61 protein-coding genes and 1 tRNA gene (1 of these 62 running past the window's edge) are annotated in these 54,445 nt (G+C 57.5%); 17 read left to right on the forward strand and 45 right to left on the reverse strand.

Annotation, left to right across the window (positions count from 1 at the left end):
- Window positions 1-335: 335 nt before the first annotated feature.
- The 3 genes from tcuB to RUE5091_RS18645 are packed head-to-tail and all read right to left on the reverse strand — an operon-like array spanning window position 336 to window position 3,491.
- The gene (gene tcuB, locus RUE5091_RS18635) at window positions 336-1,415 is read right to left on the reverse strand and encodes a tricarballylate utilization 4Fe-4S protein TcuB (protein ID WP_058283463.1); all 1,080 of its coding nucleotides are present in this window, start codon (window positions 1,413-1,415) and stop codon (window positions 336-338) included.
- Window positions 1,405-2,799, reverse strand: a complete 1,395-nt coding sequence (tcuA, locus tag RUE5091_RS18640; RefSeq protein WP_058283464.1) for an FAD-dependent tricarballylate dehydrogenase TcuA — start codon at window positions 2,797-2,799, stop codon at window positions 1,405-1,407. Before tcuA ends, tcuB begins: the two co-directional genes overlap by 11 nt.
- Window positions 2,800-2,810: 11 nt before the next feature.
- Window positions 2,811-3,491, reverse strand: coding sequence for a GntR family transcriptional regulator (locus tag RUE5091_RS18645; RefSeq protein ID WP_058283465.1), 681 nt, complete (start codon window positions 3,489-3,491; stop codon window positions 2,811-2,813).
- Between the two features lie 122 nt (window positions 3,492-3,613).
- Here RUE5091_RS18645 and RUE5091_RS18650 point away from each other — a divergent pair, with 122 nt between their 5' ends.
- The gene (locus RUE5091_RS18650) at window positions 3,614-4,633 is read left to right on the forward strand and encodes an AbrB family transcriptional regulator (RefSeq protein WP_243470817.1); all 1,020 of its coding nucleotides are present in this window, start codon (window positions 3,614-3,616) and stop codon (window positions 4,631-4,633) included.
- Here RUE5091_RS18650 and RUE5091_RS18655 read toward each other — a convergent pair.
- From RUE5091_RS18655 to RUE5091_RS18675, 5 genes are all read right to left on the reverse strand, one after another.
- A complete protein-coding gene (locus tag RUE5091_RS18655) occupies window positions 4,602-5,582 on the reverse strand; it encodes a D-2-hydroxyacid dehydrogenase family protein (protein ID WP_058283466.1) in 981 nt (326 codons plus the stop codon). The genes RUE5091_RS18650 and RUE5091_RS18655 overlap by 32 nt on opposite strands.
- Window positions 5,579-5,815: a hypothetical protein gene (locus RUE5091_RS18660; RefSeq protein ID WP_058283467.1), complete on the reverse strand. Its 237-nt coding sequence runs from the start codon at window positions 5,813-5,815 to the stop codon at window positions 5,579-5,581. The genes RUE5091_RS18655 and RUE5091_RS18660 overlap by 4 nt, the downstream gene beginning before the upstream one ends.
- Before the next feature lie 52 nt (window positions 5,816-5,867).
- Window positions 5,868-6,956, reverse strand: coding sequence for a 4-oxalomesaconate tautomerase (locus tag RUE5091_RS18665; RefSeq protein WP_058283468.1), 1,089 nt, complete (start codon window positions 6,954-6,956; stop codon window positions 5,868-5,870).
- Window positions 6,957-6,999: 43 nt separating this feature from the next.
- Complete coding sequence (locus RUE5091_RS18670; protein ID WP_058283469.1) at window positions 7,000-9,030, reverse strand: tripartite tricarboxylate transporter permease; 2,031 nt, start codon at window positions 9,028-9,030, stop codon at window positions 7,000-7,002.
- Window positions 9,031-9,112: 82 nt separating this feature from the next.
- Window positions 9,113-10,201 carry a type 2 periplasmic-binding domain-containing protein gene (locus RUE5091_RS18675; protein ID WP_058283470.1) on the reverse strand — a complete coding sequence of 363 codons (1,089 nt, stop codon included), beginning with the start codon at window positions 10,199-10,201 and terminating at the stop codon, window positions 9,113-9,115.
- 139 nt (window positions 10,202-10,340) lie between these two features.
- Between RUE5091_RS18675 and RUE5091_RS18680 the strand changes: the two genes are divergently transcribed.
- Both RUE5091_RS18680 and RUE5091_RS18685 read left to right on the forward strand, forming a co-directional pair.
- Complete coding sequence (locus RUE5091_RS18680) at window positions 10,341-11,009, forward strand: response regulator transcription factor (RefSeq protein WP_058283521.1); 669 nt, start codon at window positions 10,341-10,343, stop codon at window positions 11,007-11,009.
- Window positions 11,006-12,373, forward strand: a complete 1,368-nt coding sequence (locus tag RUE5091_RS18685; RefSeq protein ID WP_243470818.1) for a sensor histidine kinase — start codon at window positions 11,006-11,008, stop codon at window positions 12,371-12,373. The genes RUE5091_RS18680 and RUE5091_RS18685 overlap by 4 nt, the downstream gene beginning before the upstream one ends.
- 288 nt (window positions 12,374-12,661) lie before the next feature.
- Here the strand turns inward: RUE5091_RS18685 and RUE5091_RS18695 are convergent, their stop codons facing one another.
- The 7 genes from RUE5091_RS18695 to RUE5091_RS18725 form a co-directional block, all read right to left on the reverse strand.
- Window positions 12,662-13,018, reverse strand: a complete 357-nt coding sequence (locus RUE5091_RS18695) for a hypothetical protein (RefSeq protein WP_058283472.1) — start codon at window positions 13,016-13,018, stop codon at window positions 12,662-12,664.
- Between the two features lie 115 nt (window positions 13,019-13,133).
- Window positions 13,134-13,565, reverse strand: a complete 432-nt coding sequence (locus RUE5091_RS18700) for a helix-turn-helix domain-containing protein (RefSeq protein WP_131726338.1) — start codon at window positions 13,563-13,565, stop codon at window positions 13,134-13,136.
- 32 nt (window positions 13,566-13,597) lie between these two features.
- A complete protein-coding gene (locus RUE5091_RS18705; RefSeq protein ID WP_058283474.1) occupies window positions 13,598-14,203 on the reverse strand; it encodes a hypothetical protein in 606 nt (201 codons plus the stop codon).
- A gap of 745 nt (window positions 14,204-14,948) precedes the next feature.
- Window positions 14,949-15,025 (reverse strand) — tRNA-Arg (locus tag RUE5091_RS18710).
- A gap of 64 nt (window positions 15,026-15,089) precedes the next feature.
- Window positions 15,090-16,472, reverse strand: a complete 1,383-nt coding sequence (locus RUE5091_RS18715; protein ID WP_058283475.1) for an ATP-binding protein — start codon at window positions 16,470-16,472, stop codon at window positions 15,090-15,092.
- 18 nt (window positions 16,473-16,490) lie between these two features.
- Window positions 16,491-17,909 (reverse strand): dihydrolipoyl dehydrogenase family protein, encoded by a 1,419-nt coding sequence (locus tag RUE5091_RS18720; protein ID WP_058283476.1) that lies wholly within the window; start codon window positions 17,907-17,909, stop codon window positions 16,491-16,493.
- 4 nt (window positions 17,910-17,913) lie between these two features.
- Complete coding sequence (locus tag RUE5091_RS18725; protein WP_207383750.1) at window positions 17,914-18,645, reverse strand: TVP38/TMEM64 family protein; 732 nt, start codon at window positions 18,643-18,645, stop codon at window positions 17,914-17,916.
- A 296-nt stretch (window positions 18,646-18,941) separates the two neighbouring features.
- On the opposite strand from RUE5091_RS18725, the gene rpmH reads away from it, so the two are divergent.
- The 13 genes from rpmH to RUE5091_RS18790 all read left to right on the forward strand — a co-directional run bounded on the left by rpmH (window position 18,942) and on the right by RUE5091_RS18790 (window position 29,702).
- Complete coding sequence (gene rpmH, locus RUE5091_RS18730) at window positions 18,942-19,076, forward strand: 50S ribosomal protein L34 (protein ID WP_005980833.1); 135 nt, start codon at window positions 18,942-18,944, stop codon at window positions 19,074-19,076.
- Window positions 19,077-19,101: 25 nt separating this feature from the next.
- Window positions 19,102-19,527 carry a ribonuclease P protein component gene (gene rnpA, locus RUE5091_RS18735; protein WP_058283523.1) on the forward strand — a complete coding sequence of 142 codons (426 nt, stop codon included), beginning with the start codon at window positions 19,102-19,104 and terminating at the stop codon, window positions 19,525-19,527.
- The gene (gene yidD / locus RUE5091_RS18740) at window positions 19,524-19,766 is read left to right on the forward strand and encodes a membrane protein insertion efficiency factor YidD (protein ID WP_058283478.1); all 243 of its coding nucleotides are present in this window, start codon (window positions 19,524-19,526) and stop codon (window positions 19,764-19,766) included. The genes rnpA and yidD overlap by 4 nt, the downstream gene beginning before the upstream one ends.
- A 92-nt stretch (window positions 19,767-19,858) precedes the next feature.
- Window positions 19,859-20,752, forward strand: a complete 894-nt coding sequence (ttcA, locus tag RUE5091_RS18745; protein ID WP_058283479.1) for a tRNA 2-thiocytidine(32) synthetase TtcA — start codon at window positions 19,859-19,861, stop codon at window positions 20,750-20,752.
- A 71-nt stretch (window positions 20,753-20,823) separates the two neighbouring features.
- Window positions 20,824-22,368 carry a putative bifunctional diguanylate cyclase/phosphodiesterase gene (locus RUE5091_RS18750; protein WP_058283480.1) on the forward strand — a complete coding sequence of 515 codons (1,545 nt, stop codon included), beginning with the start codon at window positions 20,824-20,826 and terminating at the stop codon, window positions 22,366-22,368.
- 123 nt (window positions 22,369-22,491) lie between these two features.
- Window positions 22,492-24,315 carry a membrane protein insertase YidC gene (gene yidC, locus RUE5091_RS18755; protein WP_058283481.1) on the forward strand — a complete coding sequence of 608 codons (1,824 nt, stop codon included), beginning with the start codon at window positions 22,492-22,494 and terminating at the stop codon, window positions 24,313-24,315.
- A complete protein-coding gene (locus RUE5091_RS18760) occupies window positions 24,312-25,049 on the forward strand; it encodes an MOSC domain-containing protein (RefSeq protein ID WP_058283482.1) in 738 nt (245 codons plus the stop codon). Before yidC ends, RUE5091_RS18760 begins: the two co-directional genes overlap by 4 nt.
- A complete protein-coding gene (yihA, locus tag RUE5091_RS18765) occupies window positions 25,046-25,699 on the forward strand; it encodes a ribosome biogenesis GTP-binding protein YihA/YsxC (protein ID WP_058283483.1) in 654 nt (217 codons plus the stop codon). Before RUE5091_RS18760 ends, yihA begins: the two co-directional genes overlap by 4 nt.
- Window positions 25,696-26,064, forward strand: a complete 369-nt coding sequence (locus tag RUE5091_RS18770) for a DUF2946 family protein (protein WP_058283484.1) — start codon at window positions 25,696-25,698, stop codon at window positions 26,062-26,064. The genes yihA and RUE5091_RS18770 overlap by 4 nt, the downstream gene beginning before the upstream one ends.
- A gap of 66 nt (window positions 26,065-26,130) precedes the next feature.
- Window positions 26,131-27,534 carry a PepSY-associated TM helix domain-containing protein gene (locus tag RUE5091_RS18775; protein WP_058283485.1) on the forward strand — a complete coding sequence of 468 codons (1,404 nt, stop codon included), beginning with the start codon at window positions 26,131-26,133 and terminating at the stop codon, window positions 27,532-27,534.
- Between the two features lie 114 nt (window positions 27,535-27,648).
- Window positions 27,649-28,512 carry an acetylglutamate kinase gene (gene argB, locus RUE5091_RS18780; RefSeq protein ID WP_058283486.1) on the forward strand — a complete coding sequence of 288 codons (864 nt, stop codon included), beginning with the start codon at window positions 27,649-27,651 and terminating at the stop codon, window positions 28,510-28,512.
- A gap of 18 nt (window positions 28,513-28,530) precedes the next feature.
- A complete protein-coding gene (locus RUE5091_RS18785) occupies window positions 28,531-29,208 on the forward strand; it encodes a hypothetical protein (RefSeq protein ID WP_058283487.1) in 678 nt (225 codons plus the stop codon).
- The gene (locus RUE5091_RS18790; protein WP_058283488.1) at window positions 29,205-29,702 is read left to right on the forward strand and encodes a SixA phosphatase family protein; all 498 of its coding nucleotides are present in this window, start codon (window positions 29,205-29,207) and stop codon (window positions 29,700-29,702) included. The genes RUE5091_RS18785 and RUE5091_RS18790 overlap by 4 nt, the downstream gene beginning before the upstream one ends.
- Before the next feature lie 45 nt (window positions 29,703-29,747).
- Here RUE5091_RS18790 and RUE5091_RS18795 read toward each other — a convergent pair whose 3' ends face one another.
- From RUE5091_RS18795 to RUE5091_RS18895, 21 genes are all read right to left on the reverse strand, one after another.
- Window positions 29,748-30,539 carry an amino acid ABC transporter ATP-binding protein gene (locus RUE5091_RS18795; RefSeq protein ID WP_058283489.1) on the reverse strand — a complete coding sequence of 264 codons (792 nt, stop codon included), beginning with the start codon at window positions 30,537-30,539 and terminating at the stop codon, window positions 29,748-29,750.
- A 12-nt stretch (window positions 30,540-30,551) separates the two neighbouring features.
- Complete coding sequence (locus RUE5091_RS18800) at window positions 30,552-31,907, reverse strand: amino acid ABC transporter permease (protein ID WP_058283490.1); 1,356 nt, start codon at window positions 31,905-31,907, stop codon at window positions 30,552-30,554.
- Between the two features lies 1 nt (window position 31,908).
- Window positions 31,909-33,177 carry an amino acid ABC transporter permease gene (locus RUE5091_RS18805; RefSeq protein WP_058283491.1) on the reverse strand — a complete coding sequence of 423 codons (1,269 nt, stop codon included), beginning with the start codon at window positions 33,175-33,177 and terminating at the stop codon, window positions 31,909-31,911.
- Between the two features lie 124 nt (window positions 33,178-33,301).
- Window positions 33,302-34,321 carry an amino acid ABC transporter substrate-binding protein gene (locus RUE5091_RS18810; RefSeq protein ID WP_058283524.1) on the reverse strand — a complete coding sequence of 340 codons (1,020 nt, stop codon included), beginning with the start codon at window positions 34,319-34,321 and terminating at the stop codon, window positions 33,302-33,304.
- A gap of 208 nt (window positions 34,322-34,529) precedes the next feature.
- Entirely contained in the window at window positions 34,530-35,237 is a 708-nt protein-coding gene (locus RUE5091_RS18815; RefSeq protein WP_058283492.1) for an ATP12 family chaperone protein, read from the reverse strand.
- Between the two features lie 4 nt (window positions 35,238-35,241).
- Complete coding sequence (locus tag RUE5091_RS18820) at window positions 35,242-35,913, reverse strand: HAD-IA family hydrolase (protein ID WP_058283493.1); 672 nt, start codon at window positions 35,911-35,913, stop codon at window positions 35,242-35,244.
- Entirely contained in the window at window positions 35,910-36,953 is a 1,044-nt protein-coding gene (locus RUE5091_RS18825) for an RluA family pseudouridine synthase (protein WP_058283525.1), read from the reverse strand. The genes RUE5091_RS18820 and RUE5091_RS18825 overlap by 4 nt, the downstream gene beginning before the upstream one ends.
- A gap of 98 nt (window positions 36,954-37,051) precedes the next feature.
- On the reverse strand, window positions 37,052-38,362 hold the full coding sequence (locus RUE5091_RS18830; RefSeq protein ID WP_058283494.1) for a replication-associated recombination protein A: 1,311 nt from the start codon (window positions 38,360-38,362) through the stop codon (window positions 37,052-37,054).
- Between the two features lie 3 nt (window positions 38,363-38,365).
- Entirely contained in the window at window positions 38,366-39,751 is a 1,386-nt protein-coding gene (locus RUE5091_RS18835) for a trypsin-like peptidase domain-containing protein (RefSeq protein ID WP_058283495.1), read from the reverse strand.
- A gap of 71 nt (window positions 39,752-39,822) precedes the next feature.
- Entirely contained in the window at window positions 39,823-40,878 is a 1,056-nt protein-coding gene (locus tag RUE5091_RS18840) for a TauD/TfdA family dioxygenase (RefSeq protein WP_058283526.1), read from the reverse strand.
- A 131-nt stretch (window positions 40,879-41,009) separates the two neighbouring features.
- Complete coding sequence (locus RUE5091_RS18845; protein WP_058283496.1) at window positions 41,010-41,900, reverse strand: DUF2950 family protein; 891 nt, start codon at window positions 41,898-41,900, stop codon at window positions 41,010-41,012.
- Window position 41,901: 1 nt separating this feature from the next.
- Complete coding sequence (locus tag RUE5091_RS18850; RefSeq protein WP_058283497.1) at window positions 41,902-43,242, reverse strand: DUF3300 domain-containing protein; 1,341 nt, start codon at window positions 43,240-43,242, stop codon at window positions 41,902-41,904.
- Between the two features lie 144 nt (window positions 43,243-43,386).
- Window positions 43,387-43,806: a 50S ribosomal protein L17 gene (rplQ, locus tag RUE5091_RS18855; protein ID WP_058283498.1), complete on the reverse strand. Its 420-nt coding sequence runs from the start codon at window positions 43,804-43,806 to the stop codon at window positions 43,387-43,389.
- A gap of 118 nt (window positions 43,807-43,924) precedes the next feature.
- On the reverse strand, window positions 43,925-44,941 hold the full coding sequence (locus RUE5091_RS18860; RefSeq protein ID WP_058276312.1) for a DNA-directed RNA polymerase subunit alpha: 1,017 nt from the start codon (window positions 44,939-44,941) through the stop codon (window positions 43,925-43,927).
- Between the two features lie 115 nt (window positions 44,942-45,056).
- Entirely contained in the window at window positions 45,057-45,446 is a 390-nt protein-coding gene (gene rpsK / locus RUE5091_RS18865; RefSeq protein ID WP_058283499.1) for a 30S ribosomal protein S11, read from the reverse strand.
- Window positions 45,447-45,461: 15 nt separating this feature from the next.
- Window positions 45,462-45,830, reverse strand: a complete 369-nt coding sequence (gene rpsM / locus RUE5091_RS18870) for a 30S ribosomal protein S13 (RefSeq protein ID WP_058272383.1) — start codon at window positions 45,828-45,830, stop codon at window positions 45,462-45,464.
- A gap of 201 nt (window positions 45,831-46,031) precedes the next feature.
- Entirely contained in the window at window positions 46,032-46,676 is a 645-nt protein-coding gene (locus RUE5091_RS18875) for an adenylate kinase (protein ID WP_058283500.1), read from the reverse strand.
- Window positions 46,673-48,037, reverse strand: coding sequence for a preprotein translocase subunit SecY (gene secY / locus RUE5091_RS18880; RefSeq protein WP_058283501.1), 1,365 nt, complete (start codon window positions 48,035-48,037; stop codon window positions 46,673-46,675). Before secY ends, RUE5091_RS18875 begins: the two co-directional genes overlap by 4 nt.
- 109 nt (window positions 48,038-48,146) lie before the next feature.
- Window positions 48,147-48,620 carry a 50S ribosomal protein L15 gene (rplO, locus tag RUE5091_RS18885; protein ID WP_058283502.1) on the reverse strand — a complete coding sequence of 158 codons (474 nt, stop codon included), beginning with the start codon at window positions 48,618-48,620 and terminating at the stop codon, window positions 48,147-48,149.
- 144 nt (window positions 48,621-48,764) lie between these two features.
- Window positions 48,765-49,625 (reverse strand): hypothetical protein, encoded by an 861-nt coding sequence (locus tag RUE5091_RS18890; RefSeq protein WP_082643725.1) that lies wholly within the window; start codon window positions 49,623-49,625, stop codon window positions 48,765-48,767.
- Between the two features lie 179 nt (window positions 49,626-49,804).
- The gene (locus tag RUE5091_RS18895; RefSeq protein WP_058283503.1) at window positions 49,805-50,020 is read right to left on the reverse strand and encodes a DUF1127 domain-containing protein; all 216 of its coding nucleotides are present in this window, start codon (window positions 50,018-50,020) and stop codon (window positions 49,805-49,807) included.
- A 293-nt stretch (window positions 50,021-50,313) separates the two neighbouring features.
- Here RUE5091_RS18895 and RUE5091_RS18900 point away from each other — a divergent pair, with 293 nt between their 5' ends.
- On the forward strand, window positions 50,314-50,883 hold the full coding sequence (locus tag RUE5091_RS18900) for a carboxymuconolactone decarboxylase family protein (RefSeq protein WP_058283528.1): 570 nt from the start codon (window positions 50,314-50,316) through the stop codon (window positions 50,881-50,883).
- Window positions 50,884-50,985: 102 nt separating this feature from the next.
- Here RUE5091_RS18900 and rpmD read toward each other — a convergent pair whose 3' ends face one another.
- The 9 genes from rpmD to rplN all read right to left on the reverse strand — a co-directional run.
- Window positions 50,986-51,174 carry a 50S ribosomal protein L30 gene (gene rpmD / locus RUE5091_RS18905; RefSeq protein WP_058283504.1) on the reverse strand — a complete coding sequence of 63 codons (189 nt, stop codon included), beginning with the start codon at window positions 51,172-51,174 and terminating at the stop codon, window positions 50,986-50,988.
- Between the two features lie 12 nt (window positions 51,175-51,186).
- A complete protein-coding gene (gene rpsE / locus RUE5091_RS18910; protein WP_058283505.1) occupies window positions 51,187-51,756 on the reverse strand; it encodes a 30S ribosomal protein S5 in 570 nt (189 codons plus the stop codon).
- 116 nt (window positions 51,757-51,872) lie between these two features.
- Entirely contained in the window at window positions 51,873-52,232 is a 360-nt protein-coding gene (rplR, locus tag RUE5091_RS18915) for a 50S ribosomal protein L18 (RefSeq protein ID WP_058283506.1), read from the reverse strand.
- An 11-nt stretch (window positions 52,233-52,243) separates the two neighbouring features.
- Window positions 52,244-52,777: a 50S ribosomal protein L6 gene (rplF, locus tag RUE5091_RS18920; RefSeq protein WP_010437101.1), complete on the reverse strand. Its 534-nt coding sequence runs from the start codon at window positions 52,775-52,777 to the stop codon at window positions 52,244-52,246.
- 12 nt (window positions 52,778-52,789) lie between these two features.
- On the reverse strand, window positions 52,790-53,182 hold the full coding sequence (gene rpsH, locus RUE5091_RS18925; RefSeq protein WP_008757119.1) for a 30S ribosomal protein S8: 393 nt from the start codon (window positions 53,180-53,182) through the stop codon (window positions 52,790-52,792).
- 13 nt (window positions 53,183-53,195) lie between these two features.
- Window positions 53,196-53,501 carry a 30S ribosomal protein S14 gene (rpsN, locus tag RUE5091_RS18930; RefSeq protein WP_010437098.1) on the reverse strand — a complete coding sequence of 102 codons (306 nt, stop codon included), beginning with the start codon at window positions 53,499-53,501 and terminating at the stop codon, window positions 53,196-53,198.
- A 19-nt stretch (window positions 53,502-53,520) separates the two neighbouring features.
- On the reverse strand, window positions 53,521-54,081 hold the full coding sequence (rplE, locus tag RUE5091_RS18935; protein ID WP_058283507.1) for a 50S ribosomal protein L5: 561 nt from the start codon (window positions 54,079-54,081) through the stop codon (window positions 53,521-53,523).
- Window positions 54,074-54,385: a 50S ribosomal protein L24 gene (rplX, locus tag RUE5091_RS18940; protein WP_008755589.1), complete on the reverse strand. Its 312-nt coding sequence runs from the start codon at window positions 54,383-54,385 to the stop codon at window positions 54,074-54,076. The genes rplE and rplX overlap by 8 nt, the downstream gene beginning before the upstream one ends.
- A 2-nt stretch (window positions 54,386-54,387) precedes the next feature.
- A protein-coding gene (rplN, locus tag RUE5091_RS18945; RefSeq protein WP_008757934.1) for a 50S ribosomal protein L14 crosses the window boundary here: on the reverse strand, window positions 54,388-54,445 show its end. Its footprint extends 311 nt past the window's final position; 58 of the gene's 369 nt are visible here — the last part of the coding sequence; its start codon lies off the right edge, out of view; the stop codon is at window positions 54,388-54,390.

Raw genomic sequence — 54,445 nt, forward strand, 5'->3', positions numbered from 1 at the left:
TCGCAACTGCGAGTGGATGCTGCGTCAGCGAACACCCAGAGTGGCAACGGCGGAAAAGTCCCGCGACTTACCAGTTCAAGCGCCGCGCAGCGAATGGGGCTTTTCCCGAACCGGCTGCTCATGGCCGGCGCGGCGAAAGTGTCAAAAGAGCCCAGAGTGCCAAATGCTGCGGTTGGCCCAAATACGTGCGAAGCGTGCGTCGCTGCCGTCGGTCGTGCAAGGGACGGCCCATTCCGGACGTTGACCGCCACTCGAAATGCTGTAACGCAGAGTTCTTCAAAATCATAATTGATCCTATTGCATGTTCTTTCTGCTCACACAGGCGCGACGGGCTGCTAACGGACCAGGAACACATCTCTTTTCCGTTGCGCATCCCTAACAAGAGCAGCAAGCCGATAGAAGCCGTGTGCCATCTTTGTGTAGGGCATCAGCAGGAAGAATGTCAGTACCGAACCAAGATGGATGGCAAGCAGTGCAGGCATCAATGCTGTTGAACTGAGGGCGTATAGAACAAGTCCACTCAGCCCCACAAACCCGAGCAACAGGATAAATCCGATATCCGCGCCCCATGCCGACGGATCGCCAAGTTCACGGTCTGACTTTAGCTTGAGCAGCGCCATCGCACCGCACCCTACTGTCAGCAAAATACCTCCGGAGATTCCGAACACTTTCGGCAACGACAAGAATCCGTACGGCGCGTGCATTCCGAATACATAGTGCATGACGGTCGCCACCGAGGTCGACGCAAAGCACAACAGAAAGCCATACATGATGGCGTGGTGGATGTGGCGTCGGCCCTGACTGAAACGGTCTTCGTCCTCGAAGTTACAGCCCTCGCCATGGCCTGCGGCCAAATCCTGCATCTTGCCCGCGTGTTTGAACGCAGCCATCAGATCAGACATCTGGATCGGTTCGCCGTCAACCTTGGCCCAATAGTGCCGAAGGCTGATGGCTATACTGAATAGAGGCAGCAGGAACGCGGGCGCGAAGATCACAACCATCGCGTTGTGCGACAGGACGGCGTAGAACCCCTCGCCTCCACTGGAACCGATGGCGCGGATGGCCCCGAGCAACAGGGCAAATCCGATCACAAGCGCCAGGGCTATGGCCCCGCCATGCGTGTGGAACCGGCGCGCCAGCGGCTGCGGCCATGCGAAGCTTTCCCAGTTATCGCGCCGCACCTCGGCCAGTGCCTTGGGCAGGTTCAGGTCAAACTCGTGCGGGGCGGTGTACTGACAGGCGTAATAACAGCCTCGGCAGTTGTGGCAGAGGTTGGCCAGTTGCGTGATGTCTCCATCCGAGAACGCGCGCTCTGTGTGCAGCGACGGGAATACCGAGCAATAGCCCTCGCAATAGCGGCAGGCGTTGCAGATCTCGGCCTGACGGCGGGCTTCCTGGATCAATTCAGTTTGCATAAGCGGCGGCCTCACGTCCTGCGATGCGTCCGAAAACGGTTCCGATGGTCATGCCGAAGCCCGCCAGATACCCCTGCCCAAGGATCGACCCCGCCATGGTTTCTCCGGCCGCCCAAAGGTTTTTGATCTTACCGTCACGGCTCGAACACTGGGCTGTATCGTCGACTTTCAGGCCCAGGTAAGTAAACGTCACACCTGTGCGCAGCGAGTAGCCAAAGAAGGGCGGCTCAGTAATAGGACGAGCCCAATTGGTCTTGGGCGGTGTCAGGCCAGTGGTCGTTAATCCATCCAATTCGGTCGGGTGAAACCCGCTGGTATCACCGCACGTAGCATTGAACTCGGCGACGGTCGTCGTCAGCTTGTCGGCTGGTAGGTCCATCACCCAGGCCAGTTCTTCCAACGTGTCCGCCTTGAGCGGTGGAAACATTGACGGCATGAACAGGTTCAGCGATTTAGCGTCGATGATCACATACCCCACCTGATCCGGTTGGGCGGCCACCAGACGTCCCCAGATCGCATAGCGTTTGGGCCAGATGTCTTCGCCTTCATCATAGAACCGTTCTGCGTTCTTGTTGACGACGATTGAAAACGGAACGCAGTCCAGACGAGTGACGATCCCGCCATCGAATTTCGGCGCACGCCCGTCGATGGCAACTGCGTGGCATTGGGTTGGATCACCGACACGCTCAATGCCTTGATCCAGAAGGTTGGCCAACACTACACCTCGATTGTATGGAGTACCCCGGATCAGGAAGTTCTTTGCAGGTTCGCCCCACGCGCGGGTGAGCCAATCAGTGTCGGCCTGAAACCCGCCTGAGGCGACAATCACGGCTTTGGGAGTAATGCGATGTTCTTGACCTTCATAGGTGAAATCCACCCATTCGATCTGATCACCATTCAGCTCCAGATGCGTGACTGCGGCTTCGTATCGGACGTCGATCCCCAACCCGGCGGCTGTCCGATAGTAGGCATTCACCAGAGATTTGCCGCCCCCCATGAAAAACGCATTGGTCCGGGCAAGGGACAATGTACCTGAAAGAGACGGCTGGAACCGGACCCCGTGCTCTTCCATCCACGGCAAACATTCTTCCGAGGTTCGGATCACCAAGCGGGCCAGATGTTCGTCAGTCTTGCCACCCGTGACTTTTAGCAGGTCGGACAGGTACTCATCCTCGCTGTATTCCTCGATCAACGGACCCAGAGGACCGGTGTGCATACAGCGAAAATTACGCGTGTGGCGTGAATTTCCCCCGCGAAACGGTTTGGGCGCGGTTTCTAGGATCAGGACTCTCGCGCCTGCTTCGGCAGCTGTCATTGCCGCGCATAGGGCCGCGTTACCACCGCCGATCACCGCGATATCATAAGCTTCCATTTGGGTGGCCATATGCCGTGTTCCTAGTGGCTTTGATCGCTTGTGCGGTCACGTTCCTGCAGCGCGCGGATACGCATACTTTGGGCTGCCTGGATATGCGCGCGCATTTCCGTTTCTGCTGCGGCACCGTCGCGCGATTTCAGGGCGGTCATGATCCGCCGATGTTCAGTCACCGCCGTTTCTGCCCGACTACTGTCCAACAATTGTGATGGGCCAAGTATCAGCAGCGCCTTGTGCAGGGACAGCATGGATTTTGCCAGAAACCGGTTCTTTGCTGCATCCAACAAAGTGGCGTGAAAAATCCGGTTGATCCTGGCTGCGTCCGGACCCGTACCGGCCTCGGCCAGTCGATTATTCAAAACCTCCAACTCATCAAGTTCAACGTCCGAGGCCGCACGCGCTGCCAATCGAGCCGCTGTGCCTTCAAGCACAGCGCGCATTTCATAAAGCTCCATAACTTCGGCGTAATCGAGGCTGCGGACCGTTGCGCCCAGCCTTGGCACATGGGTAACCAGCCCGTCCGCCTCAAGCTGACGGATCGCTTCGCGGATCGGCGTCCGGCTGACGCCCAACCGTTCGGACAATTCAATTTCCCTCAGGCGGTCGCCAGGAAGAAGGGTTCCTTCGCGAACCTCGTCCAGAAGGCGCTGATAGGTGGAATTGCCTTGTGGGCCGGGCTGTCTTGGATCGTCCTGGATGGTCATAGCACTCACGCTTGCAATCTGAGTCCAGATGTATACACTTGGATACAAAGCGAGTCAATGACCCCGGAAACCAAGTTTTGCCCAGCTCGGAAAACCAACCAGCTATGCTGATGAAAAGGTCAATGACACTTGGCCTTGCGACGCTTGGAACGCTAATCTTCTGGGCGTTAAATCTGCCGTTGCCGTTTCTGTTTGGCCCCATGACAGCATGTCTGATTGCAGCTCTTGCCCATGCGCCGATGGCAGGGTTCGGCCAGATCTCGGTCGCGGCCAGAACCATTCTGGGCGTCGCGGTTGGCGCATCGATCACACCCAGCCTGTTCGCCGAGCTGCCAAAAATGGCAGCGTCGATTATGCTAATCCCGTTCTTCATCATCCTGATCGCATTGGTCGGCGTGCCGTTCTTCCGCAAGGTCTGCGGGTTCGACGACAAGACAGCCTTCTACGCCGCCATGCCGGGCGGCCTGCAAGACATGATCCTATTCGGTACCGAGGCCGGTGCTGATCCGAGAACACTTTCACTGATCCACGGAACACGCGTGTTGATTATCGTGACCCTGGCACCAATTTTTCTGACGGTTTTCTACGATGCCGAACTTACCAACCCCATTGGACAGCCTGCCAGTGAACTGCCTGTTCACGAGCTTCTGCTCATGGTTATGGCGGCTTTCGTCGGATGGAAAGGTGGTGAGAGGCTTGGTCTGTTCGGGGCGTCCATCCTTGGGCCGATGATCCTGACGGCTGCATTTTCTCTGGGGGATTTCATCCATGCCCGACCGCCCCGCGAAGCCATTCTAGCGGCGCAGTACTTCATCGGATGCGGGATAGGTGTAAAATTCGTTGGTGTGACATGGGCTGAGCTTCGTCGGGTTGTTGCTGCTGGCGTTGCCTACGTTGTTATACTCGCCATTCTGGCTGCCGGTTTCACGGCAGTTGTGACTACACTCGGCTTGGGTCAACCGCTCGAGGCGTTTCTTGCATTTGCGCCTGGAGGTCAGGCTGAGATGACCGTTCTTGCCATAGTCTCTGGCGCTGATCTGGGGTTTGTAATCACCCACCACCTGACACGGATCGTACTGGTGATCATCGGCGCACCGATCGCGGCCGGTCTTATTTTGCGTTGGTCCAAACCTCGGGATTGATCATGTGGATCGGAGCGCCATCGGCATAGGCGTTTACCTGATCGAAGATGTCGGCAAATTGCAAGTCGAACTCGTCCTCGGTCACAAAACCGATATGCGGCGTCGCGATCAGGTTGGGATGCGCAAGCAACGGATCGGTTGGGTCGGTCAACGGCTCCGCATCGAACACATCGATTGCGGCTTTGCCGGGGCGACCGACACTAAGCGCCTCGAGCAATGCACCCGAAGCAAGAAGCCCGGCCCGCGAAGTATTCACGAACATCGCTCCGGGCTGCATCTGTGCAAAATCCGATGCGGTGATGATCCCACGCGTGCCCGGTTTCAGGCGCACATGGACCGACACCACATCACTATCAGCAAAAAACGCCTCCCGGCTCGGCGCGACCGTAGCTCCGTCCGCCTGTGCACGTGACCGGCCATTCTCAGATGACCACCAGACAACATTCATCCCGAACGCCTGAGCGTAGCCTGCAACGGCACGAGCAATGCGGCCATAGCCATAAAGCCCCAATTGGCGACCACGTAGCGTCTTGCCCACTCCGGCCTGCCAGTGCCCTGCCTTGACCGATGTCATCTGCGAAGGCAGATCACGCATTCCGGCCATGATCAGTGCCCATGTGAGTTCGGCCGCGGCATAAGACGGCGTGCCGCCGTGCATGTTCGAACATAAAAGTACATTGTGATCAGAACATGCCTGCACATCGACGTGGGGATATACGCTGCGCTGACTGATCAGCCGCAGGTTAGGCAGCTTCTCAAGTAACGCTCGGGTAATATTGGTGCGTTCCCGGAACAAAACCACAGCATTGGCATCCTGTAACCGCGATGCCAACACGCCGATGTCTTCGACGTGATCTGTCCAAACCGTCACGTCATGATCTGCAAGCTTTGCAAAACAAGGCAGGCCGCGTAGCGTGTTAAACCAGTCATCCAGAACGTGGATTTTCATCGACTTTCAATACCTTGCCCGGTTTCCAGTTTTCTAGGTGTTGGAACAAAATTCGGGGCCTCAAGCGCCGCGAGCGCATTGCAGACACGTTGGCTCTGATCCAGCAAATGATTGAATTGCTCATCGCAGCCAGCGATTGGCGTCGGATAATTCGCCATATCCAGACGCAATGCAGCCTGCGCCAATTTAAGTTCCTGCCGGGCAATATCGAGGCATTCAGAGTAGTCGTTCATCGTGACATCTCCTCTTATGTATACCGTAGTATACTATTTAGCTTATGCCTGTTCAACTCCCATCCCACACAGATTGCGGTACATAGATTTTGCCATCTACCAGCTTGCGCACCGTTCGCACCAATCCCGCCGCATTGAGGGTGAAACCATCTTCGCTGGAGAAATCCACAAGAACATCGATTTTACCCGAAGCGTGCTCAAGAACGACTTCGGCAGGCCCAGATGCGGCTCGTTCCAATAACCCATCTGCAACAGTTCCCGGCGTCAACGCACAGGAGGCCATGCATTGTGCCCCTGTTACCGCCATCGTCGGGTGTGTATTCCACGGCATGAAATACCTGACTGCAAGTGTGCCCCCGTCCCGAGCAGGGGCAAGTATGCCAAATTTCGGGGTCACGGACTGGGATACATCGCCCATTCCCATCAACAACCCCGCTTCAATCCGAACGGCCTCCATCCGGTCAAAGAACGCGCGATTGCTGTCCAGTTCCTCTGCACTTTCGTATCCGGTAAGACCAAAATCAGAGGCGCGCGCAATGGCCATCGGCATCGCGACGTCCATGCAGGTTAGCTCGATACCCTGCACTGTGTCGCGCAGATGACCAGTGGGCAGGAATGCGCCGGTGGATGAACCCACAACGCCCATGAAACTTAGGTGCACTGGTGCGGCACGCCCCGGCACGCCGGCAATCGCCACATCACCCTGATAGGTCAGCTCACCGCCAGGTGTCGGCACCTTAGCCACCACCTGCGCTCCGGTGTTGACAGCGCGAATGCGGATTTCGGTTTCATCGCCCCGCGGCTCGACCAAACCCATTTCGATTGCTGCAGGGCCGACGCCCGACAGGATGTTCCCGCAGGTGGGTTTGAAATCGACCAGCTTTTCCTCAACCGAAACCTGGGCGAAGAAGTAATCGATATCTGCCCAGTTTTCGTCACTAGCCGACAGCATCGCGACCTTAGTCGTGACCGCCGCGCCGCCGCCTATCCCGTCAATATTCAACGGGTGTCCAGCGCCAACCGCAGCGATCAGAACCTCTGCCAGAGTCTCCCGATCCTCCGGCAGGTCAGAGCGTCGGAAGTAGGGTCCGCGAGATGTGCCACCCCGCATGAAAATGAACGGAATTCCGGTCTGGGTCATGTCGCGCCCCTTCGGGTATCGCGCACGCCTGCGACGGCGGGACTCATTTCAGCGGCCATGGCAGGTCAACCATGTCCTGCAACAAACCCGGCGGAAAATCGCGGTTCAACGCGCCTGCCATGACACACATGAAACCGATGCCACAGGCTGTCAGGATCAGCGTCATCTGCAAGCTGGACCCGGCCCGAACGCGCAGGAACGCAATCAGGAACCCGATCAGCGCGAGGATAAAACCCACAACCCAGGTTGCCGCGATCAGGCTTGCGAACCATGCGAGTGTGGACCACAAGCCATGAGGCGCGCTGGCGTCCTCACCGGCAACTTCCTTGTCGGCAAAGATCGCATCGCCCTCGGGCCGGCGCATCATCTGGATCAGCAGAACGACACAGCAAAATAACGATACATACCCAATCACCAGAGGGATGATCTTGTCGGTCATATTGTAGTCCGGGATCATGTTGGCGTTGATCAAAGCAACGGCCAGATAAGCCATGATCGCCAGCAGGAAGACCAGCGGCGCGCGTTTGCTGCCGGACTGAACCTCGCCCTCGGCCATGATCATCTTGGCCTGACGGATGCCCAGAATGATTGAGACAATCGTGACTACGATCAGAATTATCACAATGGGGCTGAAAACATATTCCATACCCTCGCCAAAGCTTTTGCGGAAACGGAACGAAGCGATCTGGAATGCCTGGTTGGTGAACTTTTCAACCGGGTTCGACAGCACGAAGCCAATTAGAAACGCCGGGCGCGACCAGTCGAAGCGGCGCAGAAAGATGCCGATCAGGCCGATCACGAACAGGGCCAACAGATCTTCGAAATTCTGACCCGACTGGAACGCCGCAAAGCTGATCAGCATGAACAGGAACGGTGCCAGGTAGGTAAATCGGATTGTGGTCAGCTTAGCGATACCGCCTGAAGCCGCGATACACAGAATGGTGCCTACAACATTGGCCAGAGCCAGCAACCAGACGATCGAATACGTGATATCCAGATTGTCTTGCAACATGCTGGGGCCAACCTCGATATCACCTGAACCCAGCAAAGCTACGGCTCCGATGAAGATCGCCATCGACCCGGATCCGGGGATGCCAAACAGTAGCGTTGGCACCAGACCGCCGCCCTCTTTTGCATTGTTCGAGCTTTCCGGCCCGATCACACCACGCACTTCGCCTTTGCCGAAGTTGCTCTTGTCTTTGGTTGTCTGCACGGAATGGCCGTAGGCGATCCAGTCAACAACCGAGCCCCCAAGTCCGGGAATAACACCTACGATCACACCGATGATTGAGCATCGAACCGAAAGCCAGATATTGGCGAACCAGTCCTTGACGCCATCCAGCCATCCGGCCCCCAACGAAGCTCCCTTGGCAATCGACCGATCCTGACGGAGCAGGGAAACGATTTCAGGGACGGCAAAAATGCCCAAGCCGACAATGACCAGCTTCAGGCCATCGGTCAGATAGGGAATGTCATAGGTGGCCATACGCAGCGAGCCACCCGCGTCCGCCTCGCCGATGGTGCCGACCATCAGACCGAGCCCAGCGGCGGCAACGCCTTTCAACGGGATGCGCCCCGCCAAAATAGCCACCATCGAAAGGCCAAGGATGGTGATCATTAGCATCTCGGGAAGGCCGAAGGCCAGAACGATTGGCCGTGCGATCAGAATGAACATGGTCAGGAATGTTGCACCGACCAAACCCCCGAACAGGGATGAGGCAAAGGCAGCAGACAACGCCCGCGCGGCCTCTCCCTTTTTTGCCATCGGGAAGCCGTCAAGCACAGTTGCCTGCGAGGCCGAACTGCCTGGTATCCCCATCAGGACAGAAGCAAACGTGTCAGAGGTCGGCACGACGGCGACCATTCCGATCATCAGCGCCAGACCCAGAATCGGATCCATGCCGAACATGAATGGCAGTAAAAGAGACAGGCCGGCGATACCGCCGAGTCCGGGAAAGACGCCCACGGCTAGCCCCATGACAACGCCGAGCACAAGATAGCCCAAGACAATAGGTTGCAGGATCAGAGCCCACGCATCACCAAGCGCAGGAAGAGCGGTGGCGAAAACCTCCATAGCGGCCGCCTTTCATTCGATTTTTTCAGAATTCAGATGGCACGGCCCTCGTGTGGGAGGGCACGCGCTGTGAAAGGCAGGCTTAGTTCAGCTCAACGCCGTAGGAATCTTTAAGCCAGTTCAGGACATACTGCTTGGCGTTGTCATCCACACTCGTTGCAGTTTGCAGGGCGGCTTTGGAGCCGTCTCCGACAAACACCGGGTACTTGCCAACTCGCTTGGAGGAGATATCGGCAAAATCCGCACGCTCAGTGACAGCTTGGAAGGCTGCTGTGTAAGTGTCGACGACATCCTGCGGGGTATCACCCGGCAAGAAGGCCAGTTTCTGTACCGGGAAACCCGCAACAAAGAAGGCTTTCCACGCATCCCACGCCTCACCGCTGGTTTCACAGCCATCGGTGGCTTCGCAAACCTCTTTGAAGGTCGGGATATCCGGGAACGTCGGGTCGCGCACGATGTTGCCATCCGCGTCCAGCGCACCCCAGGTCATCATCGGAACAGCCTGACCGGCCTCGACCAATGGGGCAGAGCCGCCCAGAAAACCCGATGAGGTCTGATAATCGATGTTGGCCTCACCACGTTCGAACATAAGACGGCCATCACCGCGACCCTTAATGCCGAAGACCGGTTCAACATCCATGCCCAGCATCTGCCACGCCAGTAGCGGTACTAGGTCCAGCCGGGTTGCGCCTTGCGAGCCATAGATAAAGCTGGTGTCCTTCAGCGCATTTGCCGATCCGTCGAATTTCGCACCATCTTCCGCGTTCAGGTAGGCCACGCCCCCGGTGCCCGATGCCATGACAGGAATCCAGTCGTTGTATTCATAACGCACGCGCGGATCGCTCAGAAGATACGGAAACTGGGTTGAACCGGATGTTCCGAACAAAAGCGTGCCATCGTCGTGCTCTTGTTCTTGAAACCAGTTTGCTCCTTTGGTTGAGCCTGCGCCCGGCATGAACTTCACCACAACGGTTGGCTGGCCGGGCAGCGCCTCGGACAGAAGCGGCGCAAAGAAGTTGGCCCATTTGGCCGAACCGCCCGTTTCCGAGAACGGGATGACCCACTCAATGGTCTTGCCCGAGAAATCGACCTCAGCAGCGACAGGCGCGGCCAGCCCGGCGGCAGCGATCAGCCCCACGACGGCGCGACGGGTAAAGTTGGAAATGGTCATTGGTTCCTCCCTGTTGACCAGACAACCACGAAGGCACGCTTGGCACCACCGTGATCGCAAATAGAACTGTGGGGTTGATTCCCCCTCCCATCTGGCAATCATGAAGGGCCAACCTTGCGCGAAACTTGCAGGAGCCCTGATGCGGATTGTCATCGTCGAGGATAACGAGCCACTTGCCAACGCCATTGCGTATCGCCTGCGTGATCGTGGTCATGCGGCTGACGTGCTGACGGATGGCGACGAGGCTGACACCTATCTGGAACAGGAAGGTGCAGACCTGATCGTTCTGGATATCAACTTGCCAGGCCGGTCCGGGCTTGAAATCCTGCAATCCTTGCGCAGTCGCGGAGATGGTGCGCCAGTGATCCTGCTGACCGCCCGGTCAGAGACAAGCGACCGTGTGCTGGGTCTGGATATGGGCGCTGACGATTATCTAGTCAAACCCTTCGAGATGGATGAGTTGGAAGCCCGCATTCGTGCGCTTTCGCGCCGAAAGGACCTCGACTACGGCGCGCGCGAAACCATCGGCGGATTGGAATTCGATCGCTCGGCACGGCAGGTCACCGTTCACGGAGAGGTAATGGACGTGCCACGCCGGGAATTGGCCGTGCTTGAATGCCTGCTTGAACGCCGAGGTAGGATTGTCCCCAAAAGCCAATTGACCGACTATGTCTATGGTATCGGCGCGGACATCGAGGATTCCGCCGTGGAACCCCATGTGTCGCGGTTACGAAAACGGCTTCAGGATCTGGGCATCAGAATCAAAACGGCCCGCGGGCTTGGCTACCTGCTTGAGGTGCAGAAGTGATACCGCAGCGGTCGCTCAGGTTAAGGTTATTCCTGCTGATCCTCACGCCTTTGGTTTTGCTTGCGTTTCTGCTTGGGTTTTGGCGTTTCAACGTTGCTCAGAAAACCGCGCAGGAGCTCTTTGATGAGAGCTTACTATCAGCGGGACTCGCTATTTCACGCGATGTGGCAATCTCGGGCGGCGACGCGTTGTTGCCCTCGACGCGCAGTATGATCCGCGAAGCATCCGGTGGAGAGATATTCTATCACGTGACCGGTCCGGGCGGCAGCTATGTCACTGGCTACGCGTACCCGCCAACATCTGCTGCATCATCGCAACAAGACCCTTACAGTCCACATTTTTTTGAATCTGTGCACCGGGAGGTGCCCGTCCGGGTTCTCAGAATGACCGAGCGCGTCACTTTGGAAAACCTGGTGGGGGACGCGACTGTAACTGTGTGGCAGCTCATGGCCGACCGAAATGCATTTGCCAACCAGTTGTCGCTCCGCGCTGCAATTCTGATGGGCATTTTGTTGACGACGCTTGCCATTGTCGTGTGGTTCGGCGTTGCCCGCGGTCTACGACCGTTGCTCGATTTACAGGAAGCAATCGCGCTGAGATCGCCAGACGACCTCAGCGAAATCAAACGGTCGGTCCCGATCGAAGTACGAGGCATTGTCAAAACCCTGAATCGGCTGTTTGGGCAGGTTGAACACAGCATCAACGCTCATCAAGTGTTTATTTCAGAAGCCGCGCATCAGCTACGAAACCCAGCAGCCGCGGTCCAGTCCATGGCCGAGGCACTGAGAGATGCGAAAACGGATGAGGACAGGGACAAACGCATTGTTGAGCTTGTGGCCGCGGCAAAAAACTCGGCCACGGTGGCGCAACAGTTATTGTCGCTGGAACGACTGCGGCAACCTACGCATCAGGATCAGATGGATGAGATTGATTTCCGCGTAGTCGTGGAAGAGGCTTGTGCAGAGATGGGCGTTCATATCCTCGCAAAAGGGATCGACTTTGAGGTCGCGATGCCGGACACGCCGATCGTGATCTCAGGGGATCGTGTGTTTTTGACTGAGGCCATCAAAAATCTGCTGGACAACGCTGTTAAGCACGGTGGTACAAAATTGAGCCGAATTTCAGTCTTGCTGCACTGTGAGGGCGGGAACGTCAAGCTAACTGTGGCCGATGACGGAACAGGTCTTTCGCCTAACCAAAGCGAAGCCGCGTTCAGTCGGTTTTCGCAGCTCGAGTACTCCGAAGGCAGCGGTTTGGGGTTGTCAATTGTCTCAGCGGTGGCGGAGCGCCATGGAGGAGTGGTCGCGATCAACCAAGTCGAAAAAGGAGCAAGCTTTACGCTTGAGCTTCCCATAGCCGTCTAGTTCGTTTCTATTTCTACTCGGAACCCGAAACCTGTCAAAATCAAAGCGAATTTTTGCGATTGCAGCGAATGACCGATTTCCACCCCAGGTGCCAGGCACGGCGATCTTGATGCGCCTTCACCGGACTTTGAAGCCTTGTGCAGCGAAATGGCGCTTGGTCCCGCACTGCGGTCGCCTTCGAACCGCGTCTCAAATGGCAGGTTTTCGCAACCAACCGATGAATGACAGCGTCGTAACAAAGTGAGAACACCACTGAATGGGTGTTATGTGAAGCGATCTCTGGTTGTGTCATCGCTCATCTGAATCCTCATCGCTCCAGTGTCCAAATTCGTAAATTCCCTGTTTCTTCATACGACGTATAAAAGCAAGGTAGTTAATCACCCGGTCGACCTCATCCATGTCTCCAGTGGCGTATGCGACCGCAATCATTTTGAACTGGGCTTCAGGATCTTCCGCAACTTTTTCGTCACGCCGAGCAGGACTATTTTCGACCCCCAATGAAGCGGTATGTGTTCTGCCTTCTTCGCCCCAGATATCATCTAGATAGGCCTTCACATTGAGCTCAGGATTGTTCTCAGCTAGCTCGCCCACGGCCTCCCATATTGGTTTGAGTCGTTCAAGAATATCTTTTCGACCGTTGGTCATATCTCTTTTCCTCGCAGATTAGTAATTCCATGTAGTTGGCCCGAACGAGATCCCACCACTACTATTAGTGAGAATGCGCGGCGGAGCATTCGCTTGTTCCGGCGCACGTATTGGTTCAACTAGTTGATGAGCCTACTGGGGTGGGTTGTCCTGTTTCGACCATCGCCAGGTCACGAACCAGGTTCCGAGTCTTTTTCGGGTAAGCGCGAACAAACCCGGCGTCACAGGGGATCGTCTCGATTTCTCTTCGGTCCAACGCCCGAGCCAAATGGATCGCTGCGAGCTCAATTTTCTCTGCCATTTGGCCAAGCGTCACATACACCTCTGCAAACGCCTGAATGCTCTCTTCAGTGATGTAGCACCGGTAGTGCTGCGTGTCCGGGTTTCGCGCTTTTATCTGCTTCAGATATCCACCATCCCTCAACCGTCGGATAGAACCGACGCTAATTCTCAGGCGTGCCGCCGCATCCTTAAGCGACAGATCGCCGGAAAACACACGCTCCGATTTTTCCAAGGTCTCAGTGTAGTCGATCAGAATTGCTGCCAATCCGTCAACGTCCGGGTCTCTCGATACACCGGTCAGTCGGCCCGCCACCCGTCACCGGCAACAGCTCTAATTAGTTTAAGCGTTTGAGGATTACCAAACAGACCTTCGAGCCCTTTTTCTTCGAAATGTGTAAGGACATTTTCTGCCCTGCTATCTCCGATATCGCTTGACAACAAAGTGCGAGCCTCATCCCGAGAGATTGGTTCCAGAAAGAGCTCAAGCGGATCATTTCCGTAGGAATCCGCCACAGCTTGCGTACTTGTGGCGCTTCTCCAGTCAGCCACTCGGCAGGAGAGAATGAAGTTTGGAAACCCAGCTTTCTCAAGCGATGCAAGGACGGCGTCGACAGCATCTCCTTCAGCTTGTACTGCCAGTTCATCAAGTGCGTCTATGACGAAGGTTGTCGCGTCACCCAAGAGTTTTGAAGGATCAGGCGATCGGATTAGGCGTCTTGCGTGAACAAATTTGTAGCCAGCCTCTTGTCCGATTTCTTCTAGCAGTGTCGTCTTTCCCATTCCAGCATCGCCCAAGACGAGAATGGGTTTTGTCCGACCTCGGAGATCAGCTTGAGGCAGCTCAAATAATTTGCCATCGGCGTCAATGCCGCTCAGTCGTCGCGCAATGATGCTGTTAGTCATGTTCGTCTTTCAAAAGCGCTTACCGTGCTGAACTAGAAGTTGTTTCACAGTATTAGAAGCTCCAGCGCTGGCCTACAACCAGCGGAATGATCGCCTTACGCAGGGCACCGAGCAATGAGTGCCCTACTAAGAATTCTTGTAGAGCTTACAGCGTTGTTAGATGCTGCATTCTGTAGGTACAGCGAATGGCAGCAATGCGGGCTGCGACCGCGGCATTCCAACATTTTGGCGAATGTCTGGTTTGGGCCGAATGTCACTTTTTGCTATTAGGGAATTTAATGATCGCCAATGGTGGCGATCATCCATCACGCCGCTTTCCTTTCCTGGGCCAGCGGGATTTGGACAAGCCAAACGCCCCTGGCCGTCAGGGTGAAGGCGTGGCCCTCCCCCTCGGGCAACCCCATTAGACAGGACCGTGTCCTCGGCTGCGCCTGCGGGCCGCACCATCCCTGTCGAATAGCATTGCCTCGCCCCCTCCCGCGTTCGCCACGTGGCAGATCAGCAGGAACAGGCAGCTTCGCTGTCTGATCCACAAATCAGCTCTGATTTTCCGAAAGGGAAGTCAGAACAAACCAAACTGCCTGCGGGAGCATAAAATGGGGGCGGCGTGTTAGTTGATGACGCAAAGGTCAAATTCAACTGATGTCCAACGTTGGGGGCGACTTCTGATGTCGAACATTCACTACTTTTCTGGTCCAACTATGACGGTTGGGTCAGGTTCGTGTGACGTTCAACATTATTTAAGTGGCGGACCGAGGAGGATTCGAACCCCCGACCCCTTGATTCGTAGTCAAGTACTCTATCCAGCTGAGCTATCGGTCCGCGTTGGTGAGGCGCTATGTAGACCCACCTCAGGGGACGTGCAAGTCGATTCTTCAAAAATAATTTAAAAAGTCACGTCGCCCTGTGGAAGCCTGATTTCGAAGGTGGTTCCCTCGGGTCCGGTCTCGGTCAGAACCAGATCTCCACCATGTCCACGTACCAGTTCTTGCGAGATGGCCAGCCCAAGACCTGACCCCCCCTTGCGTACACCGCCTTGAAACGGGGTAAAAAGGTTTTCGCGCGCTTTAGGCGGCAGGCCCGGGCCGTTATCCTTGATCTCGACGCACCAATCGTTGTCGTGTTCGCAGCCAGCGATCGTGATCCGGCCCGGCTTACCGGACGCCACCAGCGCCTGACGCGCATTGCGCACAAGGTTCATCATAACGCGGAATATCTGTTCGGGATCTGCTCGGGCGACAAGGTCGTCGGGCACGGCATTGACAATCTCGACACAGGCATCAGCGATAGCGAGCTTCTCGCTGGCTACCACGTCTTCTGCAACGTCCCGCAGGGGCACCATGGTCAGTGTCGGCGCAGGTTCTTCTGCGCGGCCAAAGGCCAACGTGCTTTCACACAGGGACACCGCCCGGGTGATCGAGTTCACCAGCTTCGGCGCCATACGCCGCACAAGCGGGTCGTCGCTGGATTCGATCCGGTCGGTGAACAACTGTGCTGAGGTCAGGATGTTGCGCAGGTCGTGGCTGACCTTGGCCACCGCCCCACCCAGCTGCGCCAGACGTTCGCGCTGTTTCAGGGCCTGTGTCAGCTCGGTCTGCAACTGTTGCAAGGCCTCTTCCGCCTCGCGCAGTTCGGTCACTTTGGAATTGGGTGAGATGATCCCGCGCGCGTCTTCAGGCGCACCGGCATAGCGCTGCATATAACCGACAACGCTTTTGATCGGTTTCACCAGCACAACGCGTACGGCAAGGAACAGGAAAAAGGCGGTAATGATCGAGATGACGAAGGACAGGCCCAGAATGCGCAAACCATAATCAGTCATCGCCATCCGCAGCGGCATGCTGTCGATGGTAACTTCGATCAGCAGCCCCGCGCCCTTGACCGGTTCACCGATGACGCGAATGACTTCGTTTTCCGGGGTAAACAGACGCATTAAGGCGTCCCGGATCAGAACCCAGGCTCCGGCGTCCCGCAGATCATATGTATTGGTTATCGCCTCGGGGATGGGCGAGGACAGCATCAGCTGCCGCACCTCATCGCGCCGCAGCACGACGTTATAGACGCCCGCGTTGGCCAGCAGTTCAGCCTCGAGGTCTTCGGCCAGCATGTCATCCGCCAGCAGGGCGAGAGAAGCGATCTGGGCACGCTCAAGCCGGTTCAGCAGGAAATCTTCTCGAAACCGCGCAATCGAAGGCACAAAGATCAGGATTTCGGCCAACATAACGAAGACCGTCGTCAGGATCAGAAATCGGCCCGACAGCGAGTTCACTAAGCTCTTCCTTTCCGGTCAGGGCATCCAGCGCTGGACGAACCTGACTACTCGTTTAACCGTCTGATTCTCAAACAGCCTTGGCGTGAAATAGGCACCCGCCACCCGTTTGTTAAGCTCTCCGATCGTCGGATACGGCGAAACCATCGCGGCGATCTGCCCCATCTTCAGATTATTGGCCAGTGCCAGCGACCACAAGTTGATCAATTCACCCGCCTGATGACCCACGATTGTGGCCCCTACAGGGCGGCCTTTTACGACCATGACCTTAATGAAGCCTTTCGTCTTACGCTCGGTAATGGCGCGGTCGTTGTGGTGGTAGTCAAAGCGCGCAATCTCGACCTTGTCGCCATGCCGGTCGCGGGCCTGCGCCTCGGTCAGCCCGACCTGCGCCAGTTCCGGGTCTGTATACGTAGACCAGGGGATATGCGCCGTTTTTGCCTTGGACGGGAGGCCGAACAGAGCCGAGCGTATGATGATCCCGGCGTGATACCCGGCCACATGGGTAAATTGCAGCCCGCCCGCCACATCGCCGATGGCATAGACTTTGCGATTTGTTGTGTGCAGCGAGTCGTCGACCTTGATGCCCGTGCGGGTTGGTTCGATACCGGCCGCCTCCAAGTTCAGGCGTTCGGTGTTGGCCTTGCGTCCTGCAGCCACCAGCAGGTGCGAGCCGGTATAGATATCTCCATTCTCGGTCACGACATCGACCAACCCGTTATTCTCACGAATCTGGGCAACCATCGCCTGTTCATGGATCGCGACGCCCTCGGCGCGCAGGGTGTCTAACACGACCTCTGCCGCTTCGGGATCATCCTTGCCCAGCGCCTGCATGCCCTCGATCACCGTCACCTCACAGCCAAGACGGATATGGGCCTGCGCCACCTCAAGACCGATGGGACCGCCACCGATGATCAGCAGATGCTCGGGCTTGTCGCGCAGCTCAAAGATGGTCTCGTTGGTGTAATACTGCACCTGATCCAATCCGGGGATCGGCGGCACCAACGGGGACGACCCAGTGGCAATCACCACACGGCGCGCCGTGATCAGATGATCGCCTGCCTGCACCTGCGTCGGCGAAACAAAGCTGCCATATTCGCGGATCACCTTGACCCCGAAACCTTCGAACCGCTCCTGACTGTCCATCGGTTCGATCTGGGCGATCACGTCTTGGACGTGATCCTTAGCTGCGGCATAATCCACTTGCGGCACCACATCCGCCACACCCATCGCAACGGCGTGGGCCTGACCATAGGCCGTCTTGCCACTGGCAATCAGTGCTTTGGACGGTACACAGCCAAAATTCAGGCAATCGCCGCCCATCTTGTGGCCTTCCAGCAGGATAACGTCAGCGCCCATCTGGCTGGCTCCGGCCGCAACGGACAAGCCACCCGACCCGGCCCCGATCACCAGGATATCGGTTTTCAGTTCTTGCATGTGTTCAGGCGTCCTTTTTGCCCCGCAGGGCTTTGATAACTATCGGCAACGCGGCCAGCACGCACAAGCCCAGGATGGGGCCGATGATGAAGGGTTCCCACAGCAACGAGACATCCGGTGTCTCGCCCCGGTCAAACACACCACCCAACCCGACACCGATCCAAGTGTAGACGATGCCGCCCGGAATGATGCCCAGCGCTGTGGTGATCAGAAAGTTTCGGAACTTTACCCCAACCAGCGCCGGTACCAGATTGGCCACAAAGAACGGTACAACCGGCACAAGGCGCAGCAGGAACAATACCGAGATTTCGTTCTCGCGCAGGCCATCCTTGAGCTTTTTGACAGCGCCTTCCGAAGCCTCAAGCCGTGCGGTCAGGGATTCGCCCAACCCCCAACGTGCAGCCAGAAAGATCGCCGATGCGCCGATGGTGGCTGCAAAGACATTAAAAACGGTTCCGGCAAAAAGGCCGAACAGAAACCCACCGGTCATTGATGCGACGGCCGCGCCGGGCAGCGAAAAAGCGACGATGACAATGTAGATCGCCACAAAAGCGACGGCCATTGACCAATAGTTCGCATCCCGCCACGCCAAAAGGGCCTCGCGGTTGTCACGCAACGTCTCGAACGTCAGATAGTCGCCCAACGTAAAGAATCCCACCGCGGCCACGGCGAGAATCACCAGCAAAGGTATGTGTCGCGCAAGCCCTTTACGCGGGGTCTGGGTCGTTTCGCTCATTAAGCTGTCCGGTTTGGTGCGTTTCATTCTGCCCCCAACATGCGCCGCCCATGCCCTATACAACAGGGTCCTCACGCGGCGTTGATGTAAACGGCAAGGAATGTGAGGGTTTAGGGACGTAAAACCGTTATTTTGAAACCTTTCGCGTGACGCGGTACCAGAATTGTTGCAAAAGGCGTCAAAACCCCCACCTAGGGGTTTGACTTACCCCCCGCTACCCAGTAGAGGACGGGCTTCGAACACTAGGGCCAGGCGAATCCGCGCCGCACCCGACCGCATAGATTGGAGACGGAGCGATGAAACGCACCTATCAGCCTTCGAACCTGGTTCGCAAACGCCGCCACGGTTTCCGCGCGCGCATGGCCACCAAGGCCGGCCGCAAAATCCTGAACGCACGCCGCGCACGCGGCCGCAAATCGCTGAGCGCGTAAACCGCTCACCGATCAGGTTATGAACATGACGCCGCCGGAGGCCCCTGTGGATGGTAAGAACCACCCCGGGGATATGCCCCCGGCGGCGTCCGTTTGCGTGCCTGAAACATTGATCGTTCTCAAGAAACGACCCGATTTCCTGAAAGCCGCACGCGCGTACCGTCAGGGCACATCATCGATGATGGTGCAGGCCCGCAAACGTGCAGCGGACGAGGGCGCAGGGATTCGCGTCGGGTTCACTTGTTCCAAGAAGGTCGGCAATGCCGTGGCCCGCAACCGCGCCAAACGACGTCTACGCGAAGCCGCGCGCGCGGTACTGCGTGTTCAGGGGCAGGACGGTTGGGACTACGTGCTGATTGGCCGCGCCGACGTCACCGCCGCGCGCCCGTTCGAGACCCTGCTGGATGATCTGCGTTACGCCCTGCGCAAAATCCACAGCGCGCGAAAATGACCCTGCTGTCGCATATTCTTGCCCTGCCCGTTCGGGCCTATCGGCTGGTGTTCAGCCCCTGGGTTGGTTTCAACTGCCGTTATCAACCCACATGTTCGGCCTATGCGTTGGAAGCGTTGGAAAAACACGGTGCCATCAAGGGCGCATGGCTGACCGCCCGGCGGATCGGGCGCTGCCATCCTTGGGGCGGCGATGGATATGACCCCGTACCGAACCGCAAGGACGATACCCTTAGGTGACTTCTGGTCAGGCATGGCACGGACTCGTTGCTGAACTGGCCGAGCTGACCCGTCCCCTTGCCCGGTTGCGTCAACTGCTGTAGGGGCAGCGCATGTTTGACGAAGCTGACGATATCCATCCGCTATTTGCCGGCGCGCCCTCGACCACCGAGTTCAAGAAGCTGCGCAAACGCATCGTGCGCCAGACCCGTGAAGCCATCGAGCACTATGGGATGGTGGACCCGTCTGCCCATGACAAGGACGCCAAACCGCCCCGCTGGCTGGTCTGTCTGTCGGGTGGCAAGGACAGCTATACCTTGCTTGCTGTTGTGTATGAGCTGAAATGGCGCGGGTTGCTGCCTGTTGATCTGCTGGCTTGCAATCTGGATCAGGGCCAACCGGGCTTTCCCGCCACCGTCCTGCCTGAGTTTTTGGAACGCATGGGCGTGCCCCACCGCATTGAATACCAAGATACCTATTCCGTCGTTGTGGACAAGGTTCCGCAGGGCCGCACTTTTTGCGCCCTGTGTTCGCGTCTGCGCCGAGGCAACCTGTACCGGATCGCCCGCGAAGAAGGCTGCTCGGCCGTAGTACTGGGCCATCACCGCGACGACATTCTGGAAACGTTTTTCATGAACCTGTTCCACGGCGGACGCCTGGCCACCATGCCGCCGAAACTGGTGAACGAAGAAGGCGATCTTTATGTATTCCGCCCCCTCGCCCACGTAGCTGAGGCCGATTGCGAAAAATTCGCCAACGCGATGAAATATCCTATCATCCCCTGCGATCTTTGTGGCAGCCAGGACGGGCTGCAACGCCAGCAGGTAAAACAAATTCTGGATCAATGGGAAAAGAATAGCCCAGGTCGACGACAGGTTATGTTCCGGGCACTGACCAACGCGCGGCCGTCGCACCTGTTGGACCCGAAACTGTTCGATTTCGCGAACCTTGCGCTAAATCCCGGCAAAAAAGACGAAAATTCGGACGAAATTCCACAATTGCGTTAACGTCTAACTCAGATTGGTTTTCTACGGTTGCCCAATACGTGCTTTGCCAAACGTAAAGGTCTGGAAAACCGATGTGGAAACATATCAAATTCGAACGCACTCTCGAGGCTGTTGCTTCTGTTCTCAGCGGCCCTGCCACGCTAGCCTTTATCCCGGCCATCAGTCTGGCGGCGTTCTGGATGGGCGGCGAGCGGGCGCTGGTAGTCATCACCCTTGTCTTGCCCCTTGTATTCGCAGGAGCAGCTACATTTGATGCCCGCGCCAACCGGCAGTTGCGGCGGCGCAACCCGCCCGGCGGCTTGATGGCCATCGACTGTTTTGCCCGCGAATTGGAAAGCATCTTCAAATCAGCCACGTCCGACGGTTCGAATTCGGCCTGCCTCCTCATTGCGTTAGATGATTATGCGGATTTCCTCGATCTGCACGGCAATGCAGCAGCAAATCACATGACCGACCAGTTCGGCAGTCGTATTCTATCCATTATCCGCACACAGGATATCGCAACCCGGCTAGAGCCCAATAAGATTGCAATCGGCCTGCACCCGTCGCATCAGCTGGATCTTGAAGCTTGTATTCAGATGGCCGGGCGGATTCAGGCCGTCGTGGAAGAGCCCTTTACGCTGAATGGTGCGGGTGTCTACGTGTCCTGTTCAATCGGGTTTAGTCAGTTGACCAGTGTCGCTAAGGATCGATACGAGGGCTGGGTTGACGCGGCTACCGACGCATTGAGTGAGGCGCAAAGAAATGGACCTTCGACCATTCGGGCCTTCTCCAGTGAAACACAGCGCCGTTCTCGTATTCGGGCCAATCTGCGCAAAGATTTTGAGGCCGCGCTGGACAATGGTGAAATCCGTCCCTGGTTTCAACCGCAGATCTCAACCGATACCGGGCGTGTCACGGGGTTCGAGGCATTGGCCCGCTGGGAACATCCACAAAAGGGCGTGCTGAGCCCACAGGTGTTTCTGCCTTTTGCCGAGCAGGCCGAACTGATGGAGAAATTTGGTCAAGCGATGCGGCACCATGCCTTTGCCGCCATGCGCGATTGGGATCGCGCCGGGGTGGTTGTTCCCCGTATCGGCGTGAATTTCTCATCCGATGAGTTGCGCGATCCGGCTCTGATTGATCGCCTGAAATGGGAATTGGACCAGAATGATCTGACCCCAGACAGACTGGCGGTGGAAGTTCTGGAAACCGTGTTCTCTCGCCGTCCCGACGATGTGATTACCCGCAACGTGACCAGCATGGCCAGATTGGGCTGTTGCATCGATCTGGACGATTTCGGCACAGGACATGCCTCGATTGGGTCGATTAAACGGTTTGATGTCACGCGGATCAAAATCGACAGTTCATTTGTCGCCAAGGCGGATCGCGATGCCAGCCAGCAACAACTGGTCAGTGCCATTCTCACGATGGCCGAGCAACTGAATGTCGAAACGCTTGCCGAAGGGGTTGAAACCCAGGGCGAACATGCTCTGATGGCGCAATTGGGCTGCAATCATGTTCAGGGGTTCGGGATCGGCAGGCCGATGCCGTTTGAAAAGACACTGGATTGGATCGCGGCACATCAGAACAAGGTCGCCGGAATGCCGAAGATCGGGCGCAAGACAGGGCTGTGATCGCTGATTTACGCCACAGAAACGCGATCCGTGACGAAATGACGGGCGAATCCGCTTGACCTTTGGGCCTGCACTCTGTTGAACCCACCGGGTGTGTTTCACTGCTTAAGGTGGCTGTCCCCGATGGACGATCAGAACAAGAATCTCATCCTTGCAACCGCGCTCAGCTTTGTCGTGATCCTTGTTTGGTTCGTGCTGTTCCCTCCGCCCGAACAGGCAACCACGCCAGACGCGGTTGAAATTTCCGCCACCGAAGGCAATGAGGTTCAGACGCCCAGCGCCGCAGGCACCGTTGGCGAGGCGACTGCCGCCGCCGAAGAAACCCTGCCCGAAGAGCAAGCCCCGCGGGTTGAAATCGACACCCCCCGCCTGAAAGGCAGCCTGTCGCTGTCGGGCGGTCGGATCGATGAGCTGTTCCTGAAAGACTACAAGGTCTCGATCGAGGAAGGCGCGCCGATTGTCGAGCTGCTGGCTCCGGTGGGGTCGGACTCGGCCTATTATGCCTTGTATGGCTGGGCACCTGGGGCTGGTGTGGCTGGCGCGGATGTGCCCGGCCCGAACACGCTGTGGACCGTCGAGGCCGGCAAGACGCTGGGGGTCGACACGCCGATCACTCTGAAATGGGACAACGACAAAGGGCTGACCTTCCGCCGCATGATCTCGGTGGACGAAAACTATATGTTCACGGTCACCCAATCGGTTGAAAACAACTCGCAGGCCGAAGTTGGCATGGCACCTTATGGCATCCTGGCCCGCCATGGTATTGGCGAGGATGGTGACCTGCCCGGTCTTAAGAACTTTTTCATCCTGCATGAGGGCGTGATCGGTATGGCCGATGGCACGCTGGCCGAGATCGACTATGGCGATGTCCGCGATTTCGACATCGACCCCAACGAACGCGCCCAGGCCGAAGTGTTTCAGGTCAAAGAAGATGGCTGGATCGGTTTCACCGACCACTATTGGATGACCACGCTGATCCCTGAGCCGGGAACTCCGTTCAAGGCCGCCGCGAAATACGACGAACGCCGCAAGATTTATCAGACCGAAACGGTGCTCCCGACCCTGACCGTTGCCCCAGGTGCTACCGAAGAAGTCACCACCCAGTTGTTCGCAGGCGCCAAGGAATGGGAAGCCATCCGCGAATACCAGTCGGAAGGCGTGCAGAAATTTATCGACAGCATTGACTGGGGCTGGTTCTTCTTCCTGACCAAGCCGATCTTCTGGCTGTTACACAATATCAACGCACTTATCGGAAACATGGGCTGGTCCATCATCGGCCTGACCTTGATTATCAAAGCGATCCTGTTCCCGCTGGCGTATAAATCCTACGTCTCGATGGCGAAGATGAAAGAGCTTCAGCCGCAGATGGAGGCCCTGAAAGAGGCCGCGGGCGACGACCGTCAAAAGATGCAGCAGGGCATGATGGAGCTGTACAAGAAGGAAAAGGTGAACCCCGCCGCGGGCTGTTTGCCGATCCTAATGCAGATCCCGATCTTCTTCTCGCTGTATAAAGTGATCTTTGTCACCATCGAACTGCGTCAGGCCCCATGGTTTGGTCCGTTCCAGGACCTCAGCGCGCCGGACCCGACCTCGATCATGAACCTGTTCGGGCTGTTGCCGTGGGCCGGTCCGCAGCCGGACTCGATCGTGGCGCTGGTTTTCATCGGTATCCTACCGCTGTTGCTGGGTATCTCGATGTGGCTGCAGCAAAAGCTGAACCCGGCACCAACCGATCCGACGCAGGCGATGATTTTTGCCTGGATGCCATGGGTGTTCATGTTCATGCTGGGCAGCTTTGCCAGCGGGCTGGTGGTTTACTGGATTGCGAACAACACGATCACGTTCACTCAGCAGTACCTGATCATGCGCACCCAGGGCTATAAGCCGGACGTATTTGGCAACATCAAATCCGGCTTTAAACGCACGCCGAAAACGGACGACAAATGACGGGTGAAGTAGCCCAGCTTTGGCGGCATCCGATCAAAAGCCATGGTCGTGAAGCCGTCGAAACCGTAAATGTGATCCCCGGGCAGACCATGCCCGGGGATCGCGTTTGGGCGGTCGCGCATGAGGCGTCCAAAGCGGACGGTTCAGAATGGGCCCCCTGCGCCAATTTCAGCCGCTGTGCGAAGGCGCCGCAGTTGATGGCAATCTCTGCGCAATCAAGCGGCGAAATACTAACCTTATCTCACCCGGATCGCCCGGATCTGACCTTTGTCCCGGACGAGGAGCAACAAGCGTTTCTGGATTGGGTTCAACCCCTGATGCCCACCGACCGGGCAGCCTCGGCCAGGATCGTTAGGGTTCCGGGGCGGGGGATGACCGACAGTGATTTCCCTTCGATCAGCCTGTGCAACCTGGCCTCGCATCGTGCTGTCGGACAAAAGCTGGGACAGGACCTGTCAATCCATCGCTGGCGCGGTAATATCTGGCTGACTGACATGCGGCTGTGGGAAGAGTTCGAATGGATAGGACGCGAGGTTCAGATTGGCGAGGCCGTGTTCCGTGTACGTGAACGGATCACGCGGTGTCTGGCCACAACCGCCAATCCAGAAACAGGCATGCGCGACGCAGACACGTTGGGCACGCTCGAAACTTGGGGCCATCAGGAATTTGGCGTTTATACCGAGGTTCTGAAAGGCGGCGCAATTTCGGTTGGCGATAAGGTAGAATTGCTATGAGCACCCTCCCCTTTCCTCTGGTCGAAGATCCCGATGAATTCGCGCTGGAGCGTGGGCGCAAACTGTTCGCAGGCGAGTCCGAGTTCGTCAAAGGTGTGGTTGCCATGAACGGCCTGCCCGCCCCCGACCGGCTTGAGGTCTGCTTTGCCGGCCGTTCAAATGTGGGTAAATCCAGCCTGATCAACGCACTGACAGGTACCAAGGGATTGGCGCGTGCATCGAACACTCCGGGCCGCACGCAAGAGATTAACTTTTTCACCCAAGGCCCCGAGCTGTATCTAGTCGACCTGCCCGGCTATGGCTACGCTAATGCGCCAGTGAAGGTCGTGGAAAAGTGGCAGCGGCTGCTGAAACAGTACCTGAGCGGCCGTCAAACCCTGCGCCGGGCCTTTGTCCTGATTGACGCACGCCACGGGGTAAAGCCGGTGGATGCCGAGATCATGAAGCTGCTGGACACCAGTGCCGTAACTTTTCAATGCGTCATGACCAAGGCGGACAAGGTAAAAGCCAATGACCGCGAAAAGGTTTTGGATCAGGTGCGCGGCGCCTTGTCTAAACATCCGGCGGCCTTTCCTGAAATCGTGCTGACCTCGTCCGAAAAAGGCGATGGCATTCCGACCCTGCGGTCAATCATCGCGCATTTGGAATGAATCTGCCTGTCCGTTTCTTTACTCTGCTGACCACGCTGGCGCTGTTGCTGACCGGTGTGTTCCCACAGGGCTGGATGCCGGCGATGGGCAATGATGGCAAGGTGCTTCTGGTGCTGTGCACCAGCGACGGCATGGTCGAACAATGGGTTGATCTTGAACCCCGTGGCCCCATGCATGACGACACCGATAACCGTCCCCTGTGCCCCTTCGTGGGTCTGACTGCAGATGTCGACCTGCCTACAATTGAGTCTATTATACCGTTTACGGCCTCGATCCAGCCGCGCTGGGTTCATCGTGACTTTACCCACCGTAACGCTGGATTCTACGCCCGCTATGATGCGCGGGCACCGCCGTTCTTCTTCTGATTCACCTCAACATCTGAGAACTTGCGCAGGCACTGCGCGGGGCAATTTTCGAATCCGGAGAATACTATGGCACTGGACAGCCAAATCCTGGGGGACACCCAGGCGCAAAACTCTGCTGCGCAAAAACTCTACTTCGCCGCCTGGCGGTGGCATTTCTATGCGGGGATTTTCGTCATCCCCTTCCTGATCATCCTGGCTGTCACCGGGTTGATGATGATGTTCATCACCCAATATGACGGCCGCGACGGTGAGAAAATCGCGGCCGAGGTTCAGGGCACCGCCCTGCCCGTCTCACAGCAAGCCGAGGTTGCTTTGGCAGAGGTCTCGGGCACAGTCGTCGAATGGATCGGCCCGAAAGCCGCCGATCTGGCCACCGTTTTCCGCATCAAAACCGAGGCTGGTCAGCGCCTTGTGGCTGTCGACCCCTATGCCGGTGAGGTTCTGCAAATCTGGGATCGCCGCGCGGGTTGGTACGATCTGGCCGACAACATCCACTCGACCCTGCTGATCGGCACGACTGGGGATCGCATCATTGAAATCGCTGCCGGGCTGAGCCTACTGCTGGTCTTCACCGGTCTGTACATGTGGTGGCCGCGCGGCAACGTCATGGCGGCCTTTGTGCCTAACTTGCACGCGCGAGGTCGCGCATTGTGGAAGTCCCTACACGCCGTGATCGGGTTCTGGATGTCCGGGTTGCTGGTTGTCTTCCTGATCTCGGGCCTGTCCTGGGCCGGTGTCTGGGGTGGTATGATCGTACAACCCTGGAGCAGTTTCCCTGCTGAGAAATGGGACAATGTGCCCCTCTCGGACGATATCCACGCCAGCATGAATCACGGGCATCAGAATGACGTCCCCTGGGCGTTGGAACAAACACCTATGCCCGCCTCGGGGTCTCAGGTCGGGATTGATGGCGTACCGCAAGGAACGCCGGTAAATATTGACGCGTTGGTGGCGCTGGGAACCGCGCTGGACATGTCAGGGCGTTTCCGCGTCGCTTATCCCAGCGGCGAGGATGGCGTCTGGACCCTGAACCGCGACAGCATGAGCAGCGACACGACCGATCCGGTGAATGACCGCACCGTTCACGTGGATCAGTATACTGGCAAGATATTGGCGGATGTTCGGTATAAGGACTACTCGCTGATGGGGAAATCCATGGCTGTTGGCATTCCGTTTCACATGGGGCTGATGGGCACGTGGAATTTTGCCCTGAACGTCCTGTTTTGCCTGTCTGTCATCTTTGTCTGCGTCTCGGGCGTGGTGATGTGGCTGAAACGGCGACCTCAAGGTGCCGGGCGTCTGGCCGCGCCACCGATGCCGGCGGAATTACCGCTGTGGAAAGGGGCAGTCGTGATTGGCCTGTTCACCGCAATGGCCTTCCCGTTGGTTGGTCTGACCTTGCTGGCTGTTCTGATCTTTGACCTGCTGCTGGTCAGCAATATCCCGGCAATGAAAAAGGCCATGAGCTGACAAATCCGGGCCGCATCGCTTTGGTGCGGCCCGATCAAACCGGATGTTTCCGCTATCCGGCCTTGGCAGCATCCCTCAAAGGCCCTAACACAGGTCCCCAGAGGGATAGCAGCCATGAAGACAAGAGATATGAACCGGGATTGGATCGCCACCGCCGCCACTTTGAACAGCGCCTTGCCGTACCTGCAACGCTATGACGGAGCCATTGTCGTCATTAAGCTGGGTGGCCACGCTATGGGCAGTGACGAAGCGATGGAAAGCTTTGCCCGCGACGTTGTTCTGATGCGTCAGGTTGGCGTGAACCCGGTGGTTGTGCATGGTGGCGGGCCAATGATCAACGCGATGCTGGATCAGCTGAACATCCAGTCCGAGTTTGTGAACGGCAAACGTGTGACCGACAAGGCCACCGTCGAAGTTGTCGAGATGGTTCTGTCCGGCCTGGTGAACAAGCGCATCGTACAAGCGATCAATGGTCAGGGCGGCAAAGCGGTGGGTCTGTCCGGCAAGGACGCCAACTTGATTGTCTGCGATCAGGCCGACCCTTCGCTTGGGTTTGTCGGGTCTCCGTCCGAGATGGACCCGGCTATCTTGCATAACCTGTTCGCGCATGATGTGATTCCGGTAATTGCGCCTTTGGGAGCAGGTAAGAACGGCGAAACCTTTAACATCAACGGTGATACCGCCGCCGGGGCAATTGCGTCGGCGCTCAAGGCGGACCGGCTGCTGCTGCTGACGGACGTTTCGGGTGTGAAGAACGCGGGCGGCGAAGTTGTGACCGAGCTCAAAGCCGGTCAGATCCGCGAGATGACCATGGACGGCACCATTGCGGGCGGGATGATCCCCAAGACCGAAACGGCGCTGGACGCCCTGCACAGCGGTGTACGAGCGGTTGTCATTCTGGACGGGCGCGCGCCCAATGCGGTGTTGCTGGAGCTGTTCACCGAACACGGCGCCGGCTCGCTGATCCGACCCGACTAATCACCTAGCGGAGGAGACATGACCGGACATCCCCCGACCTCCTCAACTAAATCTTATGACCGCGTGGAAGATGCGGCGCTGCAGGTGGGTCTGACCGTAATGGGTGCGCTGCACCCGCACCGGGTTGATGCCAAACAACTGGATCATGGCACCTTGATCCTGCTGGGTGCCGGACCGTCCTTTTGGCCCGCATTGAAATCCTCGCCCGAGTGGCAAAGCGACCACCCGGTTGATCGGTGGTCAACACGCGTGGTCGGTCAATTGGCCCTTGATCTGGGTGCCGAGGCGCATTTTCCTTTCGGCGGCCCGCCCTATGCGCCGTTCATCGACTGGGCGCTGAAATCCGGCCGCACTTTCAGCAGCCCGGTAGGCGCGCTGGTGCATGATACCGTTGGCATGATGATCTCATTCCGTGGGGCGCTGCATTTTGCCGAGGAATTCGCCATCCCCGAGGCGCCCGGGGTCTCGCCATGCGCCACCTGCCCGGCCCCGTGCACCCAGACCTGCCCGGTCGGTGCGCTGAACAGTCAAAGATTTTATGACGTCGATGCCTGCCACGGTCACCTGTCCACCGATGCGGGGCGAACCTGTATGACCGGTGGGTGTCTGGCGAGGCTGTCCTGCCCGCTTAGCGAAGGTGCGGGGCGCGATCGGGAGCAGTCCGCCCATCACATGAAGGCCTTTCACCCGTCATGAGCCGCACCCTGATCCTGACCCGCCACGCGAAATCCAGTTGGAATGATCTGAATCTTGCGGATCATGATCGCCCTTTGAACAAACGCGGGCGCAAATCGACCCCGGCGATAGCCGGTTGGCTGCGCGCAAACGGCTGGCTGCCGAATGAGGTGCTAAGTTCGACATCGACCCGAACACGTGAAACCTGGGACCGGATGGGGTTGCAGGCGGACAAGATCACGTTTCACCGCGCGCTTTATCACGCGGAGTCCGAGGACATTCTGACCGAGTTGTCGGGGGCGACAGAACCCACAGTGCTGATGCTGGGCCACAACCCCGGGATCGGCGTCTTTGCCAGCCGCATTGTCCGGGAGGTACCGGACCACGCCCGGTTCCACGACTACCCGACCTGCGCCACGACCGTGATCCGGTTTGATATCGACGACTGGGCGGACGTCCGATGGCACAGCGGCACCGTGCAGGGATTTGTCATTCCACGCGAACTGCTGGAATGAAAAAAGGCGGGGCAAAACCCCGCCTTTTCGTCCGTTTCACTGGGATCAGTGGCCCAGAATCTGGCTAAGGAACAATTTGGTCCGCTCTGACTGTGGGTTGTTGAAGAACTCTTCCGGTTCGTTCTGTTCCACAATCTGACCGGCATCCATAAAGATCACGCGGTTCGCCACCTGACGAGCAAAGCCCATCTCGTGCGTGACGCACAGCATGGTCATGCCTTCCTCGGCCAGCTCGATCATGGTGTCGAGCACCTCTTTGATCATCTCAGGGTCCAGCGCCGATGTCGGTTCATCGAACAACATGATCCGCGGCATCATGCAGAGCGAGCGGGCAATCGCCACACGCTGCTGTTGACCGCCCGAAAGCTGACCGGGGTATTTGTCGGCCTGCTCAGGGATTTTCACCTTTTCCAGGAAATGCATCGCACGCTCTTCGGCTTCTTTCTTGGGCGTCTTACGCACCCAGATCGGGGCCAGCGTGCAGTTTTCCAAAATGGTCAGGTGCGGGAACAAGTTGAAGTGCTGGAACACCATGCCAACCTCGGATCGGATCTTGTCGATGTTTTTCAGGTCATTCGACAACTCGGTCCCATCCACGACGATCCTGCCTTGCTGGTGTTCCTCCAGCGCGTTCAGGCAGCGGATCAGGGTAGACTTTCCCGATCCCGACGGCCCCGCGATCACAATCCGCTCGCCCTGATTGACGGTCAGATTGATGTCGCGCAGCACGTGGAAGGCCCCGTACCACTTGTTCATGTTGGTGATTTCGATGGCGACCTCGTCGCTCACCTGCATCTTCGAGCGGTCGATTTCGCGTTCTATTGCAAGTTCAGACATGGGTTGAACTCCTTAACGGTGGCCAGTCTGAAGCTTGCGCTCCAGATACATGGAATAACGGGACATGGAGAAACAGACGACGAAGAACAGCACGCCGATAAAGGCAAACAGCTCCCAGTAGACGCCATTCCAAGCAGTATCGGCGCGGATGCCATTGGTAAGGCCGATCACGTCGAAAAGACCGATGATCGAGACCAGCGTGGTATCCTTGAAAATGCCGATAAAGGTACTCACGATGCCCGGGATCGAGATTTTCAGCGCTTGCGGCATGATGATCAGCCGTTGGGCCTGCCAGTAGTTCAGGCCCAGACTGTCGGCCCCTTCGTACTGACCACGCGGCAAGGCTGCCAGACCACCCCGGATCACCTCGGCCATGTAGGCGGCCGAGAACAGGGTCATCATGATCATCACTCGCAGGATGATGTCAAAATTTGTACCCGGCGGCAGGAACAGGTTCAAAAGCAGCGAGGCCACGAACAGCAGAGTGATCAGCGGCACGCCGCGGATGAACTCGATAAAGCCCACGCACAGGTATTTGACGATCATCAGATCGGACTGCCGACCCAGCGCCAGAACGATGCCAATGGGCAGCGAGACACCAATGGCCACAACACCCAACAAGATCGCCAGCATGAAGCCACCAAAGTCGCGGCTTTGGACCGGTTCGATACCAATGGGAATCACTGAATCAATCGCAACAGCAACCGGACCAGAGGCAAACAACCACCAGAGTATCGGCAATACAATCGCCAGAATCAGCGCCGTCAAGGAACCTGCGGCGGGTAGCGCCAGCTTGTATACAAAGTACCCAATGGCGAACCCAGCAGCGACCATCAGCGGCCCCCAAATGCTTCCACCCCACATCAGCCAAGGCAGCAGGAACGGATAGGCCGCCGTAACGAACAGCAGCTTCCGCGGTGCTTTGGTGAACAGGACCGGTGCAATTGACACAAGCAACAGAATAAAGGTCAGATTCGGCCGAAAATAGGCGGGCCAGCCACCGGTTTCAGGCGGATTAGACCACGTTGCGTCCGGATGTGCCGGATAAGGCGGATAGAACCCGTACAGCAATTGCAGCCACCGGTCCTTGATAACACCCCAGCAGGCATGGCCATGAGTATCACCCCATGTCGCCATCATGATCTCACGACACTCTGACAGAGAATTGGCGTTCCACACGGATTCGAACGTCCATGACAGAATGTTGGACAGCGCATAGTAGATTAAGTACAGCGCAGCTAAGGTCAGGATGGCGTTGAGCCAGCTTGAGAACAGATTATGCCTGATCCAGCCAAGTATTCCGACCTCGGATGCGGGCGGTTCCTTTTCCGGCAGCATCTCCGTGCGGACAAATGAAACATCACTCATATTACCGCTCCACCAGTTTGACACGGTTGTTGTACCAGTTCATCACCGCCGAAATGCTCAGCGAGATGGCCAGATAGACCAGCATCAACAGCAGAACACATTCCAGTTCGCGGCCGGTCTGGTTCATGGTGATGCCACCCAAAGTACCCGTGATGTCCATATATCCAACCGCAATCGCCAGTGACGAGTTCTTGGTCAGGTTCAGATAGTTCGAGATCATCGGCGGGATGATCACCCGCAGGGCCTGCGGCAGGACCACCAGACGCATGGTTCGACCCGGGCGTAGGCCCAGTGCGGATGCGGCCTCGGTCTGGCCTTTCGAGATGGCCAAAATACCAGCGCGCACGATCTCGGCGATAAAGGCCGCGGTGTACAACGACAGGGCCAGCCAAAGGGCAATCAGCGAGTTTCGTAGATGGGTGCCGCCGGTAAAGTTAAAGCCTTTCAGCTCGGGGAAGCCCAGATGGAAGCCCAGCGCGCCCAGCAGGATAGCCGACGGCACAAAAAACAGACCCAACTGGATGTGCCAGATGGTCGGACGATCACCCGTCTTTTCCTGCGTCGCATTGGCCCAAGCCGACACTTTGCGCATGGCAAAGATACTGCCTCCCATCACGATCAGGAAAGCGATCAAGTCCAGCGATACATCAAAGCGCAGGCTCGACGTGCCGAACAGGTGAATATCTCCCAACCCGCGCGAGAACAGGAATTCAGGCACATATACGCCGCGATTGGTCACCGCGACCGTGCCGAAAAGATCCATCGTGGCTTCTGGGTTTTCACCCCGGAAGGCGCGCGGTGCCGGTAGGCTTTCGATCAGGATCGCCATGGCGAACACGATCCACAGCAGCACTGGCACGTTGCGGAACATTTCCACGTAGACGGTCATGATCCGGGCGACCAGCCAGTTGTTCGAAAGGCGCAGAACACCAACCATGACGCCGATGATCGTTGCCGTGATACAGCCCAGAACTGCGACAACCAGCGTGTTCAGCAAGCCTATTAATGCCGCACGCAGATGGGTATCGCGCGAGTCGTATTCCAGCAGACGCTGGTTGATGTCATAGCTGGCCGGTTCGGCAAAAAAATCGAACCCGACTGTTCTGCCCAGTGTTTCGAGGTTCTGAATGGTGTTGTTGATAATCCAGGCTGCCAGAAGCATGAAACCGATCATCGCTATGACCTGAATGGTCGCAGATCGGTACCGCGTATCGTAAAGGAGCATGGACAGCCGGAAGTGCTCCTTCGGCGGGTCAGTGAGTGTCGTCATGACCTATGTTTTTCCCCGTGCATCCCGGTTTATGGCAGAGTTTGCTTCTGCTCAGATCGTTCCGGGCGTGTTTCTTATGGAAGGAAAAAGGGCGCAGGTTGCCCCGCGCCCTTTTCCGTGGTTTTTAGCGGAAGGGCGGTGCGTAAAGCAGACCGCCATCAGTCCACTGAGCGTTCAGGCCGCGCGCCAGACCGATCGGAGTTTCTTCACCGATGTTCTTGGCAAACACTTCGCCATAGTTGCCGCCGACTTTGATCGCGCGCTGTGCCCAGTTCGCGTCCAGACCCAGCATCTCACCCAGCGTACCTTCGGTACCCAACAGGCGGTTCACCTCTGGGTTGTCGGTGGCACCACTGGACATCTCGTCGATGTTCGCCGAGGTTACACCCAGCTCTTCCGCCGCGATCAGCGCGTTTAGGGTCCAACGGACCACATCGCCCCACTCGTGATCGCCGTGGCGGACCAGCGGGCCCAGCGGCTCTTTCGAGATGATTTCGGGCAGAATCACGTGATCACCGGCGTTTTCGAAGGTGGCGCGAGTCGCCGCCAGGCCGGAAGCGTCCGTGGTATAGACGTCACAGGCACCCGCCAGATACTGCTGTTGCGCTTCGGCGTTGGTTTCGATCGGAACCGGCTCGTAGCTCATGTTGTTGATACGGAAGAAATCCGCCAGGTTCAGTTCGGTTGTAGTGCCGGTCTGAATGCAGACGGTCGCACCGTCCAGTTCCTTGGCCGAGCTGACGCCCAGAGCCTTTGGAACCATGAAGCCCTGACCATCATAGTAGTTGATGCCGACGAATTCGAACTTCAGGTCAACATCGCGGCTGAAGGTCCAGGTGGTGTTACGGGCCAGCATGTCGATCTCACCCGAAGCCAGCGCGGTAAAGCGTGTTTTACCGGTGGTCGGAATGAATTCCACGGCGGTCGGATCGTCCAGAACGGCGGCTGCAACGGCGCGGCACACGGCCACGTCAAAACCCTGCCATTCACCATTTGCGTCCGGGCTGGCAAAGCCGGGTACACCGCTTGCCACACCACAGTTCAGTTTGCCGCGTGCCTTGACATCATCGGCAGTTCCCGCCGCAGCTGCACCAGCAGCAAGGCCGGCGATAGTTGCCACGCCCAAGATTACGGATTTTTTCATTTTTACCTCTTCCTGATTTTCCGTCCCCATCCAGAAACGGCTCTGTCCGGCACCTTTGGCACCAGAAAGGTTTCCCCAAAGGTGTCTCCCCTTTAGTGGGCACGAGTTTGGGCGTAATCATAAACAAACGTCAAGGCCCGGATCAGGGAAAACGATGATTCAATTCAGGGATGACTCATCCGACGCTGGAAAATCAGGTTTTGAGGGATCAAATCGAGAGATCAAAGAACTTTTTTGCGTGTAAAAAGGCCGCCTTCTTAGTTTCCGCTACGTCAAATGCTTCGTCATCATGACCCCATTGTTCAATCTGCCAAAGCTCATCCAGCCTGGAAATTTCCCAGATTTTTTCTGCCTCGCGCCAGTTTTGGGCAGCAGCAAAACCTAGAACAAGCGAGCCCGACAGGCTGACAAGGTCATGAAAGGCGGCCAATTGAAAATCACTAAGCCCATGAACACGCTGCCTTAGGCTGGTCAGAGCCGCATCTGGCTGAGGCTGATGCAGCACGCCGACAACAGGCAGCAGTCGCGCACAAAGCACTTCGGCCGCCCAGTCCAGGGCCGGGTTCCATTGCTCGGCCTGACGCTCCTGCAATCCCTGCGGGTGTGCTGCGCGGTAACACAGCAGATCAGAATCTCCGTAGTCGGCCAGCAGGTCCGCAACCTCGGCGTGTTGATGGCGGACCTTGTCGATGGCCGCATTGGCCGAGCGAGTGAAAGGCATGACCGTCGGGTCAACCTCTTTTTCCTGTGCATCCCATTCCGCAGCCACCTGTGCGGCCATAGCACGTGTTGGCAGGATCAACGCCGCCTTGGCCGGAGTTTTCACACGGCGGCCGTCCAATTCGACGGTGAACCCACCTTCGGCATCAACCACCGCACACTCGGCCCAAAATCGTTTCGGCTTCCAATCACTCATTTTGTCAGGTCCAGATTTCGTCCAGCGCCTGCGGCAACTGGTCAAAAGTTTCAATTACACAGGTCGCACCATCCAGAGCGGACCGGTCGTGATAACCCCAGCTGACACCGATGCCTGTCACCCCGGCTGCAAGCGCCATGTCCATGTCGAATCTGGTGTCGCCGATCATGACTGTATTGGCTGCATCCACTCCGGTTTCGCTGCGCGCGGTGTCGATCATCGAAGGGTGTGGTTTCGACGGATGATGATCCGCCACCTGCCGGGTCACGAAATAATGCTCCAGCCCGTGTGCCTCGATTAACGCATCCAACCCGCGTTGGGATTTACCTGTGGCCACGCCCAGCAAAATTTCAGGCACCGCGTGCAGCGCCTCAATAGCGTCCCGCGCCCCGGGATAGAGTGGAGAGCTTGCCGCCCCCTGTTCTAAACGGTGTGCGTGGTAGGCCTGTTTATACCCCTCGACCAGACGCTGTTGATCGCTATTCGAATGTTCAGGCGCCAGTTGCGCCATCGCGTTTGGCAAAGACAGGCCGACAATGGACAGAATCGCCTTACGGACAGGCACCGGCAACGACAATGCCTGAAAACTGGCTGTCATTGCCGCCACGATGCTGCCCTGACTGTCGACCAGAGTACCATCCACATCGAACAGCACCAAACGCAGAGGTGCGCTCATTGCAGTTCCTCGAACGGGTCATCGGCGGCCAGATCCTCGGTCCAGCCGAACGTGTCCCAGCTGTGTTTCATGTGATCCGGCAACGGTGCCGTGACCGTGATGGTCTTGCGCGTTACCGGATGCTGGAACGAAGCCTGACGTGCATGCAAATGCAGTTTCTTGCTGATGACGCCGCCCAGTTGCGCGCCCCATCCGTCACCCAGGTTTTCCTGTCCCGAGCCGCCGTATTTGCCGTCGCCGATGATCGGATGCCCAATCGCCGCCATATGCGCGCGCAGCTGATGTGTGCGGCCAGTAATTGGCTCCATCGCCACCCATGCGGCGCGACCAGCCACTCGGTAGAGCGTGGCATAGAGCGTATGTGCCCGTTTTGCGCCCGGCGTATCGTTGATTTCATTCAGATGCACGGGGATCATCTTTTCGCCTTCACCGTGCTTGCCGTGGCCTGCGGCTTTGACCAGCCCGGTCTTGATCTCACCCAGGTATGGCGTCGGCACACCGGCCACCAGCGCCCAGTAGATCTTGCGCGTGTCGCGGTGACGGAACGCGGCAGTCAGCCCCTTGGCCGCCTCGCGCGTGCGCGCAAGCAGCAGAACGCCCGAAGTGTCCTTGTCCAGTCGGTGCACAAGGCGGGGGTTCTCGTCATAGCCAAAACGCAGCGCTTCCGACAGGCTATCAACGTGGCGCGTCTGGCCACTGCCACCCTGAACCGGCAGACCCTGGGGCTTGTTCAGTGCCAGAACGTCATCATCACGATAGATGACGCAGGATTGGATCATCTTGGCGTCCGCATCCGAAATACGGTGTTTGACTTCGACCGGCTTGTGATCGACATCGGGCAAAGGCGGCACGCGCACGACCTGACCGACCTCAAGCCGGGTCGACGCTTTCACCCGTCCGCCATCAACCCGCAACTCACCCTTTCGGCACATCTTTTCGATGCGGCCCTGGCTGACATGCGGGAACAGGCGGCGCAGCCACCGGTCCAACCGCTGGTCGCCATCACCCTCTGCCACGCTGATCATCTGTACGCCGCTCATGCCGATATCCCCTGCGTCGCGCGACGTGTTCGCGCGCCAAGCCTGTCTGTACGTGTCATAGAAAACATGCGCGTCTGTGGCGTGCCAAAGGCCAAGAGTCAACCGTTCCGCTGGGCCCTCAGCTTAGCAAAATAGTCCAACCGCTTTTTCAACTCGCGTTCGAACCCACGTTCGACCGGCTGATACAGTTCAGGCCGATCCATACTGTCAGGAAAGTAGTTCTGGCCGGAAAACCCATCCTCGGCATCGTGGTCATACGCATAGCCCGCGCCATAACCCTGATCCTTCATCAGCGAGGTCGGCGCGTTCAGGATATGCTTGGGCGGCGGCTCACTGCCCGATTGCTTGGCCAGCCGCATCGCCGCCTTGTAACCGACATATGCACCGTTCGATTTGGGGGCCAGGGCCAGATAGACCAGCGCCTGTGCCAAGGCCAGTTCACCCTCGGGACTGCCCAACCGTTCATAGGTCTGCCACGACTGCAGGCAGATCGCCTGAGCTTGCGGATCGGCCAGACCGATATCCTCGACGGCCATCCGGGTGATCCGCCGCGCCAGATAGCGCGGGTCCTCACCCCCCGTCAGCATCCGCGCGAACCAATAGAGCGCCGCGTCCGGGTCAGACCCACGTACCGATTTGTGCAGGGCCGAGATCAGGTTGTAGTGCTCGTCACCCGATTTGTCGTATTTCGCTGCCCGACGCATCAGCCGGGTCGACAGCGCATCCGGGTCCAGCGGGGTATCAACCTTCCACGCGGCGATCTGTTCGATCAGGTTCAACAACGCGCGCCCGTCGCCGTCGGCCATTTCCTGCAGCGCCTCGCGGGCGGGGCCGGTCAGCGGCAGTGCACGGTCCAGCTCTTTTTCCGCCCGTTGGGTCAGCCGCTCCAGATCACGAAGGCTGAGCCGTTCCAGCACCAGTACCTGCGCCCGGCTGAGCACAGCAGCGTTCAGCTCAAAAGACGGGTTTTCGGTCGTGGCCCCGACCAGCAGGATCGTCCCATCCTCCATATGCGGCAGGAACCCGTCTTGCTGGGCTTTGTTGAACCGGTGAATCTCATCCACGAACAGCAGCGTGCCCTGCCCGTTCTGGCGCCGTATTTTGGCGGCTTCGAACACTTTCTTCAGGTCAGGGACACCAGTGAAGATCGCGCTTATCTGAACGAAATGCAGATCGGTTTCCTGCGCCAGCAACCGCGCAATGGTGGTTTTGCCCACACCCGGCGGCCCCCAGAACACCAGACTGGACAAGCTGCCCGAGGTCAGCATGACCCCCAGTGGTCCGTTCGGGCCCAGCACCTGCGCCTGCCCGATCACTTCGGCCAGCGTTTGCGGCCGCAGTCGATCCGCCAGCGGGCGATGCGCGGGCGGTGTGGGCGCGGCAGCCCCGGTGTCGAACAGATCGCTCACGTTTTACAGCCGGAACCGCAGGGACACTGAACGGCCGCCGCGCTGAATGTCAAAAATCACCCTGCGCCCCGGATCGGTCAGCGCATCCACCACGTCCTGTGGGTGATCGATCTGCGCGCCGTTGATGCCACTGACCACATCGCCCGCACGCAACCCGGACCGCCCGCCATATGGACCTGCATCCACCACGGCAACACCGGTTTGCGACAGCACCAACCCCATCCGCGTGATGACTGCAGGGTTGATACGCGAGACGGTCAGCCCCGGCATCACCGTCTGGTCGTCCAGCGTGGTCTCGTCGGATGCCGGGGTTTCAGGTGCCCTGATCAGGGCCACTTCGACCTCTGCGCTTTCCTCTCCGCGCAACCGGGTCATAATCGACGTGCCGCCAACGCCCGCCACCGACATGCGGAATTTCATCTCAGCCGGAGAGTTTACTTCATCCCCATCCACACGTGTCACCACGTCGCCGACGCGCAGCCCGGCATCGGCTAGTGGGCTCAGGGGATGAAGGTCGGAAATCACTACACCCAACGGGATCACCAGACCCAGAGATTCGGCGATATCGGCGCTCATGTGCTGGCCCGCCATTCCGGCCCAGGGGCTGACGAAGCTGTCATTGCCCTCCTGCGCCTGCCGCAGAAACTCGGCCACCAGATTGGCTGGAATCGCAAATCCAATTCCGTTCGACCCGCCCGAGCGGGTAAGGATGGCAGTGTTGATCCCAATAAGGTCACCATTCACATCAATCAGCGCGCCGCCCGAATTGCCCGGATTGATCGCCGCGTCCGTCTGAATGAAGTAACCGCGCGCATTGCCAGTGGCAGCCCCCGTGCGGGCCAGGCCCGAGATGATGCCAGACGATACGGTCTGTCCCACCCCGAAAGGGTTGCCGATGGCCAGCGCCAGTTCGCCCACTTCGACATGATCGGAATCGCGCAGTTGCAGGAACGGCAGCTTGTCCGCCTCTTGCAACCGCAGAATGGCGATATCGCTTTCCTTGTTTCCCAACACCACCTGCGCCGAATATTCCCGCCGGTCCGTCGTCACCACACGGATTTCCGTGGCCGTACCGACAACGTGGTAGTTTGAGACGACGTAGCCATCCTGCGACAGGATCACCCCCGATCCCAAGGAGTTCTGAACCCGTGGGCGCGGCTCGGCCATGCCGCCGCCAAAGAAATCCCGAAAGAATGGGTCCGAGAAAAACGGGTTCGACCGCCCCTGTCGGACGATCTTGGCATAGATATTGACGACCGCGGGCGAGGCCTCTTTGACCACCGGCGCAAAACCCAGCGAAATTTCGGCCTGTGTCTGCGGTACGCGGGTTTCAGCAGTGGCTACCGAAGCACATGCCATGGAAAAAGCAATAAGTGTCGCGCGGAACATAAAAACCTCAACCTGCAGAGTTGAACTCGATATGCGCCCCCGCGGAAGGTAATGCAAGCATCTGCTGGCGGTCAGTCCAGAGGAGCGTGCAGCCGCGTACCCTTGGTAATGATCCCGCCGCGATTGCCAACATCAATGGTTCCGTAGCGCTGCTTGAATACCTCAGGTAATTCGCGGTCCCCCTCGGGCGATAGCCAGAGACGGAACAGATGACGCCGCTCGGCCGAGCTCGGCCAATCGGTGAACCCTGTCCGGTCGTGCAGTTGAGAATGATTGTAGACGAACTGCATGTCTCCGGGCTGCAGCCGCATGGTCAGGTACAGTTCCGGATCATTGGCCAACGCATCAAACCTGTCCAATGCTGCAACGTGGTCGGAAGTCAGGCGCATGGCATCAGGAAACCTTTGCGCGCTATCGATATACTGGCGCTGGTAGAACACGGTGAGCTTGCCGTCGTGCCAGCAAAATGGGGGGATCGTCATGAATGGCTGCATACCTTCCGGCACTTCGCCACGGCGGTCGGTCGCGATGGGGTCGAACAAACGCCGTAGCAGGTCAGGGCACTCGGCACGCATCCGGTTATAGATAGTTTCGGCACTGACCAACAGTGAATCCCCGCCCTCTTTGGCGTCACGCAAACATAGCAGCCCGACGATATCGGCGCTGTCCGTGTGAAAGGTCTGCCGCTCGTGGGTCTGGTAAATCCGCGTGTTCGGATCATTGGCATCCGCGCCAATGTCACGGACATGCCCCAGAATGTGGCCCTGAGCGTTCTGTGAACGGGCAGACCCCAGATGTGCCCCCGTCCCGCAAAAAATCGCCGCTGCCATCTCTTGCGTGTACGATTGCACCGGAAGGCCCCGGATTACCTCGAACCCGATCCCGTTGATCAATTTGTCGCGCAGATGTTGCAGATGGCGGTCAAATCGTTGCAACGGAAAATCAGCTTTTGAAATTTCTCCGATGTCGCGCCCCAAGCTCAGATAGTAACGGGCGGCTTGCTCAAGATCGGCGATGTCCTCAGGCGACAGATCGACAATCCATTCATACTGACGCGCGTTCATCCCTTGCCCGGTCCAAGCGGAAGGTCCTGTGAATTCACTGGGTATCTCGGATAATTCCGTCATCATAAGTCCTCCGCACTCATGTCACCGAGTGACGTGGGAAAGCCGGGTTTCATTGCCGGAAATCACCGGAAATGATGTTCATGCGACGACATACCTGCAATGACCACCTACACACGCAGGCAGCACACGCATCATTCGACCGGCGACCAATCCTGGCCGGGATCGTAGGTCGTAATCTCCGCGGTTGTTTCCAGTGTCTCAGGGCCAAAATCCGCCTCGAAAACAATTCCGTTCTCGCCCACAAGGAAGGAATGGATACCGGTTTCACCATAATCGGCAGGCACTGCCAGAAGGGCGTGCCCGGCGACAAACCTGTTAGCCACATAATAGGAATAGGCGCCACCCGGTGCATTTGGGCCCTGCTCTTGCAGGATGGTATAGTAATACCCAAGGAAGGGCTCGGCGTCATAGTCCGTCTCGCCATCACTCCACCCAGACGCGGCAGCGCGGGCCAGTGCCGCACCGACAAAGCTGTCTTCCTCTGGCCAGAACAGCCCGTTTCGCTGTCCGGGATCGGCAATGATCGTCTGGGCAAACTCCATTACCCCATCGCCATTATGATCGACCAGCCTGAACGCCGCCTGCAGATCGACATAAGCCTCTAGCAACTCGATCACATCCAGTTCGTTCAAACCAATCTCGCGGGCCGAGAGTTCCTCGACCCCCGCTTCAAGGTCAAATTGCCAACCGTCTTCCCCGCGCGAAATGGGGATCGGGAAAGGCCAGCTGTCTTCGCCCAACAGGATGACAACCCTGTCATCCTCTGGCTGAAAGCGGTAACCCTCGGCGTACATGCCCAGCACTTCCTGCCGCCTTTCCTGATCCTCGACTGGATCACCTGTCCCGATCAGGTCTTCGGCCTCGGGTCCAAAAATTTCCAGTAGCTTGTTCTGATCATCCGCCTTCAGGGCATCAACAAAGGCATCCAAGGCAACTTGCGGCGTGTCAAACCGAGCCCCATCCGAAAGTGCCGCACTGGCAGTGGCGGCAAGAAATACAATGGAAAATACCGAATTACGCATCTTACCGTCTCCGCTTTCCCTTGGCGGCATGGCCGCGACTGGACGCGCTGTGGGTTCTCTTCCCTGACGCCTTTTTCTTCATCGCCTGCCCCTTTGAGGCGCTTGGTTTGCGCTGAGCCGTCGCCGTTTTCTTGGCCTGAGGTTTCTTGGCAGCTTGGGGTTTTTGTTTGACGGGCTTTTTTGCTGCATCCGGTCTTTGCTTGGTACGATCGACTGCCTGCTGTTTGGCCGCAGCCTTATCCCGGTCGACATTGCCCCGGTTTACCTGTGGCAAGTCCTTTTTTCCATTGCCCCGGTTGGCAAGCGCCCCGCCAGCGACTGCGCCCGCTCCAGCGGCAACCGCTGCTGCCCGCTCGCGCGATGCGCCATCCCGGCTAATATCAGCAGCACCGGATTCGCGGCTCAGTTTCGCTCGTAACTCATCTGTGCGGCCTTCGGGGCGGTTCACCGGCAGATCACCACGGCCGCCTTCGGGCCTTTTGTGGTTCGAGATTTTATCCTGTGCTTGCTTTTTGCGCTCAGCGTCGGGTTTCCATCCGATATCCGTACGGTCGCCAAGATCAACATTGTCGATATTGACGTTGCGATCGACATCAATGTCGATATCAGGATTCCGCACGATGGGCTGTCCATTCCATCCACCGCAATTCCGACAACCCCAATAGTCGTACCAATCGTCATCGTCGTCAAAAATTTCGTCAATCAAGGCGACCGTGCCAAAGGTCAGCAACGCCGCGCCCACGACGTCTCCGGTAGATGGTCCGGTATAGACTGTCTCGGGATTGTATTGCGGCACATACACGGTTTCGGTGTTTGTTGGTGTGATGACGACTGTTTCATCTTCGGCAACTTCAACAGTTTGTTCAGGACCCGAGACCAAAGCACCAGTGTCAATCGCTTGGTCCCTCATAACCTGCACAGCATCCATCACATCATCTGACTGCGCCAGCATCGCCGTACCCATAGTCTCGGTCCAGTCGATATGGGTGGCCATCTGGCCAACGACTTCGGGAAAAGCCGTTGCAAGAACACTGACCGAAGGATCCCATCCCATTGCTTCGATTTCCGGTTCTAACTCAACAGGATCTCGTTCAGCATTGTCCAGCAAGAAACGCTCGGCCTTCACAATCTCCAGCGGCTGAGTGGCCGCAACGAATATCTGGATAAGCAACGTGTCCGGATAAAGAGCTACCGGAGCAACCAACGTTTGCAGTTCCGCATCTGTCAACAGCTCGGATTGGTCGGTTGACGCTTCTTCGACCGCGGAATCATCAGACGTTTCTTGCGCGTAAAGCGCAGTTGATGCGCCAATACCGAGCGCAAAAATCAGATACTTAAACATATTGCGATCCTTCAATTTCTCAAAGGATCACTCAAGTTTGCGATTCTGGCAACAGGTGGGCATTTGGCCGCTTTCACCTGAGAACCAAAAAACCCCCGCGTCCAGAGACACGGGGGTTAAAAATCAGAAAGCCGGACTTTCTTCTTATTCGTCTGCTGCCTCTTCGGTGGCAACGCGGGCTTTGTCAGCCGCGCCTTTGGCGTCGACGTCACGATCAACGAATTCGATGATCGCCATCGGGGCCATGTCGCCATAGCGGAAGCCAGCTTTCAGGATACGGACATAACCGCCCTGACGCTCGGCATAGCGGGGCCCCAGAACTTCAAACAGCTTTGCGACGTCTTTGTCTTCTTTCAGCTGTGATGCGGCCTGACGGCGGGCGTGCAGGTCGCCGCGCTTGCCCAGAGTGACCAGCTTTTCGATGATCGGGCGCAGTTCTTTTGCCTTGGGCAGAGTTGTTTTGATTTGCTCATGCTCAATGAGCGAGCCAGCCATGTTCGCAAACAGCGCCTTGCGGTGCTCATGAGTACGGTTCAGGCGGCGGTAACCACGTGCGTGACGCATGTTTCAATTCCTTATTTCGCGTTTTGCTTTGTCTGGCCGGCGATGCGTGTCACCGGCTCTCCTTGGGGCGGAAGTGCCCTTGTTGTCCCCGGCAGCCCGGGCATTGGGGAAGACGCGTTTAGAACGCGTCTTCGAATTTCTTCGCCAGATCTTCGATATTGTCGGGCGGCCAATCCTCGACATCCATGCCGAGGTGCAGACCCATGCCGGACAGCACTTCTTTGATCTCGTTCAGCGACTTGCGGCCGAAGTTCGGAGTGCGCAGCATCTCGGCTTCGGTCTTTTGGATCAGGTCGCCGATGTAAACGATGTTGTCGTTCTTCAGGCAGTTTGCCGAACGGACCGACAGTTCCAGCTCGTCCACTTTCTTCAGCAGCAGCGGGTTGAACTCCAGACCATCGTCCTCGTCCTGGCGGCCAGCCGATTCCGGCTCGTCGAAGTTGACGAAGATCGACAGCTGGTCCTGCAGGATACGAGCGGCAAAGGCCAGCGCGTCTTCCGGTGTGATCGAACCATCGGTTTCGATCTTCAGGGTCAGCTTGTCATAGTCCAGAACCTGACCTTCGCGGGTCGGCTGAACGTCATAGGCAACCTTTTTGACCGGCGAATAGATCGCATCGATCGGGATCAGGCCGATAGGTGCGTCTTCCGGCTTGTTCTTCTCAGCAGAGACGTAACCCTTGCCAGTGTTGACGGTCAGTTCCATGAACAGGTCGGCGCCATCGTCCAGGTGACAGATGACGTGGTCGCGGTTCAGAACCTCGATACCGGCGCTTTCGCTGATGTCGCCAGCGGTGACAACTGCGGGACCTTTGGCATTGATCGACAGGCGCTTGGGCCCTTCGACTTCCATGCGCAGGGCAACCTGCTTGAGGTTCAGGATGATATCGGTGACGTCTTCACGCACGCCCGCGACCGAGGAGAACTCGTGCAGGACGTTGTCGATCTGGACGCTGGTGATGGCCGCGCCTTGCAGCGAGCTCATCAGGACGCGGCGCAGGGCGTTGCCCAGGGTCAGACCAAAGCCACGCTCCAGCGGTTCGGCAACTAGGGTTGCCTGACGTGCAGGATCGTTGCCCGGCTTGCCTTCCAGCTGGGTCGGCTTGATCAATTCAGCCCAATTCTTATGGATCATGTAATCCCTCCATTCCTGTCCGCGCCCCATGACCAACAAGGTGCAGACGCCCGAGGTTCAAAATGACGTGCTGGGGCCGTGCAAAAACACTGGCCCCAGCTCAATTCAAAATCGCTTAGACGCGACGACGCTTCGGCGGACGGCAGCCGTTGTGAGCGATCGGTGTCACGTCACGGATCGACGTGATGTTGAAGCCCACTGCAGCCAGCGCACGCAGAGCCGATTCACGACCCGAACCGGGGCCCTGAACTTCGACTTCCAGCGTTTTAACGCCGTGATCCTGCGCCTTTTTGCCTGCGTCTTCTGCAGCCATCTGTGCGGCGTAGGGGGTCGATTTCCGCGATCCTTTGAAGCCCATAGTACCGGCAGACGACCACGCGATGGCGTTGCCCTGCACGTCCGAGATCAGGATCTTGGTGTTGTTGAAGGTCGAGTTCACATGGGCGACGCCCGATGCGATGTTCTTGCGCTCTTTGCGCTTAACGCGAGTCTTGTCACGTGCCATCAGTCAGACCCTCCCTTATTTCTTCTTACCAGCAATGGCCTTTGCGGGGCCTTTGCGAGTACGAGCGTTGGTGTGGGTACGCTGACCGCGAACCGGCAGGTTGCGGCGGTGACGCAGACCGCGATAGCAGCCCAGGTCCATCAGGCGCTTGACATTCATCTGAACTTCACGGCGCAGGTCACCTTCAACGGTGAAGTTTGCGTCGATGTGCTCGCGGATGGCCAGAACTTCGGCGTCGGACAGTTCGTTGACGCGACGGGTCGCATCAATGCCCACGGCTTCGCAGATCGCTTTGGCCGAGGTGTTACCGATACCGGTGATATATGTGAGGGCGATTGGTACCCGCTTTGCAGTCGGGATGTTTACGCCGGCAATACGTGCCACGTGTCACTTTCCTTTTCGTTGCGGTTCCGTAACTCCAGAACCTTTTTTCACAACGCTTTACCGTGGCAGTGAGGCCAGAGGGTTCAGCATTATTCGAGGTGGTCGGGGCAATTGGGACGAATCCCGCCTGCGGTCTTGATTCCCTTTAGGGATGGGGGTCGATATGGGCTTTTGGTGGGGCCGTCAAGCCCCAACCTGAAGTCAGCCCAGAATCGCCTCGATCGAGGCGGTGACTTCCTTGATGTCAGCCAGTCCATTGACCGGGCGCAGATCGCCCTTGGCATAGTAGTAACCGATCAGCGGCGAGGTCTTCTTGTAGTATTCCATCAGTCGCGTACGCAGGCTGTCTTCGTTGTCATCTGCACGACGCTGGAAGTCATTTTCCTTACCGCAATTGGTGCACTTGCCGTCTGCCGGAATCGGTTTGGTGATGTCGTTATAAACCTCACCACATCCAGCGCAGGTCGACCGAGCGGTGATCCGACCGACCAACGCGTCATCGTCGACGCGCATCTCGATCACGGTGTGCAGCGACTGACCCAGCTTGGTCAGCAGCGCCGCCAACGCATCGGCTTGCGCCAGAGTCCGCGGGAAGCCGTCGAAGATAAAACCAGCGCCCGTTTCGGTAGTCAGCTTCTCTTCGATCAGGCCGATCACGATCTCATCGGTGACCAGCTTGCCCGCATCCATGATCGCTGCAACCTTCTGGCCCATTTCGGTGCCCGAAGTCTTAGCCTCGCGTAGCATGTCGCCAGTGCTCAGCTGAACCATGCCGCGTGTTTCGACCAGGTGGCGCGCTTGCGTCCCTTTACCGGCCCCCGGGGGCCCAAGAAGAATAATGTTCATCGACGAGAGGGTCCCTTCCTGCCGCGTTTCTTACCCTTGCCGCGCAGCTGGGACTTTTCGATCAGCCCTTCGTATTGATGCGCCAGCAGGTGGCTCTGAACCTGTTGGATCGTGTCCATGGTCACAGAGACAATAATCAGAACCGAGGTGCCTCCGAAATAGAACGGGATGGCAAACTGGCCCCGTAGGATTTCAGGCAACAGACAGACAGCCGCCAGATAGGCCGAACCCAGAACCAGCACGCGGTTGACCACATATTCCAGATACTCGGCGGTTTTCTTGCCCGGACGGATACCCGGCACAAAACCGTTCTGCTTTTTCAGGTTGTCCGCCACATCATCCGGTTTGAACGACACGTTGAACGTATAGAAATAGGCAAAGAACACGATCATCGAAGCGAAGAACAGCAGGTACAACGGCTGTCCGGGGCCAAAGTTGGCCAGCAGCCACGACATCACCGGCCCGTTGGTTGCACCCGACGAGAAGGTCGAGATCGTCACCGGCAGCAGCAGCAGTGAGCTGGCAAAGATCGCCGGAATAACGCCCGCCGGGTTCACTTTGACTGGCAAGTGGCTGGAACCACCTTCATAGATCTTCATACCGGCCTGACGGCGCGGGTATTGAATGTGGATCTTGCGCAGAGCCCTCTCCATGAACACCACAAAGGTAATCACGGCGATAACCATGACGATCACACCAACGATCACGGCGGGGCTGATCGCACCGCTGCGTCCGCTGGCAAAGAACTGCGCCAATGCAGCCGGAACCTCGGCGATGATGCCGACGAAGATGATCAAAGAGATACCGTTGCCGATGCCACGCGCGGTGATCTGCTCACCCAGCCACATCAGGAACATGGTGCCGCCAACCAGCGTGATCATAGTAGACATACGGAAGAACATGCCCGGATCGGTCGCCAGATCGCCCGATTCCAGCGATACGGCCAGACCATAGGCCTGAACCGTGGCCAGTGCCACGGTGCCGAAACGGGTATATTGGTTGATTTTCTTGCGGCCCTGCTCGCCCTCTTTCTTGAGTTGTTCGAGCGCGGGAACCATAGAAGTTAGCAGCTGCACGATGATCGAGGCTGAAATGTAAGGCATAATGCCGAGGGCAAAAATACCCATCCGCCCCAGCGCCCCGCCGGTAAACATCGAAACCATGCCGCCGATGCCCTGCCCCGCTTGCTCCATGAACTCGCGCAGGGCTTGCCCGTCGATCCCCGGCACCGGAATAAAGGTGCCCAGACGATAGACGATCAGCAAACCCAGCGTGAACAGGATGCGGTTGCGCAGATCGGTGGCTTTACCAAGGGCAGACCAGCTTGTGTTGGCTGCCATTTGTTCTGCTGCTGATACCATAAATCGGTCTCTCTTATGAAAACACCGCCCGGAACCGTTTTCCGGCTCGGGCGGCGTCTGGGAAAACTCTGAGGACTATGTAAGCGGGTCTTGGCCCGCTCACAAGCGCTTACTCTGCCGCAGCAGCTTTTGTGACCGTCAGTGAACCGCCCGCTTTCTCAACCGCTTCAACAGCAGCTTTCGAAGCACCGGTAACTTCCAGGTTCAGTTTCGCGCTGATTTCGCCTTTGGCCAGAACGCGGATACCGTCCAGCTTGCGACGGACCAGACCGGATGCAACCAGAGCATCCTCGGTGATCGCAGCTTTGGCGTCCAGCTTGCCAGCGTCGACGAATTTCTGGATCAGACCCAGGTTGATAACGGCGAATGCCTTGCGGTTCGGCTTGTTGAAGCCACGCTTGGGCAGGCGTTGATACAGCGGCATCTGGCCACCTTCGTAGCCATTGATGGCCACACCCGAACGGGATTTTTGACCTTTGATACCACGGCCACCCATTTTACCTTTGCCGGAACCGGGACCGCGACCAACGCGGGTCCGTTTCGGTGTGGCGCCTGGGTTATCGCGCAATTCGTGCAGTTTCATATCGCTTCTCCTAAGCCGGATGTGACCCCCGAAGCGTTATGGGTCAAACACGGCATTTTTTGGTTTTGATTCTCGTGGATCGACGTCCACTGGAGGCGTATAGGCCCGTTGACCCCGCTTGGCAAGCCCGCGGGCGGACCCATGTCAATCCTCGGCCCCGTCCGCTTTTTCTGCAGCCCCGTCATGCGGTCGAATGGGTGCCGCGAGTGGGTCGATCCCATGCTTTTCTACCAACTTGCCAATCAGGCTGTTCGGATCGGGCCGTCCACCATATTTTGACCGCATAATCGAGCGCATCCGTCGACCATATAGATGGATCGAAACCGTATCTTCTTTCATGTAGTGGTCGATTTTGACCCCTGGTCGGGCCAAGGCACGCCGACGGGTGAAGTTCAGCGGATAAAACACATGCTCTGGCAGCGCGTATTTGATCTCACCCGTCTTGTTCAATGCCCAAGTGAACGCTTTTGGCCCCCACACACCCCAGAAAGCCTCGGGCACGTTAACGGCCGAGCCGTTTTGCTGCGCCTCTTCCAGCGGCTTTCGGTGCCGCGGGGGCAGCCACGGCGGGACCATATAGGGGTCATTGGTCACCTCAATCAACTTACCCAGCGTCTCACTGTCTTGCGGCAGACCGAGGACACCAATGGCCACTTCCCCCTGGAGACGCCCGTAATAATGTCCGTTCGGCGTGGTGAAAGGTTTCAGGCAATAGGCATCGGTGTCGGCCCAGATCAAATCAGGCTCTTGCGCCAGCATCCGGTACCGAAATTTGTCCGAATGCGGCGCCGGGCTTCCGGTTCTGCCATGGGTTACGAACTCGGAATCGCTCAGAACCTCGCGCGCGTCCCGGTGCTCGACCCCATCCGGAATATTCGTGACGTTGTCGTAAGTATAAAGGCGCACGCTTTGACCTGCATCCAGATAGGATTTGATGCAAAGTTGCTCCAGAAAGCTTAACGGTCCTTCGACCCACAGCATTCCAACCTGATATTCGCGCGCCATTCGTGATCATTCCGTCAAATAGAACCGACAAAAAACTAGTCGCCTAATTGGCGTTTGCCCCATCCCGGGCATCCTCGCAATCCCGCACTGCAAAAAACTCCGGGGTTGTGTCGCTGTGGACTCTCAAACGACAAGAGGCGCCAAACGGCGCCTCTGGACAAGCGGTTCAAACCGTAGGTTTACGAGCAGTAAACGTGATCATGCGCGATGTCTTTGATATCGCAGCGACGCACGCCGATGTCATTCAGTTCGCGGTCGGTTAGGCTCTGCAGTTCCGAATAGGTGCGGTTGTACTCGGAGCGCAAGGTAAAGGCTTGTTTCATGTCTGCGATGAACTGCCCAAAGCGTGCGATCGGGTTGAAGCCACCGTGAGTGGATGTTGCTGTATAGGCCATATCTGAATTCCTTTCCTGATCGGGGCGAATTCCCCGACGATTTCTGTTCTGGTCCTTTTGAAGACAGGGGTCAGATAGGCGCGCTGGATAACACTAACAACGGAAGTTTCGGTCTAGCCGTTATGCATTAAGGGCATAACAGAATAAATCTGGTGCTTTTCCAGAGCGGATAGGTTTTGGTTCGCGCAATGCGAGCCGTCGTTTTCCCAAAAGGGCAAGTCTGCTAAAATAGAAGTATTTCATGAAGACTGACATTGGTTGTCCCGATGTCGCACTCGAATGACGAGGTGAAAATGAAACGGCTGTTCCCATCTTTCTCGAAGGACGCAACGCTTGGGAGCGTCTTTAGTTCGTTTCCAGAAAAGCTCGGTCCATGGTGTGAATATGAAAGCCTCGTCATGCGGGGTGAAAGTGACCTTTCTTTCTCTGAGCGAGAACTGATCGCAGCCTACGTTTCAGGGCTGAATGCCTGTTCCTACTGCCACGGTGCTCACACATTGTTTGCCCACGCCTATGGCATCGACACGAATTTGATCGAGGCACTATTGGAAGACCCCGATTCAGCGCCGGTCAATCAACTTTTCAAGCCCATTCTCGCATATGTCGCGAAACTTACACTTTCCCCTTCACGAATGACAGAAGAGGACGCGAAAGCCGTTTATGACGCAGGTTGGTCCGAGAACGCACTCTTCGATGCGATACAGGTTTGTGGAGTTTTCAGTTTGGTTAATCGGCTGGTCGAAGGAACGGGGATCAGCAGAGTGAACAGTGATCCCAACGAGGTCGATGAACAAACGCTCAAGAAGTTACGAAGCAAAACTTTTTATTCGGATTTCGGTCGCGCAAACGGCCTAGATGTCTAAGATTCTAGACGCACTTTGGCGATAAAGCCAACAACGAGGCATCACAAACAACAAAACGCCCCCGACCAAGTCGGAGGCGTTTCTAAGTCTTCAAAGGGGCGCTTAGCCGCGCTCTTCGACGATCTCTACCAGATGCGGGATCTTGTTGATCATGCCGCGAACCGAAGGAGTGTCTTCCAGCTCACGGGTTTTGTGCATCTTGTTCAGGCCCAGACCGATCAGGGTCGCGCGCTGTTCGGCGGGGCGGCGGATCGGGGAACCGACCTGCTTGACGACGATGGTTTTTGCCATGGGTCGCTCTCCTTATGCTTCTGCTTCAGCAGCGGCCGGTGCTTCGTCCCGCTTGGGCAGGATGTCAGCAACCTTTTTGCCACGACGCTGTGCAACCGAACGCGGGCTCTGCTCTTTCTGCAGGCCGTTGATGGTGGCGCGGATCATGTTGTACGGGTTCTGCGAGCCCAGCGACTTGGACACAACGTCCTTGACGCCCAGCATTTCGAACACGGCACGCATCGGACCACCGGCGATGATACCAGTACCTTCAGGTGCGGTGCGCATAACCACTTTACCGGCGCCGTGACGGCCTTCGATGTCGTGGTGCAGGGTCCGACCTTCGCGCAGTTGCACGCGGATCATCTGACGCTTGGCTTGCTCGGTCGCCTTACGGATGGCTTCAGGTACTTCTTTCGCTTTACCTTTGCCAAAGCCGACGCGGCCTTTCTGATCGCCGACAACCACCAGAGCGGCGAAGCCAAAGCGCTTACCACCTTTTACGGTTTTCGACACACGGTTGATCGCAACCAGACGATCTGCGAATTCCGGTGCTTCGTCGCGGTCACGACCACGGCCCCGGCGGTTTTCACGTTCTGCCATTTTGGCATCCCTTCTCTTACATGGCGCAATCGGCGCCGTTTGTTCAATCCAAGTGAGCCCCGACTGTTGCCGAGGCCCCCGGATCATCGGGGCAGCCGCTAAGCTGCCCGCAAGTCTTAGATCTTCAGACCGCCTTCACGCGCAGCGTCGGCCAGAGCCTTCACTTTGCCGTGGAACAGGAAGCCACCACGATCGAAATAGGCCTCTTCGACGCCTGCCTTCTTGGCACGCTCGGCGATGGCCGCGCCCACTTTGGTGGCCGCTTCGACGTTGTTCTTGCCAACAACACCCAGATCTTTTTCCAGGGTCGAGGCCGAGGCCAGGGTCACGCCACGCACGTCGTCGATCAGCTGAACAGAGATGTTCTTGTTCGAACGGTGTACGGACAGACGCGGACGACCCGCGTTGACCTTGCGAAGTTTGTTCCGAACGCGCAGGCGGCGCTTCAGAAACAGGGTTCTTTTGCTGTTTGCCATGGTTTGCGTCCTTACTTCTTCTTGCCTTCTTTGCGGAAGATGAACTCGCCCTTATAGCGGATGCCCTTGCCTTTGTACGGCTCGGGACGGCGCCATTCGCGGATTTTGGCCGCGACTTCGCCCACCTGCTGCTGGTCGATACCTTCCACAACGATCTCGGTCTGCTTAGGTGCGGTGATGGTGACACCTTCCGGAGCGGTGAAATCAACGTCGTGGCTGTAGCCGAGGTTCAGTTTCAGGGTGTTGCCCTGCATCTGAGCCCGGTAACCAACACCCTGGATCTCCAGCTCTTTTTTGAAGCCGTTGGTAACGCCTTCAACCAGATTGGCGACCATAGTGCGGCTCATGCCCCACTGCTGGCGCGCGCGCTTGGACATCCCACGAGGGTTGATCTGCACAACGTTGTCTTCGACCGACAGCGTTACGTCATCGGTTGCAGTGAAGCTGCGGGTGCCTTTCGGACCTTTGACTTCGATGGTCTGACCCGACACAGAGGCGGAAACGCCGCTGGGCAGCTCGACCGGTTTTTTACCAATACGAGACATTGACAGACCTCCTTAGAAGACGGTGCAGAGCACTTCGCCGCCAACATTGTTGGAGCGAGCATTCTGGTCCGACATCACACCTTTCGGAGTGCTGACAATCGACACACCCAGACCCTGACGGACCTGCGGGATGTCATTGACGCCCATGTACACGCGGCGACCGGGCTTCGAGACCCGCTTCAGTTCGCGAATAACAGGGGTGCCTTCGTAGTATTTCAGGCTGATTTCGATGGCCGGATGACCGTTTTCACCGGTCGTCGCTTCGTAGCCACGGATGTAACCTTCGTCCGCCAGCACGTCCAGAACCCAACCGCGCAGCTTGGAAGCCGGGGTGGAAACGGTGGACTTGCCACGCATTTGTGCGTTGCGGATACGGGTGAGCATATCGCCGATAGGATCGTTCATATCATTCTCTCCCTTACCAGCTCGATTTCACCATGCCGGGGATCTGACCAGCAGAACCCAGCTCGCGCAGCGCGATACGGCTGACCTTCAGCTTACGGTAGTAAGCGTGGGGACGACCGGTCAGCTGACAGCGGTTGTGAAGACGGGTAGCCGAGCTGTTGCGCGGCAGTTTCGCCAGTTTCAGACGCGCTTTGAAACGCTCTTCCATCGGCTTGCTCTCGTCATTCGCGATTTCTTTCAGCTCGGCACGCTTTGCGGCATATTTGGCCACCAGGCGTTCGCGCTTCTTTTCGCGTTCGATCATTGCTTTTTTAGCCATGTCTCTATCCTTACGGCGCTTATGCGTTGAAGGGCATGTTGAATGCTTTCAACAGTGCCTTTGCTTCAGCGTCGGTTTTCGCTGTGGTGGCAATTACGATGTCCATGCCCCAGACTTCGTCGACCTTGTCGAAATCGATTTCGGGGAACACGATGTGCTCTTTCATGCCCATGGCAAAGTTGCCCTGACCATCGAAAGACGGCTTAACACCGCGGAAGTCACGAACGCGCGGCATCGCGATGGTGATCAGACGATCCAGGAATTCGTACATCCGGTCACCGCGCAGGGTCACTTTCGCACCCAGCGGCATGTCTTCACGGACGCGGAAACCCGCGATCGACTTTTTCGCCTTAGTTGCAACGGCCTGTTGACCGGCAATCGCAGTCAGATCCTCGACGGCCGCCTTGGCTTTCTTGGAATCTTTAACTGCCTCAGCACCACAGCCGATGTTCAGAACGATTTTTTCCAGCTTGGGCAGCTGCATGTCGTTCTTGTAGCCGAACTCTTCTCTCAGAGCGGCACGGATGGTTTCAGCGTACTGAGCTTTCAGACGCGGGGTGTAGGTTGCGTTATCAAGCATCAATCACGTCCCCTGTGGTCTTGGCGAAGCGGACCTTCTTGTCACCTTCCATGCGGAAGCCAACGCGGGTTGCTTTGCCGTTTGCGTCCAGCAGAGCCAGGTTCGACAGCTCGATCGGGTTTGCCTGGGGCAAACGGCCGCCTTGGCTGTTCTGGGTCTGGCGGGTGTGGCGGATGGCGATGTTGATGCCGTCGACAACAGCTTTACCGGCTTTCGGGTCAACCGAGGTAATCGTTCCCTCTTTGCCCTTGTCCTTGCCGGCCAGCACGACGACCTTGTCGCCTTTGCGGAGTTTAGCAGCCATGATTACAGCACCTCCGGAGCGAGCGAGATGATTTTCATGAAGTTCTTGCCACGCAGTTCA

Source organism: Ruegeria denitrificans, from assembly GCF_001458295.1.
GTDB lineage: Bacteria > Pseudomonadota > Alphaproteobacteria > Rhodobacterales > Rhodobacteraceae > Ruegeria > Ruegeria denitrificans.

What these genes read in the sequence shown, in the direction of transcription:
- tcuB (WP_058283463.1), bottom strand. Translation starts at nt 1,415, where the DNA reads ATGCAAACTGAATTGATCCAGGAAGCCCGCCGTCAGGCCGAGATCTGC.
- tcuA (WP_058283464.1), bottom strand. Translation starts at nt 2,799, where the DNA reads ATGGCCACCCAAATGGAAGCTTATGATATCGCGGTGATCGGCGGTGGT.
- RUE5091_RS18645 (WP_058283465.1), bottom strand. Translation starts at nt 3,491, where the DNA reads ATGACCATCCAGGACGATCCAAGACAGCCCGGCCCACAAGGCAATTCC.
- RUE5091_RS18650 (WP_243470817.1), top strand. Translation starts at nt 3,614, where the DNA reads ATGACACTTGGCCTTGCGACGCTTGGAACGCTAATCTTCTGGGCGTTA.
- RUE5091_RS18655 (WP_058283466.1), bottom strand. Translation starts at nt 5,582, where the DNA reads ATGAAAATCCACGTTCTGGATGACTGGTTTAACACGCTACGCGGCCTG.
- RUE5091_RS18660 (WP_058283467.1), bottom strand. Translation starts at nt 5,815, where the DNA reads ATGAACGACTACTCTGAATGCCTCGATATTGCCCGGCAGGAACTTAAA.
- RUE5091_RS18665 (WP_058283468.1), bottom strand. Translation starts at nt 6,956, where the DNA reads ATGACCCAGACCGGAATTCCGTTCATTTTCATGCGGGGTGGCACATCT.
- RUE5091_RS18670 (WP_058283469.1), bottom strand. Translation starts at nt 9,030, where the DNA reads ATGGAGGTTTTCGCCACCGCTCTTCCTGCGCTTGGTGATGCGTGGGCT.
- RUE5091_RS18675 (WP_058283470.1), bottom strand. Translation starts at nt 10,201, where the DNA reads ATGACCATTTCCAACTTTACCCGTCGCGCCGTCGTGGGGCTGATCGCT.
- RUE5091_RS18680 (WP_058283521.1), top strand. Translation starts at nt 10,341, where the DNA reads ATGCGGATTGTCATCGTCGAGGATAACGAGCCACTTGCCAACGCCATT.
- RUE5091_RS18695 (WP_058283472.1), bottom strand. Translation starts at nt 13,018, where the DNA reads ATGACCAACGGTCGAAAAGATATTCTTGAACGACTCAAACCAATATGG.
- RUE5091_RS18705 (WP_058283474.1), bottom strand. Translation starts at nt 14,203, where the DNA reads ATGACTAACAGCATCATTGCGCGACGACTGAGCGGCATTGACGCCGAT.
- RUE5091_RS18720 (WP_058283476.1), bottom strand. Translation starts at nt 17,909, where the DNA reads ATGCAAGAACTGAAAACCGATATCCTGGTGATCGGGGCCGGGTCGGGT.
- RUE5091_RS18725 (WP_207383750.1), bottom strand. Translation starts at nt 18,645, where the DNA reads ATGAGCGAAACGACCCAGACCCCGCGTAAAGGGCTTGCGCGACACATA.
- rpmH (WP_005980833.1), top strand. Translation starts at nt 18,942, where the DNA reads ATGAAACGCACCTATCAGCCTTCGAACCTGGTTCGCAAACGCCGCCAC.
- rnpA (WP_058283523.1), top strand. Translation starts at nt 19,102, where the DNA reads ATGACGCCGCCGGAGGCCCCTGTGGATGGTAAGAACCACCCCGGGGAT.
- yidD (WP_058283478.1), top strand. Translation starts at nt 19,524, where the DNA reads ATGACCCTGCTGTCGCATATTCTTGCCCTGCCCGTTCGGGCCTATCGG.
- ttcA (WP_058283479.1), top strand. Translation starts at nt 19,859, where the DNA reads ATGTTTGACGAAGCTGACGATATCCATCCGCTATTTGCCGGCGCGCCC.
- RUE5091_RS18750 (WP_058283480.1), top strand. Translation starts at nt 20,824, where the DNA reads ATGTGGAAACATATCAAATTCGAACGCACTCTCGAGGCTGTTGCTTCT.
- yidC (WP_058283481.1), top strand. Translation starts at nt 22,492, where the DNA reads ATGGACGATCAGAACAAGAATCTCATCCTTGCAACCGCGCTCAGCTTT.
- RUE5091_RS18760 (WP_058283482.1), top strand. Translation starts at nt 24,312, where the DNA reads ATGACGGGTGAAGTAGCCCAGCTTTGGCGGCATCCGATCAAAAGCCAT.
- yihA (WP_058283483.1), top strand. Translation starts at nt 25,046, where the DNA reads ATGAGCACCCTCCCCTTTCCTCTGGTCGAAGATCCCGATGAATTCGCG.
- RUE5091_RS18770 (WP_058283484.1), top strand. Translation starts at nt 25,696, where the DNA reads ATGAATCTGCCTGTCCGTTTCTTTACTCTGCTGACCACGCTGGCGCTG.
- RUE5091_RS18775 (WP_058283485.1), top strand. Translation starts at nt 26,131, where the DNA reads ATGGCACTGGACAGCCAAATCCTGGGGGACACCCAGGCGCAAAACTCT.
- argB (WP_058283486.1), top strand. Translation starts at nt 27,649, where the DNA reads ATGAAGACAAGAGATATGAACCGGGATTGGATCGCCACCGCCGCCACT.
- RUE5091_RS18785 (WP_058283487.1), top strand. Translation starts at nt 28,531, where the DNA reads ATGACCGGACATCCCCCGACCTCCTCAACTAAATCTTATGACCGCGTG.
- RUE5091_RS18790 (WP_058283488.1), top strand. Translation starts at nt 29,205, where the DNA reads ATGAGCCGCACCCTGATCCTGACCCGCCACGCGAAATCCAGTTGGAAT.
- RUE5091_RS18795 (WP_058283489.1), bottom strand. Translation starts at nt 30,539, where the DNA reads ATGTCTGAACTTGCAATAGAACGCGAAATCGACCGCTCGAAGATGCAG.
- RUE5091_RS18800 (WP_058283490.1), bottom strand. Translation starts at nt 31,907, where the DNA reads ATGAGTGATGTTTCATTTGTCCGCACGGAGATGCTGCCGGAAAAGGAA.
- RUE5091_RS18805 (WP_058283491.1), bottom strand. Translation starts at nt 33,177, where the DNA reads ATGACGACACTCACTGACCCGCCGAAGGAGCACTTCCGGCTGTCCATG.
- RUE5091_RS18810 (WP_058283524.1), bottom strand. Translation starts at nt 34,321, where the DNA reads ATGAAAAAATCCGTAATCTTGGGCGTGGCAACTATCGCCGGCCTTGCT.
- RUE5091_RS18815 (WP_058283492.1), bottom strand. Translation starts at nt 35,237, where the DNA reads ATGAGTGATTGGAAGCCGAAACGATTTTGGGCCGAGTGTGCGGTGGTT.
- RUE5091_RS18820 (WP_058283493.1), bottom strand. Translation starts at nt 35,913, where the DNA reads ATGAGCGCACCTCTGCGTTTGGTGCTGTTCGATGTGGATGGTACTCTG.
- RUE5091_RS18825 (WP_058283525.1), bottom strand. Translation starts at nt 36,953, where the DNA reads ATGAGCGGCGTACAGATGATCAGCGTGGCAGAGGGTGATGGCGACCAG.
- RUE5091_RS18835 (WP_058283495.1), bottom strand. Translation starts at nt 39,751, where the DNA reads ATGTTCCGCGCGACACTTATTGCTTTTTCCATGGCATGTGCTTCGGTA.
- RUE5091_RS18840 (WP_058283526.1), bottom strand. Translation starts at nt 40,878, where the DNA reads ATGACGGAATTATCCGAGATACCCAGTGAATTCACAGGACCTTCCGCT.
- RUE5091_RS18845 (WP_058283496.1), bottom strand. Translation starts at nt 41,900, where the DNA reads ATGCGTAATTCGGTATTTTCCATTGTATTTCTTGCCGCCACTGCCAGT.
- RUE5091_RS18850 (WP_058283497.1), bottom strand. Translation starts at nt 43,242, where the DNA reads ATGTTTAAGTATCTGATTTTTGCGCTCGGTATTGGCGCATCAACTGCG.
- rplQ (WP_058283498.1), bottom strand. Translation starts at nt 43,806, where the DNA reads ATGCGTCACGCACGTGGTTACCGCCGCCTGAACCGTACTCATGAGCAC.
- RUE5091_RS18860 (WP_058276312.1), bottom strand. Translation starts at nt 44,941, where the DNA reads ATGATCCATAAGAATTGGGCTGAATTGATCAAGCCGACCCAGCTGGAA.
- rpsK (WP_058283499.1), bottom strand. Translation starts at nt 45,446, where the DNA reads ATGGCACGTGACAAGACTCGCGTTAAGCGCAAAGAGCGCAAGAACATC.
- RUE5091_RS18875 (WP_058283500.1), bottom strand. Translation starts at nt 46,676, where the DNA reads ATGAACATTATTCTTCTTGGGCCCCCGGGGGCCGGTAAAGGGACGCAA.
- secY (WP_058283501.1), bottom strand. Translation starts at nt 48,037, where the DNA reads ATGGTATCAGCAGCAGAACAAATGGCAGCCAACACAAGCTGGTCTGCC.
- rplO (WP_058283502.1), bottom strand. Translation starts at nt 48,620, where the DNA reads ATGAAACTGCACGAATTGCGCGATAACCCAGGCGCCACACCGAAACGG.
- RUE5091_RS18890 (WP_082643725.1), bottom strand. Translation starts at nt 49,625, where the DNA reads ATGGCGCGCGAATATCAGGTTGGAATGCTGTGGGTCGAAGGACCGTTA.
- RUE5091_RS18895 (WP_058283503.1), bottom strand. Translation starts at nt 50,020, where the DNA reads ATGGCCTATACAGCAACATCCACTCACGGTGGCTTCAACCCGATCGCA.
- RUE5091_RS18900 (WP_058283528.1), top strand. Translation starts at nt 50,314, where the DNA reads ATGAAACGGCTGTTCCCATCTTTCTCGAAGGACGCAACGCTTGGGAGC.
- rpmD (WP_058283504.1), bottom strand. Translation starts at nt 51,174, where the DNA reads ATGGCAAAAACCATCGTCGTCAAGCAGGTCGGTTCCCCGATCCGCCGC.
- rpsE (WP_058283505.1), bottom strand. Translation starts at nt 51,756, where the DNA reads ATGGCAGAACGTGAAAACCGCCGGGGCCGTGGTCGTGACCGCGACGAA.
- rplR (WP_058283506.1), bottom strand. Translation starts at nt 52,232, where the DNA reads ATGGCAAACAGCAAAAGAACCCTGTTTCTGAAGCGCCGCCTGCGCGTT.
- rplF (WP_010437101.1), bottom strand. Translation starts at nt 52,777, where the DNA reads ATGTCTCGTATTGGTAAAAAACCGGTCGAGCTGCCCAGCGGCGTTTCC.
- rpsH (WP_008757119.1), bottom strand. Translation starts at nt 53,182, where the DNA reads ATGAACGATCCTATCGGCGATATGCTCACCCGTATCCGCAACGCACAA.
- rpsN (WP_010437098.1), bottom strand. Translation starts at nt 53,501, where the DNA reads ATGGCTAAAAAAGCAATGATCGAACGCGAAAAGAAGCGCGAACGCCTG.
- rplE (WP_058283507.1), bottom strand. Translation starts at nt 54,081, where the DNA reads ATGCTTGATAACGCAACCTACACCCCGCGTCTGAAAGCTCAGTACGCT.
- rplX (WP_008755589.1), bottom strand. Translation starts at nt 54,385, where the DNA reads ATGGCTGCTAAACTCCGCAAAGGCGACAAGGTCGTCGTGCTGGCCGGC.